At 73.1% G+C, this 40,646-nt stretch carries 41 protein-coding genes; 12 read left to right on the forward strand and 29 right to left on the reverse strand.

Features of this window, described 5'->3' with window-relative positions; all coding sequences use genetic code 11:
- Positions 1–666: 666 nt before the first annotated feature.
- The 4 genes from rplT to pyk all read right to left on the reverse strand — a co-directional run bounded on the left by rplT (position 667) and on the right by pyk (position 3,059).
- On the reverse strand, positions 667–1,032 hold the full coding sequence (gene rplT / locus ACXYMW_RS04555; protein ID WP_459034110.1) for a 50S ribosomal protein L20: 366 nt from the start codon (positions 1,030–1,032) through the stop codon (positions 667–669).
- A gap of 25 nt (positions 1,033–1,057) precedes the next feature.
- Complete coding sequence (gene rpmI, locus ACXYMW_RS04560; RefSeq protein WP_459034111.1) at positions 1,058–1,258, reverse strand: 50S ribosomal protein L35; 201 nt, start codon at positions 1,256–1,258, stop codon at positions 1,058–1,060.
- A gap of 114 nt (positions 1,259–1,372) precedes the next feature.
- Positions 1,373–1,597, reverse strand: a complete 225-nt coding sequence (locus ACXYMW_RS04565) for a hypothetical protein (protein ID WP_459034112.1) — start codon at positions 1,595–1,597, stop codon at positions 1,373–1,375.
- Positions 1,598–1,613: 16 nt separating this feature from the next.
- Positions 1,614–3,059 (reverse strand): pyruvate kinase, encoded by a 1,446-nt coding sequence (pyk, locus tag ACXYMW_RS04570; RefSeq protein WP_459034113.1) that lies wholly within the window; start codon positions 3,057–3,059, stop codon positions 1,614–1,616.
- Between the two features lie 293 nt (positions 3,060–3,352).
- On the opposite strand from pyk, the gene ACXYMW_RS04575 reads away from it, so the two are divergent.
- The 3 genes from ACXYMW_RS04575 to ACXYMW_RS04585 are packed head-to-tail and all read left to right on the forward strand — an operon-like array spanning position 3,353 to position 4,702.
- The gene (locus ACXYMW_RS04575; RefSeq protein ID WP_459034114.1) at positions 3,353–3,667 is read left to right on the forward strand and encodes a DUF1244 domain-containing protein; all 315 of its coding nucleotides are present in this window, start codon (positions 3,353–3,355) and stop codon (positions 3,665–3,667) included.
- Between the two features lie 5 nt (positions 3,668–3,672).
- Positions 3,673–4,305, forward strand: a complete 633-nt coding sequence (locus ACXYMW_RS04580; RefSeq protein WP_459034115.1) for a DUF5671 domain-containing protein — start codon at positions 3,673–3,675, stop codon at positions 4,303–4,305.
- Positions 4,295–4,702: a hypothetical protein gene (locus ACXYMW_RS04585; RefSeq protein WP_459034116.1), complete on the forward strand. Its 408-nt coding sequence runs from the start codon at positions 4,295–4,297 to the stop codon at positions 4,700–4,702. Before ACXYMW_RS04580 ends, ACXYMW_RS04585 begins: the two co-directional genes overlap by 11 nt.
- A 22-nt stretch (positions 4,703–4,724) precedes the next feature.
- Here ACXYMW_RS04585 and ACXYMW_RS04590 read toward each other — a convergent pair whose 3' ends face one another.
- The 4 genes from ACXYMW_RS04590 to dgcN form a co-directional block, all read right to left on the reverse strand.
- Positions 4,725–5,588 carry a D-amino-acid transaminase gene (locus ACXYMW_RS04590; RefSeq protein ID WP_459034117.1) on the reverse strand — a complete coding sequence of 288 codons (864 nt, stop codon included), beginning with the start codon at positions 5,586–5,588 and terminating at the stop codon, positions 4,725–4,727.
- Between the two features lie 80 nt (positions 5,589–5,668).
- The gene (locus ACXYMW_RS04595) at positions 5,669–6,301 is read right to left on the reverse strand and encodes an exonuclease (RefSeq protein WP_459034118.1); all 633 of its coding nucleotides are present in this window, start codon (positions 6,299–6,301) and stop codon (positions 5,669–5,671) included.
- A 2-nt stretch (positions 6,302–6,303) separates the two neighbouring features.
- Positions 6,304–7,269, reverse strand: a complete 966-nt coding sequence (dgcA, locus tag ACXYMW_RS04600; protein WP_459034119.1) for an N-acetyl-D-Glu racemase DgcA — start codon at positions 7,267–7,269, stop codon at positions 6,304–6,306.
- Between the two features lie 113 nt (positions 7,270–7,382).
- Complete coding sequence (gene dgcN / locus ACXYMW_RS04605; protein ID WP_459034120.1) at positions 7,383–8,384, reverse strand: N-acetyltransferase DgcN; 1,002 nt, start codon at positions 8,382–8,384, stop codon at positions 7,383–7,385.
- A gap of 267 nt (positions 8,385–8,651) precedes the next feature.
- Here dgcN and ACXYMW_RS04610 point away from each other — a divergent pair, with 267 nt between their 5' ends.
- Positions 8,652–9,608 (forward strand): L-malyl-CoA/beta-methylmalyl-CoA lyase, encoded by a 957-nt coding sequence (locus ACXYMW_RS04610; protein WP_459034121.1) that lies wholly within the window; start codon positions 8,652–8,654, stop codon positions 9,606–9,608.
- A 44-nt stretch (positions 9,609–9,652) separates the two neighbouring features.
- Here ACXYMW_RS04610 and ACXYMW_RS04615 read toward each other — a convergent pair whose 3' ends face one another.
- From ACXYMW_RS04615 to ACXYMW_RS04625, 3 genes are all read right to left on the reverse strand, one after another.
- Positions 9,653–10,969 (reverse strand): replication-associated recombination protein A, encoded by a 1,317-nt coding sequence (locus ACXYMW_RS04615; protein ID WP_459034122.1) that lies wholly within the window; start codon positions 10,967–10,969, stop codon positions 9,653–9,655.
- A gap of 1 nt (position 10,970) precedes the next feature.
- Positions 10,971–12,353, reverse strand: coding sequence for a trypsin-like peptidase domain-containing protein (locus ACXYMW_RS04620; protein WP_459034123.1), 1,383 nt, complete (start codon positions 12,351–12,353; stop codon positions 10,971–10,973).
- A gap of 113 nt (positions 12,354–12,466) precedes the next feature.
- Positions 12,467–14,245, reverse strand: coding sequence for an NAD(P)H-dependent oxidoreductase subunit E (locus tag ACXYMW_RS04625; RefSeq protein ID WP_459034124.1), 1,779 nt, complete (start codon positions 14,243–14,245; stop codon positions 12,467–12,469).
- Between the two features lie 193 nt (positions 14,246–14,438).
- Here ACXYMW_RS04625 and ACXYMW_RS04630 point away from each other — a divergent pair, with 193 nt between their 5' ends.
- Both ACXYMW_RS04630 and ACXYMW_RS04635 read left to right on the forward strand, forming a co-directional pair.
- Positions 14,439–15,509, forward strand: a complete 1,071-nt coding sequence (locus ACXYMW_RS04630) for an alkane 1-monooxygenase (RefSeq protein ID WP_459034125.1) — start codon at positions 14,439–14,441, stop codon at positions 15,507–15,509.
- A complete protein-coding gene (locus ACXYMW_RS04635) occupies positions 15,506–15,919 on the forward strand; it encodes a hypothetical protein (protein ID WP_459034126.1) in 414 nt (137 codons plus the stop codon). Before ACXYMW_RS04630 ends, ACXYMW_RS04635 begins: the two co-directional genes overlap by 4 nt.
- Here ACXYMW_RS04635 and ACXYMW_RS04640 read toward each other — a convergent pair.
- From ACXYMW_RS04640 to ACXYMW_RS04665, 6 genes are all read right to left on the reverse strand, one after another.
- Positions 15,895–17,373 (reverse strand): MATE family efflux transporter, encoded by a 1,479-nt coding sequence (locus tag ACXYMW_RS04640; protein WP_459034127.1) that lies wholly within the window; start codon positions 17,371–17,373, stop codon positions 15,895–15,897. The two genes, ACXYMW_RS04635 and ACXYMW_RS04640, sit on opposite strands and share 25 nt — an antisense overlap.
- Positions 17,374–17,636: 263 nt before the next feature.
- Positions 17,637–18,962, reverse strand: coding sequence for a lyase family protein (locus ACXYMW_RS04645; RefSeq protein ID WP_459034128.1), 1,326 nt, complete (start codon positions 18,960–18,962; stop codon positions 17,637–17,639).
- A 3-nt stretch (positions 18,963–18,965) separates the two neighbouring features.
- Positions 18,966–19,682, reverse strand: coding sequence for an alpha/beta fold hydrolase (locus tag ACXYMW_RS04650; protein WP_459034129.1), 717 nt, complete (start codon positions 19,680–19,682; stop codon positions 18,966–18,968).
- Positions 19,683–19,723: 41 nt separating this feature from the next.
- Positions 19,724–20,512, reverse strand: a complete 789-nt coding sequence (gene pcaD / locus ACXYMW_RS04655) for a 3-oxoadipate enol-lactonase (protein WP_459034130.1) — start codon at positions 20,510–20,512, stop codon at positions 19,724–19,726.
- Between the two features lie 113 nt (positions 20,513–20,625).
- A complete protein-coding gene (locus ACXYMW_RS04660) occupies positions 20,626–21,825 on the reverse strand; it encodes a glycosyltransferase (protein ID WP_459034131.1) in 1,200 nt (399 codons plus the stop codon).
- 30 nt (positions 21,826–21,855) lie between these two features.
- Positions 21,856–23,526 carry an NAD+ synthase gene (locus tag ACXYMW_RS04665; protein ID WP_459034132.1) on the reverse strand — a complete coding sequence of 557 codons (1,671 nt, stop codon included), beginning with the start codon at positions 23,524–23,526 and terminating at the stop codon, positions 21,856–21,858.
- A 160-nt stretch (positions 23,527–23,686) separates the two neighbouring features.
- On the opposite strand from ACXYMW_RS04665, the gene ACXYMW_RS04670 reads away from it, so the two are divergent.
- Complete coding sequence (locus ACXYMW_RS04670) at positions 23,687–25,216, forward strand: MORN repeat-containing protein (protein ID WP_459034133.1); 1,530 nt, start codon at positions 23,687–23,689, stop codon at positions 25,214–25,216.
- A 261-nt stretch (positions 25,217–25,477) separates the two neighbouring features.
- On the opposite strand, the gene ACXYMW_RS04675 is transcribed toward ACXYMW_RS04670, so the two are convergent.
- The 5 genes from ACXYMW_RS04675 to ACXYMW_RS04695 form a co-directional block, all read right to left on the reverse strand.
- Positions 25,478–26,029 (reverse strand): hemerythrin domain-containing protein, encoded by a 552-nt coding sequence (locus tag ACXYMW_RS04675; protein WP_459034134.1) that lies wholly within the window; start codon positions 26,027–26,029, stop codon positions 25,478–25,480.
- A 33-nt stretch (positions 26,030–26,062) separates the two neighbouring features.
- Positions 26,063–26,389 carry an antibiotic biosynthesis monooxygenase family protein gene (locus ACXYMW_RS04680; protein ID WP_459034135.1) on the reverse strand — a complete coding sequence of 109 codons (327 nt, stop codon included), beginning with the start codon at positions 26,387–26,389 and terminating at the stop codon, positions 26,063–26,065.
- Positions 26,390–26,464: 75 nt separating this feature from the next.
- Positions 26,465–27,970, reverse strand: a complete 1,506-nt coding sequence (gene dacB / locus ACXYMW_RS04685) for a D-alanyl-D-alanine carboxypeptidase/D-alanyl-D-alanine endopeptidase (RefSeq protein WP_459034136.1) — start codon at positions 27,968–27,970, stop codon at positions 26,465–26,467.
- A gap of 80 nt (positions 27,971–28,050) precedes the next feature.
- Positions 28,051–28,653, reverse strand: a complete 603-nt coding sequence (locus ACXYMW_RS04690) for a nicotinate-nucleotide adenylyltransferase (RefSeq protein WP_459034137.1) — start codon at positions 28,651–28,653, stop codon at positions 28,051–28,053.
- A 9-nt stretch (positions 28,654–28,662) separates the two neighbouring features.
- Positions 28,663–29,196, reverse strand: coding sequence for an MOSC domain-containing protein (locus tag ACXYMW_RS04695; protein ID WP_459034138.1), 534 nt, complete (start codon positions 29,194–29,196; stop codon positions 28,663–28,665).
- Between the two features lie 207 nt (positions 29,197–29,403).
- Here ACXYMW_RS04695 and ettA point away from each other — a divergent pair, with 207 nt between their 5' ends.
- From ettA to ACXYMW_RS04710, 3 genes are all read left to right on the forward strand, one after another.
- Entirely contained in the window at positions 29,404–31,059 is a 1,656-nt protein-coding gene (gene ettA, locus ACXYMW_RS04700) for an energy-dependent translational throttle protein EttA (RefSeq protein ID WP_459034139.1), read from the forward strand.
- Positions 31,060–31,256: 197 nt separating this feature from the next.
- On the forward strand, positions 31,257–31,496 hold the full coding sequence (locus ACXYMW_RS04705) for a hypothetical protein (protein ID WP_459034140.1): 240 nt from the start codon (positions 31,257–31,259) through the stop codon (positions 31,494–31,496).
- Between the two features lie 196 nt (positions 31,497–31,692).
- Entirely contained in the window at positions 31,693–31,899 is a 207-nt protein-coding gene (locus ACXYMW_RS04710) for a cold-shock protein (RefSeq protein ID WP_459034141.1), read from the forward strand.
- Between the two features lie 87 nt (positions 31,900–31,986).
- Here the strand turns inward: ACXYMW_RS04710 and ACXYMW_RS04715 are convergent, their stop codons facing one another.
- Both ACXYMW_RS04715 and ACXYMW_RS04720 read right to left on the reverse strand, forming a co-directional pair.
- Positions 31,987–32,145, reverse strand: coding sequence for a hypothetical protein (locus ACXYMW_RS04715; RefSeq protein WP_459034142.1), 159 nt, complete (start codon positions 32,143–32,145; stop codon positions 31,987–31,989).
- Positions 32,146–32,267: 122 nt separating this feature from the next.
- Positions 32,268–32,957 (reverse strand): thiamine diphosphokinase, encoded by a 690-nt coding sequence (locus ACXYMW_RS04720; protein WP_459034143.1) that lies wholly within the window; start codon positions 32,955–32,957, stop codon positions 32,268–32,270.
- Positions 32,958–33,095: 138 nt separating this feature from the next.
- Between ACXYMW_RS04720 and ACXYMW_RS04725 the strand changes: the two genes are divergently transcribed.
- A complete protein-coding gene (locus tag ACXYMW_RS04725; protein ID WP_459034144.1) occupies positions 33,096–35,441 on the forward strand; it encodes a hypothetical protein in 2,346 nt (781 codons plus the stop codon).
- 64 nt (positions 35,442–35,505) lie between these two features.
- Here ACXYMW_RS04725 and ACXYMW_RS04730 read toward each other — a convergent pair whose 3' ends face one another.
- Positions 35,506–36,300, reverse strand: coding sequence for an SseB family protein (locus tag ACXYMW_RS04730; RefSeq protein WP_459034145.1), 795 nt, complete (start codon positions 36,298–36,300; stop codon positions 35,506–35,508).
- 78 nt (positions 36,301–36,378) lie between these two features.
- Positions 36,379–37,818 carry an aldehyde dehydrogenase family protein gene (locus ACXYMW_RS04735; protein ID WP_459034146.1) on the reverse strand — a complete coding sequence of 480 codons (1,440 nt, stop codon included), beginning with the start codon at positions 37,816–37,818 and terminating at the stop codon, positions 36,379–36,381.
- A gap of 158 nt (positions 37,819–37,976) precedes the next feature.
- Between ACXYMW_RS04735 and ACXYMW_RS04740 the strand changes: the two genes are divergently transcribed.
- Positions 37,977–38,633, forward strand: a complete 657-nt coding sequence (locus ACXYMW_RS04740; protein ID WP_459034147.1) for a peroxiredoxin — start codon at positions 37,977–37,979, stop codon at positions 38,631–38,633.
- Positions 38,634–38,692: 59 nt separating this feature from the next.
- On the opposite strand, the gene ACXYMW_RS04745 is transcribed toward ACXYMW_RS04740, so the two are convergent.
- The 3 genes from ACXYMW_RS04745 to ACXYMW_RS04755 form a co-directional block, all read right to left on the reverse strand.
- Complete coding sequence (locus ACXYMW_RS04745) at positions 38,693–39,574, reverse strand: glycosyltransferase family 2 protein (protein WP_459034148.1); 882 nt, start codon at positions 39,572–39,574, stop codon at positions 38,693–38,695.
- Positions 39,575–39,682: 108 nt separating this feature from the next.
- A complete protein-coding gene (locus ACXYMW_RS04750) occupies positions 39,683–40,387 on the reverse strand; it encodes a L,D-transpeptidase (protein ID WP_459034149.1) in 705 nt (234 codons plus the stop codon).
- A gap of 57 nt (positions 40,388–40,444) precedes the next feature.
- The coding region (locus ACXYMW_RS04755) for a hypothetical protein (protein ID WP_459034150.1) at positions 40,445–40,646 on the reverse strand (202 nt) is incomplete at its 5' end.

Genomic DNA, 40,646 nt, shown 5'->3' on the forward strand with positions numbered 1-40,646 from the left:
CCCCCCCCCCCCCCCCCCCGCACGGTCGGGGCATCCTGGCCGAGCACCGCCCCGGGGATCCGCACTGGCCGCGGGCGTGCCAAGAGCAGCCAGGAGCCCCGCAGGCGCCCTATTTGACATCGGCGGCAGCGCTGCGCTCCGGGCCCGGGGGCCTTGGCTCCGCGCGGGGGCATCGCGCAGGGGGCCGGGGCATCCTGACCGGGGACCGTCCCCGGGACCTGCATCCACCGCCAGCGTGCAAAGAGCAGTCGGCAACCCCGCAGGAGCCAAGTGGGACATAGGTGGAAGCGCTGCGCTTCAGAACCCGGGCGCGGAGCCGCGCAGCGCCGGGCCGCGGCGCGGCGATCCCCGGCCGGGGGTGGGCGCTTTATGCCGGCCACGTCCGGGCGACTTCGGAGCGCCGCGCCCAGCGTCACCAGATCGCCGGGCCCGGGGGCGGCCCGGCGATGCGCGGCGGCCTGGCGGCCTTGGCTCCGCGCGGGGCAGCGGACCGTCGACGGCGTGCCAGCGGCTCTTCGTCGGGAGACGGCCAAGGCGGCGCGCCGCACCCGGCGTCTCGACCGCCCGGCGCCCAGTCCAGCCCGCCATCCGGCACGAAAAAGGGCCGCCCCGAACGGGCGGCCCCTGCAATCTGGTGGCCCGGACGCAGCCGGGCCCGGGCGGGCCTCAGGCGGCCAGCGCGCCGCGGGCCTTCTCGACGATGGCGCCGAAGGCGTCGGGCTCGTGCACGGCCAGGTCGGCCAGGACCTTGCGGTCGACCTCGATCCCGGCCAGGCTCAGGCCGTTGATGAAGCGCGAATAGGTCAGGCTCTCGTCATGCGCACGCACCGCGGCGTTGATCCGCTGGATCCACAGCGCGCGGAAATTGCGCTTGCGGTTCTTGCGGTCGCGGGTGGCGTACTGGTTGGCCTTGTCGACCGCCTGGCGGGCAACCTTGAAGGTGTTCTTGCGACGGCCGTAATAGCCTTTCGCGGCCTTCAGGACCTTCTTGTGGCGGGCATGGGTGACGGGGCCGGTCTTCACTCGGGACATGATCTAACTCCTTCTCGCTCGCGGCTCAGCGGTCGTAGGGCATGTAGCCCTTGACGATCTTGGCGTCGGGCTTCGACAGCGTGGTCGTGCCGCGCGCGTCGCGGATGAACTTCGTGGTGCGCTTGATCATGCCGTGGCGCTTGCCCGCCTGGCCGGCGATCACCTTGCCGGTGGCGGACACCTTGAAGCGCTTCTTGGCGCTCGACTTCGTCTTCATCTTCGGCATTTTCGTCTCCTTTGACGTCTGCCCGCGCGACTCGGCATGCCATACCGGCCGGCCGCGCGGCTATTCGAGCCGCCCCGATACGCGGCCCGGGCGGCGATTGCAAGGGGGCGGCACCTAGTTCAGCAGCCGCGCCGCGACGCCGATCACCGCCTCCGCCGCGTCGGCGGCGCCGTAGCCCCCGGGGCGCCGCGTCCAGGCCCAGGCCAGGAGGCCCAGCGAAGCCGCGGCCAGCAGCGCCGAGAGCCGCGGCGCCCGGCGGTCCGACCAGGCCGCGACCATGGCGGGAACCGCCAGCGCCAGCCCGACCAGGCCGAGCGTCAGGGCGAGATCGGCCGCCACGCGCCCGGCCCCGGCGTCATTCCGGATCGGTGTTGAAGATCAGCCGCTCGTCGCAGGGCGCGACGCGCAGGATGTTGGTGGTGCCGGTGGTGTTGAAGGGCACGCCGGCGGTGACCACGATCTGGTCCTCGGGCCCGGCATAGCCGAGGCTGCGCGCCGCCCGGGCGGCGTTGACCACCGCGCTCTTGAAGCGGTCGAGCTCGGCGGTGCGGATGCACTTGGTGCCCCAGAGCAGCGCCAGCCGTCGCGCCGTGCCATCCTGCGAGGTCAGCGCCAGGATCGGCACCGCGGGGCGCTCGCGCGCCACCAGCAGCGCCGTGGTGCCGGTCTGGGTGTAGCAGCAGATCGCCTTGATGTCGGTGGTCTCGGTGATCTCGCGCGCCGCGGCGACGATGGCATCGGCCACGGTCTCGCGCTTGGCGCCGCGCTGGGCGTCGATGATGGTGCGGTAGTTCGGGTCGCTCTCGACCTCGCGGGCGACGTTGTCCATCGTCGTCACCGCCTCGATCGGGTACTGGCCGGCCGCCGATTCCGCCGACAGCATGATGGCGTCGGCGCCTTCGTAGATCGCGGTCGCGACGTCCGAGACCTCGGCCCGGGTCGGCACCGGGCTCTCGATCATCGATTCGAGCATCTGGGTGGCGACGATGACGGGCTTGGCGACCTGCCGGCAGCGCCGGGTCAGCCGCTTCTGGATCGGCGGCACGTTCTGCACCGGCAGCTCCACCCCGAGATCGCCGCGCGCCACCATGATGCCGTCGGAGACCGCGAGGATCTCGTCGAAGGCGTTGACCGCCGCGGGCTTCTCGATCTTCGAGATGATGCCGACCTTCTTGCCGGCGAGCTCGCGCGCCTCGAGCACGTCGCCGGCGCGCTGCACGAAGGACAGCGCCAGCCAGTCCACGCCGAGCTCGACCACGAAGGCCAGGTCGCGGCGGTCCTTTTCCGACAGGGCGGCCACCGGCAGCACCACGTCGGGCACGTTGACGCCCTTGCGGTTGGAGATCGTGCCGCCGACCACGACCTCGCATTCGGCGAAGTCGGCGCCGCAATCCAGCACCTTGAGGCGGATCTTGCCGTCGTTGACGAGCAGCCGCGCGCCGGGCTCGAGCACCTCGAAGATCTCGGGATGCGGCAGGTTCACCCGGGCGGCGTCGCCCTCGGCGGTGTCGAGGTCGAGCCGGAACCGCGCCCCTTCCTCGAGTTCCTCCTCGCCGTTGGCGAAGACGCCCACGCGCAGCTTCGGGCCCTGCAGGTCGGCGAGGATGGCGATGGTGCTGTCGAGATCCTTCTCGACCTTGCGGATGATGCGGTGCTTCTCGGCGATCTCGTCGTGGCTGCCGTGGCTCATGTTGAGGCGGAAGACGTCCGCCCCGGCCTCGTGCAGCGCCCGGATCGTGTCGTAATCGGAAGAGGCGGGCCCCAGCGTGGCCACGATCTTCACGTTGCGCATCCGTCTCATCGCATTCCCCTCATCCGGTCCTCTCGCCCGGGCCGCCGCGGGGGCGGGCCGGGGCGCGGCTGTTACCGCTAACGGGCGCGCTTATCGCCGATTTGCCCGGCCGCCGCAATTCCCCGCCCGCAATTCCCTATGGCTTGCGCCCTCGCGGCGGCTTGCGCAAGACCCGATCGGGTAGGCGCGGGGCGGAGCCATGGCGTTGCGACCTACCCGCCGCCCTGCCCGTCCGGCGCCGCCGGCTTGAAGCGCGGCGCAAAAGCGCCGATCTGTGTCGGGAGACATTCGCGGAGATTCCCATGGACGACCAGACCCGTATCGAGCTCGAAGCCGCCGCCTTCCGCCGCCTGCGCCAGCACCTGATGGACGACCGCACCGACGTGCAGAACATCGACCTGATGAACCTGGCCGGGTTCTGCCGCAACTGCCTGTCGCGCTGGTACCAGGAGGCCGCGAACGCGCGCGGCATCGAGATGGACAAGGAGACGGCGCGCGAGATCTTCTACGGCATGCCGATGTCGGAGTGGAAGGCCAAGCACCAGACCGAGGCCGGCAGCGACAAGCAGGCCGCCTTCGAGAAGAGCTTCGCCGAGAACGTCGGCAAACCGGACTGAGCGGCATGCGGGCTCCGGAGCGGCTGCAGGGTTTCGTCGCCGAGGCCCTCGCCGCCGGCCATGCGCGCCCCCAGATCGCCGGCGCGCTGGAGCGCGCGGGCTGGTCGCGGGCCGAGATCGACGCCGCGCTCGGGGCCTGGGCGGAGGATGCGCTCGGCCTGCCGGTGCCCCGACCGCGGCGCTCGGTCAGCGCCCGCGAGGCGTTCCTCTACGGGCTGATGTTCGTGGCGCTCGGGGTGAGCGTGGTGCAGATCGTGGCGCTGGGTTTCGCGCTGATCGAGATCTGGCTGCCCGATCCGGGCGAGTTTGCCGGGGCGCGCACCGGCACCATCCGCAACGCGGTGGCGAGCCTCGCGGTGTTCTTCCCGCTGTTCTTCTGGCTCGATGCCCGGATCGCCGCCGCGGCGCGCGCCGATCGCGGCCTGCGGCGCTCGGCGGTGCGCGACTGGCTGGCGCATCTGGCGATGTTCCTCGCCGCGCTGACCCTCCTGGGCGACCTCATCACCGTGCTCGCGGCCGGGCTCGGCGGCGAGCTGACCGGGCGTTTCGCCCTCGAGGCCGGGCTGGTCGCGGTGGTGGCCGGGCTGGTGCTGCTCTATTTCCGCGGCCTCGTCCGCGACCGCGGCGATGCCGGCTGAGCGCCTGAACCGCGGGCGCGGCGCCGCCTGGGGCCTCGCCGCGCTGGCCGCCGCGCTGTCGCTGGCCGGGCTGGTCACCGTGGGCGGCCCCGGCGCCGGGCGGGCGGAGCGCCGCGACGATCTGCGGCTCGGCGATCTCGAACGGCTCTCCGCGGCGATCGCCTGCACGGCGCGAGCCGAGGGCGCGCTGCCGCGGGGGCTGGACCTGACGCCGGGATGCGGCCGCGGCGTGCGGCTTGCCGATCCCTATTCCGGGGCGCCCTACCGCTACGCCCCCGAGCCGGGCGGCGGCTACCGGCTCTGCGCGCCGTTCCGCCGGCCCGAACGGCTGGCGCCGCGGACCGGCGCCGCGCTCGACCCCGCCACCGGCTGCGTCAGCTATCCGCGCAACGAATGACCGGGGGCACCGGCGCGTTCGTTCAGACCGCGGCCTTGCGGCTCTCCTCGAGATAGATCTCGCGCAGGCGCCGCGCCACCGGGCCCGGCCGGCCCGCGCCCAGTTCCACGCCGTCGATCTTCACCACCGGCAGCACGAAGGCCGAGGCCGAGGTCACGAAGGCCTCGTCGGCCGCCTTCGCCTCCTCGATGGTGAAGGGACGCTCCTCGACCACCATCTGCGCCTCGCGCGCGAAGCGCAGCACCGCGGCGCGGGTGATGCCGTGCAGGATGTCGTTCGACAGGCCGCGGGTGACGATGCGGCCGTCCTTGACGATATAGGCGTTGTTCGAGGTGCCCTCGGTCACGGTGCCGTCCTCGACCATCCAGGCATCGTCGGCGCCGGCCTTCTTGGCCATCATCTTGCCCAGCGACGGGTAGAGCAACTGCACCGTCTTGATGTCGCGCCGGCTCCAGCGCAGATCCTCGATGGAGATCACCGAGATGCCGTCGCGCGCCGCCGGGCTGTCGGCCAGGCCCGGCTTCGACTGGGTGAACAGCACGATGGTCGGCGGCGTGGTCTCGGGATCGGGGAAGGCGAAGTCGCGGTCGCCCGGCGCGCCCCGGGTGATCTGCAGGTAGACCAGCCCGTCGCCGATCCCGTTCACGCGCACCAGCTCGCGGTGGATCTCGAGCAGCTCCTCCGTGCTGACCGGGTTGGCCATGTCGAGCTCGGCCAGCGAGCGCGCCAGCCGCGTGGCATGGCCGGCGAAGTCGATCAGCTTGCCGTCCAGCACCGAGGTGACCTCGTAGACCCCGTCGGCCATCAGGAAGGCGCGGTCGAAGATCGACACCTTGGCTTCGGTTTCGGGCAGGTATTCGCCGTTGACGTAGACGGTTCGGGACACGGGGAGACCTCCGGTTTGACTGCCGCGATGTCTCGGGCGCCCGCGCCCCGGCGTCAAGGGGCGGCGGCACCCGCGGCGGCTTAAGTGGCGGCGGAATCGATGTTCGCCACGGCCTCGGGGGCGAGCCGGCCGGCGCCGATCAGGTGGGCCAGCACATGCGCCACCGCCGTCGCGTCATCGACCGCGTCATGGCCGCGCAGCTGCGGCAGGTCGAGCCCGAACTCGGCGGCCAGCGTGTGCGAGCGCAGGGCGTGGATACGCTCCAGCGGCACGCCGGCGCGCTCGAGCAGCAGCGGCGCGTTGCCGAAGCGCGTGGCGGCGATCGGCGGCGCGATCCCGGCGACGTAGCAGCTGATCGCCACGGCGTTGAACTCGTCCTTGCCCCAAGCCCAGAGCGGGGCGTCCCCGGCAAAGGCGGCGAAGGCCGCCAGCGCCGCGCCGAGCGGCCCGCCCTCGGCGTCGAGCCGCGCCTCGGTGAGACCGGTCAGCTGGGTGAAGAGCGGCGCCAGCGCGACCCGGCGCCCGCGGCGGTCGCGCGGCACCACCAGCGCCTCGAAGCGGTCGTGCACGCGGGGCGCGCCGCCGTCGAGGTCGAGCCGCACCGCGCCGAGCTGCACGAGCGTCGGGTCGGGGTCGCGCGGGCCGCACCAGAAGCGCCCGGGCGCGCCGGCATCGGTCAGGAACTCGCAATCCCAGACCACCGCGCGCCGCATCCTCAGCCCCAGAGCGCCGGCTCGGGCGGATGCACGCCCCGCGCGTCGTAGCGCAGCGGCGGGTCGCGGTCCTCGGCCAGGAGCAGCGGGCCGTCGAGATCGGTGATCTCGGCGCCCTGCGCCACCAGCACCGCCGGCGCCATGGCCAGCGACGAGCCCACCATGCAGCCCACGAAGACGCCGAAGCCCGAGGCCCGCGCGGCATCGCGCAGCGCCAGCGCCTCGGTCAGGCCGCCGGTCTTGTCGAGCTTGATGTTGACCACGTCGTAGAGCCCGGCCAGCGCCGCCAGAGAGCCGCGGTCGTGGCAGCTCTCGTCGGCGCAGAGCGGCACCGGGCGGTCGAGCCCGCGCAGCGCCTCGTCCTCGCCCGCCGGCAGCGGCTGCTCGACCAGCGCCACGCCAAGCCGCGCCAGGTGCGGCGCCAGGTCGCGGTAGAGATCGGCGGTCCAGCCCTCGTTGGCATCGACGATGATCCGCGCCTCCGGGGCGCCGGCGCGCACCGCCTCGAGCCGCGGCATGTCGTCAGGCGTGCCGAGCTTGATCTTCAGCAGCGGCCGGTGGGCATGCTTCGCCGCCGCCGCGCGCATCGCCTCGGGGGCCTGCAGCGACAGCGTGTAGGCGGTGATCTCCGGCCCCGGCGCCGGCAGGCCGGCCAGGTCCCAGACCCGCCGCCCGGCCCGCTTGGCCGCGAGATCCCAGAGCGCGCAATCGACCGCGTTGCGCGCCGCGCCGGCCGGCAGCAGGTCCTGCAGCCCCGCCCGGTCGAACGTCCCGGGCAGCGCGGCGATCTCCGCCGCGACGCTGTCCAGCGTCTCGCCGTAGCGCGCATAGGGCACGCATTCGCCGCGTCCCGTCACCCCGTCCTCGGTCACCGTCACCGTCAGCACCTGCGCCTCGGTGCGCGACCCGCGGCTGATGGTGAAGGCCTCGGCCAGACGGAACACGTCGCGCGTCACCTCGATCTGCATGCCGCCCCTCGCTTCTGCATCGCGCCCTCGCTTCTTCTGAGCCGAAATATCCCCGCCGGAGGCTCCCGCCGGCGCCGCCCGCGCCATCGCGGGGCCCGCCGGGCGCGCCCGTCTCACAGCGCCTTCAGCGCTTCGACGATCGGCGCCGTGCCGTGCCGGTAGGGATCGACCGCCGGCAGCCCCAGGCGGTCCTCGACCTGCCGCAGATAGGCCTCGGCCTCGTTGTCGTCGAGCCCCGCGGTGTTCACCGCGACCCCCACCACCTGACACTCCGGGTTGGCCACGCGGGCCAGCGGCAGGGCGGTGTCGCGCAGCGCCTCGAGCGAGGGCAGCGCGTAGCCCGGCAGGCCGCGCATGTGGGTCCGGGTCGGCTCGTGGCAGAGGATCAGCGCGTCCGGCTGGCCGCCATGGATCAGCGCCAGGGTGACGCCGGAATAGGAGACGTGGAACAGGCTGCCCTGCCCCTCGATCACGTCCCAGTGGTCGTCGTCGTTGTCCGGCGTCAGCCATTCCACCGCCCCGGCCATGAAATCGGCCACCACGGCGTCGAGCGGCACGCCCTCGCCGGTGATCAGGATGCCGGTCTGGCCGGTGGCGCGGAAGGTGGATTTCATCCCCGCCGCCTGCATGTCCCGGTCGAGTGCCAGCGCGGTGTACATCTTGCCCACCGAGCAATCGGTGCCGACCGCCAGCACCCGCTTGCCGCGGCGCTTCTCGCCGTTGGCGATCGGGTATTCGACGGTGGGGATGCGCACGTCGTGCAGGCTGCGCCCGGTCTCGGCGGCCTTGTCGCGCAGGTCGGGCTCGTTGCGCAGCAGGTTGTGCAGCCCGGAGGCGAGGTCGAATCCCGCCTCCAGCGCCTCCAGCAGCACCGCCTTCCACGCCGCCGAGATCTTGCCGCCGCGGTTGGCGACGCCGATAACCAGCGTGCGGGCGCCGGCGGCGCGGGCCTCGGCGAGGCTCATGTCGGGCAGGCCCATATCGGCGTTGCAGCCGGCCATGCGGAACTGGCCGACGCAGTTCTCCGGACGCCAATCCTTGATGCCCTGGGCCACCTTGGCGGCCAGCTTGTCGGGCGCGTCGCCCAGGAAGAGCAGGTACGGGGTCTCGATCATCGGCATCTCCTGTTTGCGCGGAGTCTGGCACGGAACGTCGCAAAGACTGTCGCAATCGGGCAGGATTTCCACCCCCCGCGCGAAGATCCCACCAGTCCTCCCGCCCCCGCGCGCAAGGATCGTGCAGGCCGGGGCGCCGCCTTCCGCCTGCCGGCCGCATAGGGCGCGGCTATTTCGCGGGTGCAGAATCGTCTTGCAGGCGGGGCAGTCATTTCCTAACCCGTACGCGACGTCATGCGACACAAAATTACCCCAGGAGGCAAGATCATGTCTTTCCGCATCCAGCCGGCCCCGGTGGCCCGTCTCAACCGCTGCCAGCTCTTCGGGCCCGGCTCGCGGCCGCAGATCTTCGAGAAGATGGCCGCCTCGGAGGCCGACGTGATCAACCTCGATCTCGAGGATTCGGTGGCGCCCGACGACAAGGACGGCGCCCGCCGCAACGTCATCGCCGCGATCGGCGACATCGACTGGGGTCAGAAGACCCTGTCGGTGCGGATCAACGGGCTCGACACCCCCTACTGGTACCGCGACGTGGTGGACCTCCTGGAACAGGCGCCCGAGCGGCTCGACCTGATCATGATCCCCAAGGTGGGCTGCGCCGCCGACCTCTACGCCGTCGACGCGCTGGTGACCGCGGTGGAGCGCGCCAAGGGCCGCTCGAAGCCGCTGGGCTTCGAGGTCATCATCGAAAGCGCCGCCGGCATCTCCCATGTCGAGGAGATCGCCGCCGCGAGCCCGCGGCTGCAGGCAATGAGCCTCGGCGCGGCGGATTTCGCGGCCTCCATGGGCATGGCCACGACCGGCATCGGCGGCACCCAGGAGAACTACTACATGCACCGCGAGGGGACGAAATACTGGTCCGACCCGTGGCACTGGGCGCAGGCCGCCATCGTCGCCGCCTGCCGCACCCACGGCGTGCTGCCGGTGGACGGGCCGTTCGGCGACTTCTCCGACGACGCGGGTTTCCGCGCCCAGGCGCTGCGCTCGGCGACGCTCGGCATGGTCGGCAAATGGGCGATCCACCCCAAGCAGGTGGCGCTCGCCAACGAGGTCTTCACCCCCACCGAGACCGCGGTCGCCGAGGCGCGCGAAATTCTCGACGCCATGGAGGCGGCCAAGCGCTCGGGCCAGGGCGCCACGGTCTACAAGGGCCGGCTCGTCGACATCGCCTCGATCAAGCAGGCCGAGGTGATCGTGCGCCAGGCCGAGATGATCGGCCTCTGACAGAGGCGGCCGGGACGGCGCCCCGTCCCGGCCCGCGCGCGGCCTCAGCCCGAGCGGTCGCGCCGCAGCCGGTCGAAATAGTCCATCCGCTTCTTCAGTTCGCGTTCGAAGCCGCGCTCCACCGGCTGGTAGAAATCCGGGCGCGTCAGGCCGTCGGGGAAGTAGTTCTGCCCGGAAAACGCGTCCTCGGCGTCGTGGTCGTAGGCGTAGCCTTCGCCGTAGCCCTGCTCGCGCATGAGCTTGGTGGGGGCGTTCAGGATGTGCTTGGGCGGCCGCGCCGACCCCTCCTTGCGGGCCAGCCGGCGGGCGGCCTTGTAGGCGCCGTAGACGGCGTTCGATTTCGGCGCCAGCGCCAGGTAGACCAGCGCCTGCGCCAGCGCCAGCTCGCCCTCGGGCGAACCCAGCCGTTCGTAGGTCTGCCAGGCGTCGAGGCACTGCGCCTGGGCCTGCGGGTCGGCGAGGCCGATATCCTCCACCGCCATGCGGGTGATGCGGCGCGCCAGATAGCGCGGATCCTCGCCGCCCTCGAGCATCCGCGCGAACCAGTAGAGCGCCGCGTCGGGATCGGAGCCGCGCACCGATTTGTGTAGCGCCGAGATCAGGTTGTAATGGGCGTCGCCGGACTTGTCGTATTGCGCCGCGCGGCGCATCAGCCGGGTGCGCAGCGCCGCGATGTCGAGCGGCGCCGCCACCTTCCAGGCGGCGACCTGCTCGACGAGGTTCAAGAGCGCCCGGCCGTCGCCGTCGGCCATCTCGCGCAGCGCCGCGCGGGCTTCGGGCGCGAGCGGCAGGTCGCGGCCCAGCTCGGCCTCGGCGCGCAGCGCCAGGCGCTCCAGTTCCGCGTCCGAGAGCCGCTCCAGCACCAGCACCTGGGCGCGGCTCAGGAGCGCGGCGTTGAGCTCGAAGGACGGGTTCTCGGTGGTGGCGCCGACGAGGAGGATCGTGCCGTCCTCCATATGCGGTAGGAAGCTGTCCTGCTGGGCCTTGTTGAAGCGGTGAATCTCGTCGACGAAGAGCAGCGTGCCCTGCCCGGCGCGGCGGCGCTGGCGGGCGGCCTCGAAGACCTTCTTGAGGTCGGCCACGCCGGAGAAGATGGCGCTGATCTGGACGAAATGCAGGTCGGTCTCGTGCGCCAGAAGCCGCGCGATGGTGGTCTTGCCGACGCCGGGCGGCCCCCAGAAGATCAGGCTGCCGAGGCTGCCCGAGGCCAGCATCACGCCGAGCGGCCCGTCCGGGCCGATCACCTGGGCCTGGCCGATCACCTCGGCCAGACGCTGCGGCCTCAGCCGGTCGGCCAGCGGGCGCGGCGCGCGCGGCTCGGGCGCGGCCTCGTCCGGGGCGGGATCGAAGAGATCGGCCATCTCAGAGCCGGAAGCGCAGCACGAGCCCGCGGCCGCCGCGCTCCGCCTCGAGGGCGATGTTGGGCGCCGCGGCGCGCAGCGTCGGGGCGACCTCGTCGGGATGCGCCACGTCGCGGCCGTTGATCCGGCGGATCAGGTCGCCGGGCCGGAGCCCGGCCCGGGCGCCCCAGCGGCCGGGATCGGTCACCACCACGCCCTCGGTCAGAAGCGGCAGCTCCATCTCACCGATCAGCGCCGGGTTGGCGCGCGCCAGCGCGAGGCCGGGCAGCACCTCGCGCGGGCCCAGCGTGACGGCGTCGCGCGGCGGCTCCTCGGGCGCCGCGATCAGGTCCACCGCGAGGCGCTGCGCCCGGCCCTGGCGCATCACCGCGATCTCCGAGCGCGCGCCGATCCCCTTTACCGACAGGCGGTAGAGCATTTCGGCCGGGGTGTTGACCGGCAGCCCGTCCACCGTCGTGACCACGTCGCCGGTGCGCAGCCCCGCCCCGGCAAAGGGGCTGGCCGGGTGGATCGCCGAGATCAGCACCCCGCCCGGCACGTCGAGCCCGAGGCTCGCGGTCAGGTCGGCGGTGACCTCCTGGCCGTGCAGGCCGGCCCAGGGGCGTTCGAACCGCGTCCCGCCGGCCTCGGCCTGGGCCACGAACTGCTTCACCAGCGCCGCGGGGATCGCGAAGCCGATGCCGTTCGAGCCGCCCGAGCGGGTCAGGATCGAGGTGTTGACGCCGATCAGACGGCCCGCGATGTCGATCAGCGCGCCGCCGGAATTGCCGGGATTGATCGGCGCGTCGGTCTGGATGAAGTAGCCGCGGGCATTGCCGGTGGCGGTGCCCGAGCGCGCCAGCCCCGAGACAATGCCCGAGGACACGGTCTGCCCGACCCCGAACGGGTTGCCGATGGCCAGCACCAGCTCGCCCACCTCGACGCTGTCGCTGTCGCGCAGCTCGAGATGCGGCATGTCGCGGGCGCCCTCGAGCCGGAGGATGGCGAGGTCGGATTCCTCGTCGCCCAGCAGCACTTCGGCGCGGTATTCGCGGCGGTCGTTGAGCACCACCCGGATGTCCTGCGCGCCGCCCACGACATGGTGGTTCGACACCACGATGCCGTCCGGCGACAGGATGACGCCCGAGCCCAGCGAGTTCTGAACCTGCGGCCGGCCCGGCGCGAAATTGCGGAAGAAATCGCCGAAGAGCGGGTCGCCGGCGAACGGGCTCTGCCGCTCGACCACACGACGCGCGTAGATGTTGACCACCGCCGGCGCCGCCTCGCGCACCAGCGGCGCGAAGCTCAGCGAGATCTCGGCCTGGCTTTCCGGCACCCTCTCGGTGGCCGGTGCCGGGGCGGCCGCCAGCGCCGCCAAGATGCAGAACAGAGCGGGTCTCAGCATGCGTCCCTCCGGGGCTTCGGCCCGGATATGTCGCCCCCCGGGCGCGATTGCAAGCCGGGCCCGGTCCGGGCCTCGGCGCAAGCCGCGGCGGGCCTGGCCCGGACCGGCCGGCGCTAGCCCTGCCCGTCCTGCTCCTTGCGTTCCAGGGCCGCGTCGGTGTCGTAGCCGGTCTCGGCGGGGGCGTGGTCGGTGGCGCCGACCTCGTCGGGGAAGTGCTTGAGGACCAGGCGGATCGGGTTCGGCGCGGCCTGGCCCAGGCCGCAGATCGAGGCGTCGACCATGGTCTGGGAGAGCTCCTCGAGCAGCCCCGCATCCCAGGTCTCGGCCTGCATCAGCTTCACCGCCTTCTCGCAGCCGACGCGGCAGGGCGTGCATTGCCCGCAGCTCTCGTCCTCGAAGAAGCGCAGCATGTTGAGCGCCGCGTCCCGCGCGCTGTCGGCCTCCGACAAGACCACCACCGCGGCCGAGCCGATGAAGGACCCGTGCGGCTGCAGCATGTCGAAATCCAGCGCCACGTCGTCGAGCGACGCCGGCAAGAGCCCCGAGGACGGCCCGCCGGGCTGGTAGGCCTTCAGGACATGGCCCGCGGCCATGCCGCCGGCGGCGGCGATGACGTCGCGGATCGTCGAGCCCGCGGGGAGCAGGTAGACGCCCGGTGTCGCCACCCGGCCCGAGACCGAGAAGGAGCGCAGGCCCTTGCGGCCGTTCTTCTCGGTGCCCGAGAGCACCTCCGGCCCCTCGCGGCAGACCCGCGCCACCCAGTGCAGCGTCTCGACATTGTGCACCAGGGTGGGGCGGTCGAAGACACCGACCTGGGCGACGTAGGGCGGCCGGTGGCGCGGCAGGCCGCGCTTGCCCTCGATCGATTCGATCATCGCGCTCTCTTCGCCGCAGATATAGGCCCCGGCGCCGCGGCGCAGCTCGATATAGCCCGGCGCCACGATGCCCGCCGCCTCCAGCGCGGCGATCTCGCGGCGCAGGATCTCCAGCACCGCGGGGTATTCGTCGCGCATGTAGATGAAGCAGGTCTCGGCCTCGACCGCCCAGGCGGCGATCAGCATGCCCTCGAGAAAGAGATGCGGCACCCGCTCGAGGTAATAGCGGTCCTTGAAGGTGCCGGGCTCGCCCTCGTCGCCGTTCACCGCGAGGTAGCGCGGCCCCGGCTCCGCGCGCACGAAGCCCCATTTCTTGCCCGAGGGAAAGCCCGCGCCGCCCAAGCCCCGGATGCCGGCGGCGAGCACCCGCTCCTGCACCTGCTGCCAGTCGCCGCTCTCGCGCAGCGCCGTGAGCGCGGCATAGCCGCCGGCCCCCGCATAGGCGTCGTAGGTCTCGTAGTCCGGGATCACCGGGTGGGTGTGGCCGGCCGCGATGGCCGCCCGCACGCTCTCGGGCGTGGCGTGGTCGAGGTGGAAATGGCCGAGCTCGCAGACCGGCGCGGTGTCGCAGCGCCCCATGCAGGGGGCGCGGACGACGCGGACCTGCGCCGCGTCGAGCCCGTCCTCCAGCGCGCGGCGCAGCGTCTCGGCGCCGGCCAGCTCGCAGGAGAGCGAATCGCAGACCCGCACGGTGAGCGCCGGCGGCGGCGCCTCGCCCTCGCGGACGACGTCGAAATGCGCGTAGAAGCTCGCGACCTCGTAGACCTCGGCCTGCGACAGCCGCATCTCCTCGGCCAGCGCCCGCAGATGCGCCGCCGAGAGATGCCCGTAACGGTCCTGGATCAGGTGCAGGAACTCGATCAGCAGGTCGCGCCGCCGCGGCCGCTCGCCCAGAAGCGCCCGCACCTCGGCCCAGGCCCCGTCCTCCAGCTGCCGGCCCTTCGGGGTTCCGCGTCCCTTGCCGCGGCCCGATTTCCAGATCCCGCCGCCGTTCCGGCTGTCGCCGTCGAGTGCCATCCGCCTTCCTTCCTCTCCGCCTCTGCTGGTCTTCTAGGGTGCGGCGCGCGCCGTCCGATAGCGAAAAACGACGCTGCCGGGGCCGTCCGCGGCGGTGCCCGGACCCGATCCCGCCTTATCGGTGACGGAATGTTCCGATAGGCGTATCATGCGCCGCCATGCCGCGCGAATACCGCCGAAAGGATGAACCGAGATGACCCGTTTCGCCGCCATCACCGGGGCGCTGGTGGCGCTGCTCGCCGCGGCGCTGATCTGGGGCGGCTGGGCGATCTGGGCGGCGCTGGCCTATGTCACGGTCTTCGCGGCCCTGCTCGACCGCATCGCCGCGCCGGACGGCGCCGAAAGCCCGGGCGGCGAGTTCCCAGCCGGCACCGCGCTGTCTGCAGCGCTCGGGATCGCGCATGTCCCGCTGCTCTACGGCGGCGTCCTGGCGCTGGCGGCGAGCCCCGCGCCGCTGCCCGCGCGCCTCGCGCTTTTCGTGGCGCTGGGGCTGTTTCTGGGCCAGGTGTCGAACTCCAACGCGCACGAGCTGATCCACCGCGGCGACCGGCGGCTGCGCCGGCTCGGCACCCTGGTCTTCGTGACGCTGCTGTTCGGCCACCACGCCTCGGCCCATCCCCGGGTCCATCATGTCTGGGTGGCGACGCCGCGCGACCCGAACAGCGCGCGGCTCGGCGAAGGCTTCTGGCGCTTCGCGCCGCGCGCCTGGTGGGGCTCGTTCCGGGAGGGCCGGCGCGCCGAGACGCGGCTTCGCGCCGGGCGCGGGCGCGGACGCCACCCCTACGCGGCCTACGGCGCCGGCGCGGCGCTCAGCCTCGCTGCGGTCTGGACGCTGGGGGGAGGCCGCGCGGTGGCGCTCTATCTCGGCCTCTGTCTTTACGCGCAAATGCAGCTCCTGCTGTCGGATTACGTGCAGCATTACGGGCTGACCCGCCGCGCCCTCGGCCCCGGGCGCTGGGAGCCGGTCGGCCCCGCGCACAGCTGGAACGCGCCGCATGCCTTCACCGCCGGGCTGTTGCTGAACGCGCCGCGGCATTCCGATCACCACGCCAACCCCGCCCGGCCCTATCCCGGGCTGCGGCTCGAGCCCGGCGCGATGCCGATGCTGCCCGCCTCGCTGCCGGTGATGGCGAGCCTCGCCCTGGTGCCGCCGCTCTGGCGCCGGGTCATGGACCGCCGCGCCCGGGCCTGGTCGGCGGAGGCCTGCCCGGACCCGGCGCGGGACTTCCCCGGGGAGGCGGGCTCTGGCATCTTGAGGGCATGACCCGCCCCCTCCGTGCGCCGGTGCCGGCGCTTGCCCTGATCCTCGCCGCGCTGGCGCTGCCGGCGGCGGCGCAGATGAACGCGGCGGAATTCGAGGCCTACGCCACCGGCAAGGTGCTGCACTTCTCCGATGGCGGGGCGCCCTACGGCGCCGAGGAATACCTGCCCGGGCGCCGGGTGCGCTGGTCCTTTCTCGACGGCATCTGCAAGGACGGGCGCTGGTACGAGGAAAGCGGCGACCGCATCTGCTTCGTCTACGAGGACCGCCCCGACCCGCAATGCTGGCGCTTCCGCCGCAGCGCTGGCGGTCTCACCGCGCGCTACATCGCCGAGACCCCGAGCGCCACGCGCTACGAGGCCCGGCCGAGCGCCGCGCCGCTGCTCTGCTACGGCCCCGATACCGGGGTCTGAGGCGCCGGCGCCGCGGCCGCCGACCCGGCCGAGGCGGCCGGCGCCGCCGGGGCGGCGGGCGCGGGCGGCGCGGCGGCGGCGGTTGCCGGGCCCGCACCGGGCGCGGCGAAGTCCGGCACCGCCCGCGCCCAGAAGCGCCAAAGCAGCAGGCCCGCGGCGGTGCCGAGCCCCGCCACCAGGCCGAGCCAGACCCCGACCCCGCCGAGCCCGAGCGGAAAGCCCAGCAGCCAGGCCGCCGGCATCCCCACCGCCCAGTAGGCGATGGCGGCGTGGATCATCGGCATCCGGGTGTCCTCCATGCCGCGCAGCAGGCCGAGCGCGATCACCTGCCCGCCATCGACGAGCTGGAACACCGCCGCCACGGCCAGCAGGCTGGCCCCGGTCGCCACGATGGCGGCGCGGTCGGGATCGCCGGGATCGAGGAAGGCCGCGACCAGCGGTTCGGGCAGCAGCAGGAGCAGCGCCATGGTGGCCAGCGAGACCAGCACCGACAGCGCCAGCACGGTGCGCGCCCCGCGCACCAGGTGGTCGGGGTCGCCGCGGCCCACGGCGTTGCCGGCGCGCACCGTGGCGACGTTGGAGAGGCCGAGCTGGACCATGAAGAAGGCGGTGGCGAGCTGCACCGCGATGCCGTGCGCGGCCAGCGGCACGGTGCCGAGCCAGCCCAGCATCACCGCCGAGCCCGCGAACAGGCTGATCTCCGCCAGGGTGGTCAGCCCGATCGGCCAGCCCAGCCGGAACACCCGGCCGAACATCTCCCGGTCGGGATTCCAGAAGCGGTGGAACAGCCGGTGTTCGGGCAGCCGCGCCCCGGCATAGAGCACGGCGCCGATCAGGGCGACGCTGTTGGTGCCGACCGAGGCCAGCGCGGCGCCGGCGATGCCCAGCTCGGGCGCGCCCCAATGGCCGAAGATCAGCGCGTAGTTCAGCACCGCGTTGACCAGCGCCGAGACCAGGGTGATCCAGAACACCACCCGGGTATGTTCCAGCCCGGCGAGGTAGGATTTCAGCACCATCACCCCGAGCGCCGGCAGGAGCCCCCAGCCGGCGATGCGCAGATAGGTCTCGACATCGGCGCTGACCTGCGCCGACTGGCCCAGCGCCCGGAACAGCGGCCCGGAATGCCAGAACACCGGCATGGCCAGCGCGAAGAACAGGATCGACAGCCAGAGCCCCATCCGGGTGGCGCGGCGGATCATCACCTGGTCGCCCTCGGCGGCGAAGCGCGCCACCATCGGCATCACCCCCCAGGCGAAGCCCGAGCCGAACAGGAACAGCACGAAAAAGCCGGTATGGGCCAGCGTCAGCGCGGCCAGCTCCTCGGCGCCGTACCAGCCGATCATCACCGTGTCGGTCAGGCCGATGGCGAACTGCGCCAGATGCCCGCCGATCAACGGCAGGCCGAGGACGAGGACGGCGCGCAGATGCGCGGGGTAGCTCGATGCGGCGCTCATGCCCGGGCTTTAGGCAATGCCGCCCGATCCGGCAAGCGCGCCGCGCGCAAGCCCGGGGCACGGCAGGACCATCGCCCTTGGCCACGCGGGCGGCGGCGCGGTCCGAGGCCGGCGGGGCAGGCCCGAAACGCGCCCCCCGGGATGAGACCATCGCGGCCCGGCGCCGACGTCCCCGTCCCGCCGCCGGGCGCGCCGGGCATGGGCCGGGATCGGACGCCGCCGGGCCGCGCGCCGGTGCCCGGGGCGGGCGGCCCGCGCCGGGCTCAGGCGGCGGCGCGCACCCTGGCCGCGAAGCCGCGCGCATCCTGCGGCGCCAGCCCGAGCTGGCGCGCCGGATCGAAGAGGCCGGGATCGAGATCGGGCCATTGCGCCAGCGCCGCGTCGCGCAGCTCGCCCTGCCCGGCCGCGACCTCGCGGGCCAGCGTCTTGACCGCCGCCTGGGCCTCGGCCCGCGGCATCCGCTCGGCCAGCGCGAAGGACAGCGCCTCGGCCGCCAGCAGGCCGCGCGAGGCCGCCAGCGTCCCCGCCATCGCCTCGGCGTCGGGCTCGAGCCCGGCCAGCATCTCCTCGCTCCGGCCGAGCGCCGCGGCGAGGCTCAGGCAGAGCGGCGGCAGCGCGATCCATTCGCCGAACCAGCGCGCGCCGTCGCGCTGCTGGCGATGCGCCCCGACCGCCAGCAGCGCCGAGGCCTGGCCCTGCACGGCCCCGCCCAGCGCGACCACCACCGAGGGCCCGACCGGGTTCTGCTTCTGCGGCATGGTGGAGGAGCCGCCGGCGCCGCCGAGCCGCATCTCGGCCAGTCCCGATTGCGTGGCGAGCACCAGGTCCTCGCCGATCTTGGCCAGCGCCGCGGCGGTGCGGGCGTGCCAGTCGGCCAGCTTGAGGATCGGGCCGCGATCGGTGTGCCAGCCGGCGCCGGGATCGGCGAGACCCAGCGCCTCGGCGAGGCCCGCGCGGATCTCCGCCGCCCGCGGGCCCAGCGCCTCGGCGGTGCCGGCCGCCCCGGAGAGCGAAACCGGCAGCGCGGCGCGCAAGGCCGCCGCCTCGTCGCGGAGCGCCAGGAGCGGCCGGCCCCATTCCGCCGCCACGGCGCCGAAGCTGGTCGGCGTGGCGTGCTGGCCGTAGGTGCGCGCCGCCATCGGCAGCTCGGCATGGCGCTCGGCCAGCTCGGCGAGCCGCGCCAGGATCGCGTCGAGCCGTTCGCCGGCATGGCCCAGCACCCGCGCCAGGCGCAGCATCAGAGCGGTGTCGACGATGTCCTGCGAGGTGGCGCCCCAATGCAGGTACTGGGCGTGGCCCGGGGCCTGCATGGCCTTGCGGAAGGCCGCCACCAGCGCCGGCACCGGCACCCCGTTGACCGCCGTGGCGGCGGCCAGGTCGGCGGCATCGATCTGCACTTCCAGCGCGGCGCGGTGGATCGCCTCGCCGGCGGGCTCCGGGATCACGCCCAGCCCGGCCTGGACCTTGGCCAGCGCGCCCTCGACCAGCATCATGGCGCGGATCTCGGCGCTGTCGGTGAACAGCCGGCCGACCTCGCCCGGCGTGAAGAGCTGCCCGTAAAGCGCGCTGCCGAAGACCGATCCCGCCATCGCTCAGCCCTCCGCCGCGATGCGGCCGAGCAGGTCCGCCAGCGCCTCGGGGCGCGCCATGAACGGCGAATGCGACCCCGGGAGGGAATGGATGTGCTCGGGGCGCGCGGCGGCGGGCGCCATCTCGCGCTGCAATTCGGTGGGCACGGCGTTGTCCTCTTCGCAGATGATGTAGCTTCGCGGCACCGCCTGCCAGTTGGCGCCGAGGGTCAGCGGGGTGGCCTGCGGCGCCACCGGCTTGGGGCAGAGCAGGTCGAGCGCACGGGCCACCGCGGCGGGCGGGCAATCCTGGTAGAACACGTCGCGCGCCGCCTCGGGACGGATCGAGAAGGTCCTGCCGTCCTCGGCCAGGTCGATGGCGCCGAGGATCGGCTGGCGCGGCGCGCGGCGGCGCATCTCGACGAGGCTCGCCCCCGGCGCCGGCACGTAGGCCGCGAGGTAGACCAGCCGGGCGATGCCCGAGGGGTCGAGATCGGCGGTGCGGCTGATCGGGTAGCCGGCCATGGAATGGCCGACCAGCACATCGCCCGGTCGCAGCGCGGCGCGGATCGCCTCGGCATAGAGGTCGAGGGTGATGCCCCCGGGCGCGGTGCGGTCGGCGCCGTGGCCCGGCAGGTCGATGGCCCGCGCCGCGTGGCCGCGGGCGGCGAGCGCCGCGATGGTCGCGTCCCAGCACCAGGCGCCGTGGCAGGAGCCGTGGATCAGCAGGAACTCAGCCAAGGCGTCCGCCCCGGGCCGGGAACCGGCGCCTTGCGGCGGGCTCAGCCATGGCCCTGCGCCTTCAGGAACCCGGTGAGGATCGCGGCGTATTCCTCCGGCGCCTCGACGCAGGGCAGATGCCCGGCGCCGCGGATCAGCTCGAAGGCGGCGCCCGGCACCAGCTCGACGCTCTCGCGCACCAGGTCGGGCGGGGTGGATCCGTCCTCCGACCCGGCGATGCCCAGCACCGGCAGCCGCAGCTGCGCGGTCGAGGCCAGGAAATCGCTGCCGGCGATGGCGTGGCAGCAGCCGACATAGCCCGCCAGCGGCTGGCGGATCAGCATGTTGCGCCAGGCGTGGAACTCCGCGGTGGCGCGGAACGGCGCCGAGAACCAGCGCTCGAGGATCGGGTCGGCCAGCGCCGCGATGCCGCCCTCCTCGACCGCGGCGATGCGGTCGCTCCACATCTCGCGGGTGCCGATCTTGGCGGCGGTGTTCGACAGCACCAGCCCGCGCACCAGATCGAGCCGCTTGGCCGCCAGCCCCTGGGCGATCATGCCGCCGATCGACAGCCCGACGAAGATCGCGTCGCGCATGCCGACATGGTCCATCAGCGCCTCGACGTCGCGCACCAGCGCGCCCATCGCGTAGGGCGCCGGCGGCGCGTCGGAGAGGCCGTGGCCGCGCTTGTCGTAGCGCAGGATGCGCAGGCCCGCCGGCAGGTGCGGCAGCACCGCATCCCAGAGCCGCAGGTCGGTGCCCAACGAATTGGCGAAGACCACGGGCGTGCCGTCTGGATCCCCGTCCAGCCGGTAATGCAGTTTCACCCCGTTGACCTCGGCCATGTGCATGATGTCTCTCCCCTGCGCTTCGCGGGCCTTCTAACGCGCATTGCGACGCAGGGGAAAGACCCGCGGGAAGAAACGCGCCCGCGCCCAAGGCGGGCGCTGCCCCGGCGCGGCGGTCAGCCGGCCGCGGCCTCGAGCGCGGCGAGCAGCGCGCGGGCGGTGGCGCGGGTGTCGAAGTACCGCCGCGCCCGCAGCCGCGCGGCGGCGCCGAGCCGCCGGCGCAGGGCGCCGTCCGCGGCGAGCCGGGCGGCCGCCGCGGCGATCGCCGCGATATTGCGCTGCGGCACCAGCAGGCCGTCGACGCCGTCCGCGATCATGTCCTCGGTGCCGCCGATGCGCGAGCAGATCACCGGCAGGCCCGCGGCCATCGCCTCCATCACCGCGACCGGGGCCGCCTCGCCCTGCCCGAAGCTCGTCAGCACGAAGACATCGGCCCGGGCCAGTTCGGCGCGCACCGCGGCCTCGCCCAGCGGGCCGGTCATCTCGACCGCGTCGTCCAGGCCGAGCCGGGCGATCTCGGCGCGGATCTCGGCCTCGGCAGGGCCGGCGCCGACGATGGTGTAATGCGCCGCCTGCCCGGCATCGCGCAGGCGCCGCAGCGCCGCGAGAAACAGCGCATGGCCCTTGACCGGGTTGAGCCGCGCCACCGACAGGAAGCGCAAAGGCTCCTCCGGGCGGGGCTCCGGCCGCTCCGCAGCGAAACGCCCGGTCTCCACCCCCATGGTGATCACCGGCACCGGGCGGCTCGGCGCCACCGCGGCGACCTCTCGGGCGAGCGGCCGGGTCACCGCGGTGACCAGCGCGGCATGGCGGAACTTGGCGGCGTGGTCGCGGCCATAGACCGGCAGGTTGCCGTGCACCGTGACGCTGTAGCTAGGCCCGCCCAGCAGCCGCGCCAGAGCGCCCAGATGGGCGGAATTGGCGCAGGAATGGATGTGCAGGTGGTCGAGGCGGCAGGCCTCCGCCACCCGGCAGAGCTCGGCCGCGCTGGGGATCAGCGCCGCCACCCGCGCCCGCCCCGCGGCGCCGCTCTCGGGCAGGTCCCGGACATAGGCCAGCGCGGCGGCGAACGCCCGCGGCCGCGCCGCGAGGAGGCGTGCCGCGGCCCCGGCGCGCGGCGGGAACAGGTAGCGCGTCTCGGCGCGCGCGGCGCCGGCGAAGTCGTGCGGGCAGTCCTGCGGCGCCGGCCGCCGGGTGGAGATCGGCGTCACCGTGACCCCGGCGGCGCGCAGAGCGGCGATCTCGCGCCAGAAGAAGGCATGCGTCTGGTTGGGAAATTCGGGCACCAGATAGCCCAGCCGCGCGATCCCGCCCATTCCGCTCCCCTGCCCAGTCGCCCGCGCGCCTCAGCGCCGGCCGTCGCGCCAGTGATTGACGATCGGGTAGCGCCGGTCGAGCCAGAAGGCGCGGCGCGTCAGCCGGACCCCCGGCGCCGCCTGGTAGCGCTTGTACTCGCTGCCATAGACCAGCGCCTCGACCCGGGCGGCATCGGCGCGGTCATGCCCGGCCGCGACGCAATCCTCGATCGAGCCGTCGCGCTCCACGAGGATCTCGAGGATCGAGTCGAGCACCGGGTAATCGGGCAGCGAATCGCTGTCCTTCTGGTCCTCGCGCAGCTCGGCCGAGGGCGGTTTGGTGATCACCCGCTCCGGGATCGGCGCCCCCTCCGGCCCCTTCATCCAGCCGCGGTGGTTGGCGTTGCGCCAGTGGCAGGCGGCGAAGACGCCGGTCTTGTAGAGGTCCTTGATCGGATTGAAGCCGCCCGCCATGTCGCCGTAGATCGTGGCATAGCCGACCGCGACCTCGGACTTGTTGCCGGTGGTCAGCAGCATCTCGCCGAACTTGTTCGACAGCGCCATCAGCAGCAGGCCGCGCAGGCGCGATTGCAGGTTCTCCTCGGTCAGGTCGGCGCCCCGTCCGGCGAAGAGCGGCGCCAGCGCCTCGGTCACCGCGGCGCGCGGCCCGTCGATCGGCAGCGTGTCATAGGGACAGCCCAGCCGCTCGGCCACGGCGCGGGCATCCTCGAGCGAGGCCTCCGAGGTGTAGGGCGAGGGCAGCATCACGCAGCGCACGTTCGCAGGCCCCAGCGCATCCGCCGCGATGGCCGCGACCAGCGCCGAATCGACCCCGCCCGAGAGCCCCAGCAGCACCCGCGCGAACCCGGACTTGGCGCAATAGTCGCGCAGGCCCTGCACCATCGCCCGGTAATCGCGCTCCATCTCCGCCTCGGGGTGGCGTTCGAACGGGCCGTCGGCGCAGATCCAGCCGTCCCCCGGCCCGTCGCGGCGGAACTCCACCGTCGCCACCGCCTCCTCGAAGAGCGGCAGCTGCGCGGCCAGCCGGCCGCCGGGGTTGAGCACGAAGGAGCCGCCGTCGAAGACCTGGTCGTCCTGGCCGCCCACCATGTTGAGATAGACCAGCGGCAGGCCGGTCTCGACCACCCGGGACACCATGTGATTGAGCCTGAGCGCCGCCTTGTCGCGATGATAGGGCGAGCCGTTCGGCACCACCAGGATCTCCGCCCCGGTCTCGGCCAGGGTCTCGGCCACGTCCTCGTACCAGGCATCCTCGCAGATCGGCGAGCCGATGCGCGCCGGCCCGATGCCGTAGGGACCGCCGATCGGGCCCGAGCCGAAGATGCGCTGCTCGTCGAAGACCGCGTGGTTCGGCAGGTGGTGCTTGAGGACCTGCGTGGCGATGCGGCCTTCCTTGCACACGAAATAGGCGTTGAAGAGCTCCGCGCCCTCGATCCACGGCCCGCCGATGGCCAGCGCCGGGCCGTCGGCGCAGTCCCGCGCCAGCGCCTCGACGGCGCGGATCGCGGCGAGGTGGAAGCTCGGCTTCAGGATCAGGTCCTGCGCGTTGTAGCCGGTGATGAACATTTCCGGCAGCGCCACCATGTCGGCGCCGTCGGCGCGCGCCCGCTCCCAGGCCGCCCGCGCCTTGGCGGCATTGCCGTCGAGATCGCCGAGCACCGGGTTGAGCTGTGCCAAAGTGAGCCGGAACCGTTCCGTCATGCCGCGCCCCTGCCTTGCCGCGAGAAAATCCAGAGCCGACATAGCAGACCGTCCGGCGAGGAAAAGCGCGCCGGGCCGAAAGAGATTGTGCCTCCCTCCCCGCTCCACTAGTTTTCCGGCACTTTCAGGCACCTTGCCGCAACCAGGGGCGACCGGAGGCATGACCCGACGCATGGACGGATATGGCAGGATCCTCATCACCGCCGGCGCGCTGGCGCTGCCGCTCTGCGCGCAGGCCCAGACCGGCGTCACGGTGCAGACCAAACAATACGAAGACGGCGGCGTCTACGAAGGCACCTTCGAGGACGGGTTGCAGCACGGCACCGGCACGTACCGGCTACCCAACGGCTACGAATATGTCGGCGAATGGGTCGAGGGCGAGATTCGCGGCGAGGGCCGCGCCACCTTCCCCAACGGCTCGGTCTACGAGGGCCAGTTCGTCAAGGGCAAGCCCGAGGGCCGCGGCCAGATCACCTTTGCCGATGGCGGCACCTACGAGGGCACCTGGGTCGACGGCAAGATCACCGGCCAGGGGGTCGCGGAATATGCCAACGGGGTGCGCTACGAGGGCGGCTTCCGCAACGCCCTGCACCATGGCCGCGGCATCATGACGGCGCCTTCGGGCTATCGCTACGAGGGCGACTGGGTGAACGGCGTCAAGGAAGGCAACGGCACCATCACCTATCCCGACGGCTCGGTCTACGAGGGCCGGGTCTCGGGCGGCGCGCGCGAGGGTGAGGGCACGCTCACCATGCCCGACGGGCTGATCTACGAGGGCATGTGGGATGACGGCCAGATCGACGGCCGCGGCCGCCTGACCCAGCCCGGCGGCGACGTCTACGAGGGCGACCTGGTGGAGGGCCGGCGCGACGGCGAGGGCCGGGTCACCTACGCCAACGGCGACGTCTACGAGGGCGCCTTCGCGGACGACCAGCGCCACGGCGAGGGCACGTTCCGCGGCGCCGACGGCTACGAATATACCGGCAGCTGGGTCGAGGGCCGGATCGAGGGCGAGGGCCGCGTCGCCTATCCCGACGGATCGGTCTATGTCGGCGCGCTGAAGGACGGGCTGGCGCACGGCACCGGCAAGATCACCTATCCCGACGGCTCGACCTACGAGGGCGAATGGGTCGACGGCGTGATCGAGGGCCGGGGCCGGGCCGAATACGCCAACGGGCTGACCTACGAGGGCGAGTTCCGCAACGCCAAGAACCACGGCCAGGGGGTGATGACCTATCCCGACGGCTACCGCTACGACGGCGCCTGGGTCGATGGCCGCCGCGAGGGCCAGGGCACGGCGACCTATCCCGACGGCACGGTCTATACCGGGGAGTTCGCCGACGGCCAGCGCCACGGCGAGGGCGAGATCGTGATGGCCGACGGCTTCCGCTATTCCGGCGGCTGGGAGAACGGCGAGATCTCCGGCACCGGGGTCGCGACCTACGCCAATGGCGACGTCTACGAGGGCACCTTCGTGGACGGCAAGCGCCAGGGCCAGGGCACCATGACCTACGCCACCGGGGAGACCGCCGCCGGCGAATGGGTCAACGGCGCGCTGTCGCGCCGGGACCCCGCCGGCGCGGCGCCGGATGCTGCCGCCGAGGCCGGCGACAGCGCCGAAACGCCGCCGGCCCCGGCCGGACCCGAAGCCGCCGAGGGCGCCGCCCCGACGCCGGGCGAGGACGGCTGAGCCGCGCCCGTTCGGGCGCACAAGGTTGGCACGGGACTTCCGGAGCCTCCGCCGCCCTGGGGACGCGCGGGGGCTGGACGCGAACGGGCGCGGCCGGGGCGGGCCGGCCAACCGGCTTCCTGAGGGCTGCCGGGCACTGCGCAAGATGGCACTGAGGGACGGCACCCCGCTGACCGGGGATCGTGTCGCCGCGGCGGTCCGCAGGCCCTACCCCGCGGAGTGCGCCCCGGCCCCGGGGGCCACGCCCGCTTTCGGACCGGCTCAGCCCAGCGCCGCGTCGCCGTGCTTCAGGATCACCGGCACGACCAGGTCCTCCTCGTCGGTCAGGTGCCGTTCCAGCAGCGCCGCGAACCGGGTCAGGTCGTCGTGGAAGCGGCCGGGCTCGGCGCTGCCGTCGATCACTCCGTTGGCGCTCTGCGCGAAGGCGTCGAGCAGCCCGTCCATGGCGTGATGGTCGGCGTCGAGCAGTGCGAAGCCGCAGTCGAGCCGCGGCTCCAGCCCGGACAGCGCCGGGAAGTAGTGCATGTCCTCGATGCGGTGATGGTTGTGCAGCTCGTTGACCAGCAGCGACCCGTAGCGGCCCAGCCGGGCCGCCTGCGCCTCGGGCGACAGGCGCCCGGAGAGCCGCGCCTGCACGTCCTCGTCGAGCGCCGCGCAGATCTGGCGAAACATGCCGTGGCGCTCCATCCAGAACTGCACCAGACCGCCGAAACGGTCATGGCCCTGCCAGTCCGGGCGCGGGAACTCGGCCGCCAGAAGCCGCAGCGCCTCTGGTAGCCCGTCGCGCCGGTCGAGCTTGAGCGTGTCATCCATGAGGCATTTCCCGGGGGTCGCCGGGCGCCCCGATCATTCCGCGAAGAAGGTGGCCGCGACCTCGTACATCACCGGCTCGAAGGCGCGGCAGAGCGAGCTGAAGCGCTTGTTGTGCTGCTGCATCTCGGGATGCCGCAGCATCGCCAAGAAGTCCTCGCGGCTCTGCCACTGCGAATAGTTCGCGATCCGGGTATGCGCGTCGTTGACGTGCAGGCCCGCGGCGATGAAGCCGGGCTGCTGCGAGATGAAATCCGCATATGCCTCCTTCAGCGCGTCGAGGAGTTCCGGGCAGGTCCCCGGCGACATCTCGAAGGTGGTGATCACGGTCTGGACGTCGCTCGGATGCGCGATTTTCGGCATGGGCTCCTCCTGTCTCGGCGTTCTTCCACTGTGCCACTGCCCATGCCGTCTGCCAATCTCGCTGCATCTCGGCGCTCAGCTCGACCGGCCGTAGAGCGCGCCCCAGCGCTTGATCAGCTCCATCTGGAACTTCTTGGCCCGCGTGTTGTAGGTGCGCATGCCCGGCGGGCCCTCGCGGTCCTCGCGCGGGATGGCGTCGCGGCGCGGCAGGTCGCCGGAGAACACCGCGAAGGCCAGCTCGGTGCCGTCGGGGGTGTCGATGTAGCCCGCCAGCCCGCTGACGAAGTTCAGCGTGCCGGTCTTGGCCCGCACCGAAAGCGGGTGGCCGGAGATCACCCGCCGCGCCTCGTCGCGGATCGGGATGTCCTTGAGGAGCGGCTTGAGCGGCAGCCGCGCCCGTACCGCGACCAGCGCCTGCACCATGTCGGCGGCCGAGATGCGGCTGGCATCGCCGAGCCCGGAATGGTCGGTCAGCGCCACGTCGGTCAGGCCGAGCTCGGCCTGCGCCCAGTCGTTCATCACCGCCGCCGAGGCCTCGAGGCTGTCCGGCACCGTGCCCTGGCGCGCCGCGGTGGCGGCGAGCCCCACCGCCTCGGCGGTCAGGTTGGTGGACCATTTCAGCATCTCGCGCAGGATCGCGTCGAGCGGCGCGCTCTCGCGGCGGACCAGCGTCTCGGCCCCCTCGGGCAGGTCCTCGATCAGCCGCGGCGCCGGCAGCCGCAGGCCCTTGGCGCCGGCCACGGCCTGGAACACCTCGCCGGCATAGAGCGCCGGGCGCTTGACCGGCAGCCAGCGCGCGCCGCCATTGCCGAGCGCGTTGCGCGCCACCGTCCAGTCGTCGCGGCGCCCGGTATCGACATAGGTGTAGATCGGCGTCGAGCGCGCCACCACCACCATGCGCGCCATGTTGACCGGTGGGCGCAGGCTGTCGGAGCGGCCGTCGAGGCTGATGTCGTAGCCCTGCCCGGCGCGGCGCCATTCGAAATGCACCCGGTTGTAGTTCAGGTTCAGCCCCGAGACGCCCGGGGAATAGCCGACATGGTCGGGCTGGGCCGGGTCGATGGTGGCGACCTCGGGCAGCGCCCCGCCCCAGACCAGCAGCTTGCCCGCCACCGTCTCGACCCCGGCCTCGCGCAACGCCCCGGCGAGCTGCGACAGGTGGTCGGTGTCGAGGGTGGGATCGCCGCCGCCGGCGAGGATCAGGTCGCCGTCGAGCCGCCCGGTCGCGTCGACCGGGCCGGTGGCCATGACCCGAGTGGTGAAGACGTGGTCGGGGCCCAGCACGTCGAGCGCGTAGGCCGCGGTGAGCGCCTTGGCCACCGAGGCCGGCGGCAGGCCCAGCGCGCCCGAGCGTTCCTCGAGGATCTCGCCCGTGCGGGTCTCGGCCACCGCGAAGCCGAAGCTGCCGTCAAGCCCGGCCTGGGCGACGATCTCGTCGAGGCTCGGCAGTGCCTGGCTCAGCAGGTCGTCGCCGCGGGCCACCGGGCGCGGCGAGGTTTCCGGGGCCTCGGCGAAGACCGGACCGGCGGCGGTGGCAAGCAGGGCCGCGAGGACACGGCGACGGGTGAGTTGTTGAACCATGCATCGGAGTTAGCCCGCGCCCCGGCCTCCGACAAGAACCCTGCGCAAGCGCGTATCGCCGGCCCTGCCGGCGCGGCGCCTCAGGTTTCGGGCCAGGCGCCCCCGGCGCGGATCGCGGTCGAGCTGACGGCGCGCAGCGGGACGTTGAGAAAGCACCAGGCCGGCGCCGCCCGGAACGGCAGGCAGGGCGCCGCCGCGGCGGGCAGCCGGGCGGCCGCCAGCCGGTGCGCCGCCACCGAGGTCAGGGCGCCGAGCCGCTCGCCCGGCCGCGCCAGCACGCCGAGCGGCAGGGTCGCCGCGATGCCCTGCCAATCCTCCCAGCGGTGGAACTGGGCGAGGTTGTCGGCCCCCATCAGCCAGACGAACCGGGTGCCGGGATGGCGCGCGGTCAGCGCCGCCAGCGTAGCGGCGGTGTAGCGCGTGCCGAGCGCCGCCTCGATGTCGCTGACGATCACCCGGGGATGGCGCATCAGCCGGCGCGCCGCGTCGAGGCGCGCGGCAAGCGGCGCCGGACCGCGCCGTTTCAGGGGATTGCCGGGAGAGACCAGCCAGACCACGCGGTCGAGCCCGAAGCGCTTCAGCGCCTCGCGGGTGACGTGGACATGGCCCGCATGGGGCGGATCGAAGGAGCCGCCGAAAAGCCCGACACGGAGCCCCGGCGCAAGGGGAAGGCGCGCGACCATGGCGCCGGCTTAACGGCCGCCCCGCGGACCCGCAACGTCCGGCCCGGCCGCCCCATCGCCGTCCGCCCCGTCGCGTGGCGCCGCCGTCACGGCGTCGCCCAGCCGCAGGCGGCCGGGGGCGAGCACCTCGGCGTAGAACCCGCCATGGCCGCGCACCGCGGAATAGCCGCCATGGTCGAGGGTTTCCTCCATCCGCGAGCACGGCGCACAGAGCTTGCCCGGCCGCAGCAGCACGCCGCCGATCCGGCAGGTCCAGTGGCGCAGCGCGGCGAGGTTGATGCCCGCCACCACGAGGTTGCGGCGCAGCGCCTCCGGCGGCACCGGCGGGCGGCCGAGCAGCGCGCCGATCACCGCCAGGTGCTCGGCCTGCAGGAGGGTGACGGCGCGCGGCCCGGCCCCGGCGTGATCGCCGTCGAGCCCCGCGGGGCCGACCTGCGCCGCCGCGACGGCGCGCATCGCGGCCCGGCGCGCGGGCCGCAGGCCGATCCAGACCAGCCGCCCGGGCTGGGCGTGGCGGCCCGTCATCTCCCCCAGATCGCTCATGAACTCCGCCCCGTCGCTGTCCCGTCGCCGCCCCGGCGCTGTCCGGTCGCTGTCCTGTCGCTGTCCCGGCGCCCCTTCGCCGCGGCATCCGGTCCGCGCGAGGCCGCGCGCCGCTCCGCCGCGGCGCCATAGGCCCCCTTCCGACCCGCGCCGAGATCGCGTATTGAGCCGCCCAAACCTCAGATCACGAATTGACGGAGCGCCCGCATGGCAGCCTACCAATACGTCTATCACATGGACGGGGTCTCCAAGACCTATCCCGGCGGCAAGAAATGTTTCGAGAACATCCGCCTGAACTTCCTGCCCGGCGTCAAGATCGGCGTCGTCGGCGTCAACGGCGCCGGCAAGTCGACGCTGCTGAAGATCATGGCCGGGATCGACAAGGACTTCTCAGGCGAGGCGTGGTCCGCCGAGGGCGCGCGCATCGGCTACCTGCCGCAGGAGCCGCAGCTCGACCAGAGCCTCGACGTGCGCGGCAACGTGATGCTGGGTGTGGCCCGGAAGAAGGCCAAGCTCGACCGCTTCAACGAACTGGCGATGAACTATTCCGACGAGACCGCTGACGAGATGGCGCAGCTCCAGGACGAGATCGACGGTGAGAACCTGTGGGATCTCGACAGCCAGATCGACGTCGCCATGGAGGCGCTGCGCTGCCCGCCGGACGATGCCGAGGTGGCGTCGCTCTCGGGCGGCGAGGTGCGCCGGGTGGCGCTCTGCAAGCTCCTGCTCGAAGCGCCCGACATGCTGCTCCTCGACGAGCCGACCAACCACCTCGACGCCGAGACCATCGCCTGGCTGCAGAACCACCTGATCGCCTACAAGGGCACCATCCTCTGCGTCACCCACGACCGCTACTTCCTCGACGACATCACCGGCTGGATCCTCGAGCTCGACCGCGGCCGCGGCATTCCCTACGAGGGCAATTATTCCTCGTGGCTGGAGCAGAAGGCCAAGCGGCTGGAGCAGGAGGCGCGCGAGGACAAGGCCAAGCAGCGCACGCTGTCGCGCGAGCTGGAATGGATGCGGCAGGGCCAGAAGGCGCGCCAGGCCAAGTCCAAGGCGCGGATCCAGGCCTACGAGAAGATGGCCAGCCAGTCCGAGAAGGAGCGCGTCGGCAAGGCGCAGATCGTCATCCCCAACGGCCCCCGGCTCGGCGGCAAGGTGATCGAGATCGAGAACCTGCGGAAGGCGATGGGCGACAAGCTCCTGATCGAGGACCTGTCCTTCTCGCTGCCGCCGGGCGGCATCGTCGGCGTCATCGGCCCGAACGGCGCCGGCAAGTCGACGCTGTTCAAGATGCTCACCGGGCAGGAGCAGCCCGATGACGGCAAGATCGAGTACGGCGAGACCGTCGAGCTCAGCTATGTCGACCAGACCCGCGACGACCTGAACCCGACCGACACCGTCTGGGAGGCGATCACCGGCGGCGCCGAGCTGATCAAGCTCGGCGATGCGGAGATCAATTCGCGCAAGTATTGCGGCGCCTTCAACTTCAAGGGCTCCGACCAGCAGAAGGTGGTGGGCCAGCTTTCGGGCGGCGAGCGCAACCGCGTGCACATGGCGCGGCTGCTGAAATCCGGCGGCAACGTGCTGCTGCTCGACGAACCGACCAACGACCTCGACGTGGAGACGCTGCGCGCGCTCGAGGATGCGCTGGTGGATTTCGCCGGCTGCGCCGTGGTGATCAGCCACGACCGCTTCTTTCTCGACCGCATCTGCACCCACATCCTGGCCTTCGAGGGCGAGGCCCATGTGGAATGGTTCGAGGGCAATTTCGAGGATTACGAGGAGGACAAGAAGCGCCGCCTCGGCCCCGATGCGGTGGAGCCCAAGCGGGTGAAGTTCAAGAAGTTCGCCCGCTGAGGCGACGGGCGGCGGGCGCGCGACCGCGCGCCGCGCGAGGGCCAGGGAACGGGCGGCGGGCCGAGGGTCTGCCGACCGTTTCGCGTGCGCGGAGGACCGCTGGCGCGCGCCCCCGGGCGCGCTCGGCGCCCTTGCCGAATGCCGGATCCCGCTATGTGAAAGGGCAGGCCCCTCGCTTTCAGCACGTATGGACCGACATGAGCACCCTCGAAGAAACTTTCGCCAAACTCGAAGCCCGCATGGACGCGACCCGCAGCCGCGCCGCGCGCAGCATCGCCACCCCGGTCGCCCCGGCCGCCCCCTCGCGCGGCGACCAGACCACCGCCGCCGCCCGCCAGATCATCGAGGACGAACGCCGCCACCGCGCCGAGGCCACCGCGCGCCTGCGCGAGCAGCGCATCGCCCGCGACAAGGCGGGATCGGCGGAAAAGGGCTGACCCCGCGGCCAATCGTCCCGGCCGGCATTCGAAACAACTTGCAAATTGAGGTCGTCCCTGCCATATGGGAAAACGCTGACGATCTACTCTTCGACCCTGCTGTTTTCCGACCCCGGCACTCAGACTATCGACCAGACGTGACGTCGCCGGGCTGCCGCAGTTCCGCGGGCAGCGAAAACAGACGAGGAAGACACTCATGGCAACTGGCACCGTGAAGTGGTTCAACACCACCAAAGGCTACGGCTTCATTGCACCGGAAACCGGCGGCAAGGACGTGTTCGTGCACATCTCCGCCGTCGAGCGTTCGGGCCTGACCGGCCTGCGCGACGACCAGAAGGTCACCTACGACATCGAATCCGGCCGTGACGGCCGCGAGAGCGCGGTGAACCTCTCCATCGCCTGATCCGACCAGGATCGCGAGATCGAAAAGGCCGCTCCGAGGAGCGGCCTTTGTCGTTTCACAGGGGTGCCCGGCGCGCCGGGCCCCGGCTCACATCTTGCGGCGCGCGAGGCCCAGCAGGCCGCTGATCAGCCGGCCCTTGGGGCTGCGGCGGCGCATCGGCGCGCCGACCGGACGACGGTAATGGGTGCCGCGGCGCGACCGGGCAAAGCCGGTCAGGGCGGTGCGGATGATGCCTCCGATGGACATGTCTCGATCCTCCTCGACTGGGTGCGGGCGACCATCGCCCGTTCGCAGCGTCAACTCGCGGGCGTCCCGGCCGTTCCCGGGCCGGCGCGGCGCTCGGCGGCGGCTTGCCGAGGCCGGACGGCTCAGCCGGACGCCGCCTCGGGCCAGGGCGGGGCGGCCCTGAGGCCCGCCTCCAGCCGCCCGGCCGCGTCGCCGGGCACCAGGACCACGAGGCCCGGCGCCCCGGGCCGCAGCCGCACCTGTCCCAGCGCCTCGTTCGAGGTGCCGATCCGTCCGCCGGGCGCCAGGCGCAGCCCGTCGATGGGCCAGCGCAGCCCCTCCGAGCGGCCGGAGATCTCGCACAGCGGATAGAGCGAGACCCGCGTCCCCGGCGCCAGGTCGAGCGTCAGCTCCGGCGGCACCAGCGCCACCGCATCCGCCGCCCCGATCAGCAGGCAGCGCTGTCCGGGGCGCCGCGCCAAGACCGTCAGCGCCGCCAGCGCATGGTCGAGCCGGGCCTCGAGGAACCCGAAGCCGAGGATCAGCGGCGCCGCGATATTGCGCAGCGCCTTGTCGAAATCGGTGCTGTCCTGTTCGGCGATGCGGTGCAGCCGCGCGGGCGGGATCCGGGCGCGCAGGTCTTCGGGCAGCGAATCGAGATCGCCGATCACCGCGTCGGGCATCCGGCCCAGCGCCAGAAGCGTCGCCGCGCCGCCATCCGCCGCGACCGCGCAATCGGTCCGCGCCAGGGCCCGCTTCAGGGGGCCGGACGCGCACGGTGCCCCGCCCACCAGCAGGACCGTCGATGTGCTGCTGACAATCGGGGTCTTCATGGCCATTTCATGGCAGGGCCCCCGGCGGACCACAATGCGGACATGAAATCATACGCTGCCGAACTCGATTTCGGACGGCTTTGGTCCCGCTCCTCATGGTAGACAATCGGGGGCCAAAGGACCGAAAGTGAGCAGCACATGGTTAGTTCGAGCAAAATCCTCACGGTTTCCTACGGAACCTTCTCCTGCACGCTGGAGGGATTCGACGATTCGTTCGACACCATGAAGGCGATCGCCGAATACTTCCGCGACCTGGCGCAGGACGACCGTTATTTCGGAGCCGAACCGCCGACCCCGGATGCCGAGATGCTGGCCCGCATCGCCGAGCGCGAGATCGCCCGCCGGGTCGAGGCACGGGTCGAAGGCAGCTCGGTCCGGCTGCGCTCGATCGGACACGACGCTCAGACGGCCGCCCGGGCGGCCGAGGAGGGTCAGAGCGCCGCCCGCCGCGACCTTGCCGCAAGCGTCGCCGCCTCGGCGGCGGTCACCGGCGCAAGCGATGCCGAGGCGCCGACGCGCCCTGCCCCCGACGCGGCGCCCGCCGCAGCCCAGGCGCCGGACACTGGCGTGGCGCAGCCCGCAGATCCGGTCGCCAGCGCCGCCTTGGCCGACCGGATCGCCCGCGATGCGCCGCTCACCGGGCCGGCCGCGACGGACATGGCCGCCACCGATTCGACCGCGGCGGCCTCCGCCTCCCGCCTGCCGCAGCGGCCGATGCCCGGCGGCATTGCCGAGAAATTGCAGCGCATCCGCGATGTCGTGGCCTCGGGCACCGCGCGCCCCGACAGCGGCGGGACGACGCCCGGCGCGGCCCCCGCAACGCACGGCGGCACCGCGGCCGGCGGCGCCCCGGCGGACGCCGAGGCGCCGGAGTCGATCGACGTGGGGGCTCCGGAGCTTCTCGTCGCGGACGACGAGCTGATCGCCGCCGCCGCGGCGCTGGCCGAGGATGACGGGGACGATGCCCGTTCCGAGCCGCCCGCCCCGCAGGCGGATGCCGCCGACGCCTTCCGGGCCGCCGCCTGGGGCGACGACGCCGAGGCGCCGGCGCTGCCTGGGAGCGACGAGAGCGGGTCTGACACCGTCGCGCCGCGCCTCGAGGCCGAGGACGCGCCCGAGGACGAGTGCGCGCTCGCCGCGGCGCTGGCCGGCGCGGAACCGGCAGACATGTCCGACGAGGTCGATGAGGTCGACAGCCATGCCGGCGGCGCGGCGGCAAGCGACGATGCGGTCCCCGCACCGGACGCGGCCGACGCGGGTGCCGAGGCCGCCGGGGCGGACGGCATTGCGGAGGCCGCCGAGAGCCGCCCGCGCGCGGTGAAGGTCAAGCGCGACGTCTTTGACGCCGCCGTGGCGAGCGGCGCCTTCGCGCCGGTCGAGCCCGGCGATGCCGGCGACGATGGCGCGGCGAACGCCGACAGCAGCCTGTCCGATGCCGACGAGGCGGAACTGGCGCGGGAACTGGCCTCGCTCGAGGCCGAACTTGCCGGAATCGCGCCGGAGGAGGGATCAGGGCCTGCCGCGGCGCCGGACGACGCAGCGCCGGCCGAGGACGCGCCCGCGAGTGCCGGCGACAGCTTTGCCGAGGAGGTCGCCGCGGCCTTCGAGGGGTCGGGAGAGGCGGCCTTCGCCGAGAGCGACGAGGCCGAGGGCGCCGGCGCCGCGACCGAACCCGAGGCCGATAGCTTCGAGGCGCAGGACAGCGCCGACACCTTCGACCCGGACGATTACGACGACGACGAGGCCACCGAGGCGGCGCGCCGGGCGGTGAAGATGGCCAGCCCCGCCCGCGCCATGCTGACCGAGAACCGCATCGCCGAGGATGACGGGTCGGTGTCGCGGCTGATGACCGAGACCGACCGCGAATTCCGCGAGCCCGAGGGCAACCGCCGCCGCTCCGCCATCGCCCATCTGCGCGCCGCGGTGGCCGCCACCCGGGCCGACCGGCTGCTCGGGCGGCGCCGGTCCGAGACCGAGGAGACCGAACCCTACCGCGAGGATCTGGCCGATGTGGTGCGGCCGCGGCGCCCCAAGCCCAGCGAGGCCCGCCGCCCCGCCGAGCGTCCCGCGCCGTCCCGGCCGGCGCCGCTCAAGCTGGTGGCCGAACAGCGCGTCGGCGCCGAGCCGGCCGCGGCCGCCGAACCGGTGCGCCCGCGCCGCGTCGCGCGGGAGGCGGAGGCCCCGTCCGAGGCCGGCGGGCCGGGCTTCGTCGCCTTCGCGCGTTCGGTGGGGGCGGTGGACCTGCCGGACCTGCTTGAAGCGGCAGCGGCCTACCTGGCCTTCGTCGAGGAGCGGCCGCAATTCACCCGGCCGCAGCTCATGGGCAAGCTGCGCGAGGCCGAGACCAGCGAATCGAGCCGCGAGGACCGGCTGCGGAGCTTCGGCCAGCTGCTGCGCGAGGGCAAGATCGCCAAAATCGAGGGCGGCCGCTTCACCGCCTCGGACCGCATCGCCTATCGCAGCGAAGCCCGCGCCGCCGGCTGACCCGCGGCCAGGTCCCGCTTCGCGAACGACCGCGCGCGCCTCCCCCGGGGGCGCGCGTTTCGCGTCAGCGCAGCCGCGGCGGGCGGTCGGGATCGCTGCCGGGGGCGGCGGGCGCGGCGGCCGGCGCCGCGGCGGCGGGGTCGGGCAGGTCGAAGCGCAGACCGACCTCGGCCAGCCGCGCCGCCAGCGCGGCCTCGCCGGCCACGAAGGCCAGGTCGAGCGCGCCCTCCTCGAGCCCGCCGAAGACCACCGCCTCGCGCAGGCTGCGCGCCAGCGGGCCCTCGGCGCCCGGCGCCACGTCGGCCACCCCGAGCAGCAACCCGCGCTGCCCCCCGGCATAGCGCGCCTCGACCAGCCAGGCGGCGCGCGCCAGCCCGGCGGCGCGGGCCAGGGCCGCGTCGAGCGCGCCCAGAAGTCGCTCCGGCGCCCCGGCGGGCGGCGCCACCGCGACCGGGCGCTCGGCGATCTCGCCCGGCGCCTCCTCCAGCATCGCCGCGAACCAGTCGAGCGCATCGGAGGGCAGCAGGATCGAGGACGGCGCGACCTCCAGATTGAGCCCGAGCCCGATGCCCTGCCCGGCCAGCATCTCGGCCAGGGCCCGGCCCGGCAGCGCCGCGTAGGGCACCGGCCGCCCGGCAAAGGCCGCGAGCCGCGCCTCGCTGTCGAAGGCGAGCACCACCGGCCCGTCCTCGAGCTCGAAGACCTCGGGCGACAGCGTCTCCCCCGCCGCCTCCTCGGTGAGCATCAGGACCAGCTCCACCGCGCCCAGCCGGGCGTAGAAGGCCAGCCGCGCCGCGCCGTCCTCGGGGGCGGCGGTCATCGCGTGGTGGGCGGCGTCGAGCGGGGTGGCCTCGGTCATGCGGGTCTCCGGCGAATCGGCGGCAACGGGGCGCGACCTTCCTCCGGTCGCGCCGTCACCGCAAGCCGCCGGGCCGGATCACTCCGCGGCCCAGCCCGACACCGCCTTGACCTCGCAGAAATCGGCGATGCCGAAATGCCCGCCCTCGCGGCCGTTGCCGGATTGCTTCATGCCGCCGAAGGGCGCCCCGGCGCCGCGGCTCTCGCCGTTCATCTCGACCATGCCGGAGCGCAGCTGGCGCGCCAGCCGGTTGCGCCGGGCGCCGTCGGCGGTCTGCACGTAGTTGGTCAGGCCGTAGGGCGTGTCATTGGCGATCTCGACCGCCTGCGCCTCGTTTTCGAAACGCAGGATCGACAGGACCGGGCCGAAGATCTCCTCCCGCGCGATGGTCATGTCGTTGCTGACATCGGCAAAGACCGTGGGGCGCACGAAATAGCCGCGGTTCAGCCCCTCGGGCCGGCCGGGGCCGCCGGCGACCAGCCGCGCGCCCTCGTCGATGCCGGTCTGGATCAGGTCCTGCACCTTCTGCCACTGCGTGGCGTTGACCAGCGGGCCGATATGCCGCCCGTCCTCGGAGGCCGGGCCGACGCTCACCGAACCGGCGACCTCTGCGGCCTCCTCCACCACGCGGTCGTAGACCGAGGCCTCAACCAGCATGCGGGACGGCGCGTTGCAGCTCTGGCCGGTGTTCTGCATCATGTGGATGACGCCGCGCTTCACCGCCTTCTCGTCGGCATCGGCGAAGACCAGGTTGGCGCCCTTGCCGCCCAGCTCCAGATGCACCCGCTTCAGGGTGTCGGCGGCCTCCTTGGAGATCAGCCGCCCGGCCCGGCTCGACCCGGTGAAGCTCACCATGTCGACATCGGGGTGCCCCGAAAGCTGGGTGCCGACGCCCTGCCCGTCGCCGTTGACGAGGTTGAACACGCCCGGCGGGAAGCCCGCCTCGTGCATCAGCTCGGCGAAGATCAGCGCGCTCATCGGGCTTTCCTCGGAGGGCTTGAGCACCATTGTGCAGCCCGCCGCCACCGCCGCGCCGACCTTGAGCGTGATCTGGTTCATCGGCCAGTTCCACGGCGTGATCAGCGCCGCGACGCCCACCGCCTCGTGCAGGATGCGGTCGTTCGGCGCGTGATCGCCCAGCGGCGCCTCGAACGGGAAGGCGCGCGCCGCGTCGATGAAGTTCTGCAGGTGGAACGCCCCGGCCCCGACCTGGTTCTTGCGCGCCAGATCGAGCGGCGCGCCCATCTCGCGGCTCATCGCCTGGGCCAGGTCGCCGGCGCGCGCCTTGTAGGCGGCGAGCAGCTTCTCGAGCAGCGCCACGCGCTCCACCGGGGAGGTGTGCATCCAGCCCGGCAGCGCCCGCTTGGCCGCGGCCACCGCGGCATCGGTGTCGGCGCGCCCGCCGAGCGAGATGGTGGCATAGGGCTCCTCGGTCGAGGGGTCGATCACCGCGTGGTCGCGGCCGTCCCTCGGATCGCACCATGCCCCGTCGATGTAGAATTGCCGGGCCTCGATCATCGCGCGCACTCCTGTCCTGGAAGCCAGGCGGCCGCGCCGCCCCGAAATTTGATCATATCCTGTCAGCGCCCGGGCGGCCATGCAAGCGGCGGGGGATGCAAAGGCCGGGTCAGGCGACTAAGTAGGACGCAACGGCAACCAGACACGGAGGGTCCGCCATGTCCCTGAGGATCAACGACACCATCCCCGATCTCACCGTCGAGACCGACCAGGGCACGTTCAGCCTGCACGAATGGATCGGCGACAGCTGGGCGATCCTGTTCTCGCACCCGAAGGACTTCACCCCGGTCTGCACCACAGAGTTCGGCGCCGTGGCGCAGCTCTCCGACGAATGGCAGAAGCGCGGCACCAAGGTGATCGGCGTCTCGGTGGATTCCGCCGAGGACCACAAGCGCTGGAAATCCGACATCGAGGTGGTCTCCAAGGGCGCCCGCGCGGGCTTCCCGATCATCGCCGACAGCGATCTCACGGTCTCCAAGGCCTTCGACATGCTGCCCGCCGACGCCTATCTGCCGGACGGCCGCACGCCCAACGACACCGCCACGGTGCGCGCGGTCTACATCATCGCGCCGGACAAGTCGCTGAAGCTGACCATGACCTATCCGATGAACGTGGGCCGCAACTTCGCCGAGGTGCTGCGCGCCCTCGACGGGCTGCAGACCGCGGCCAAGCACACCGTGGCGACGCCGGCGAACTGGCAGGTCGGCGACGACGTGGTGATCCCGGCCACGGTCTCCGAGGAGGACGCCGCCAACCGCTTCGGCCAGTACCAGACCGTGTTGCCCTACCTGCGGATGACCAAGCTGCCGGCCTGAGGCGGCTCCGGGGGGACCGGCGCGCCCGGCCCCCCGGAGCCGCCCCGGCCCGGCGCGCCTCATTCGGGCGCTCGACCGCCGCCGCCGATGCCCAGCGCGCCGCGCAGCACGCCCAGCGCCTCGGCGCGCTTGGCCGGGCTGCGGTAGGTGTCGCTGTGGCGCAGCGCGTTCAGCGTCTCGAGCACCGTGGCGAGGCGCGGCCGCGGCCAGCCGTGCTTGCGCCGTGCGGCCACCCGCGATGCCCCGAGATGCCAGGCCTTGAAGGCGTCGAGCGCCGCCGAGGGGCGGCTCGATTCGCCCCCCGCATGGTGCAGTTCGGCCGCCCGCACCAGCCCGAGCCGGTGCCCGGCGGCCCGCAGCCGCAGGCAGAGATCGTCGTCTTCGTGAAACAGGAAGATCGCCGGGTCGAAGCCGCCCACCGCCTCGAAGGCGGTGCGGCGCACGATGAGGGCCGCACCGCTCAGCACAAAGACGTCGCGGCTGGCGGCGGGCAGGCCCTTGGGCAGGGTCTCGGCCGGGTCGCGCGACAGCCGCGAGCGGCGGCGCAGCAGCGGCCGCCCCGGCGCCTTCCAGATCACCGGGTTGGCCGCGCCGAGGCCCGGATCGGCGTCGAGCGCCGCCACCAGCGCCGCGAGGCAGCCGGGCGCGAGCGCGGCGTCGGGGTTGACGAAGAACAGGAACTCGCGCGCCGCCCCCTCCGCGCCGAGGTTGCAGCCGCCGCCGAAGCCGAGATTGGCGCCCGGACGGCGCAGCGTCGCACCGGCGCCGCGCGCCACCTCGGCCAGCGCCGCCGGGTCGTCGGCCCCGTTCTCCACGATCACCGTCTCGGTGCCGGCCGGCAGGCTGCGCAGCATGGTGCCGATCACCCGCTCCGAGCGATAGGCCACGCTGATCGCGCGGATGCGCGGCGCGGCGGCGGCATCGGCGTCAGAATGATGCAAGCGGGCTCCCTCCGGGGTGACACGGGCTGCGCCGGACCCTGCACCATGGCGGCGCCGGGGGAAAGCCGCCGTCGCGCCGCGGGACCGGGCCCGGCGCGGCGGCGCCGGTCACACGAAGTCGACCGGACCGTCCGGGGCGCGCGACGGCAGCACCACCACGTCGGCGCCATGCACGCGGCGCTCGTAGAGGTCGATCACGTCGTGGTCGAGCATCCGGATGCAGCCCGAGGACACCGCCTTGCCCAGCTCCGCCGGCACCGCGGCGCCGTGGATGCGGTAGAGCGTGTCGCGCCCGTCCTTGAACAGGTAGAGCGCGCGGGCGCCCATCGGGTTGTCGGGTCCGGGCTGCATGCCGCCCCTGGCCACCGAATAGGGCGCCAGTTCGGGCCGCCGCGCGATCATCGAGGCCGGGACCTTCCAGACCGGCCATTCGCGGGCGAATTGCAGCCGCGCCGTGCCCTGCCAGGAAAACCCCGCCGCGCCGACGCTGACGCCGTAGCGCATGGCGCGCCCGGGCGATTGCACGAAATGCAGGAGGGCGGCGTCGGGATCGACGACGATGGTGCCGCGCCGGCGGTCGGGAAAGGGATTGGCGACCTCCTGCCGCCAAAGCTCGGGCGGCACCACACCGTCGGGCACCCGCCCGATCGGGAACGGCTCGCCCTGGATGGCGCCGTAGAAGTCGGGCATCGGCGGCGGCGTCGCCGCGGGCGCGGTATCGGCGGCGGCGGCAGGGCGGAGATCGGCGGGGCGGGCGCAGGCGGCCAGCGCGGAAGTGGCGGCGAGCGCCGCGAAGCTGCGTCGGGTCAGCATGGGACATCCTTTCTGTCGTGACGGGATCGGCGCGGCATCTCCGCGCCCGGGTTCCGGTCAGACAGGCCGCGGCGGATCGCGCGGCGGGCGGCGTCCGGCATCGGCGCCGGACCACGCGCCTTCGGGGCGCGGCGCGCGCATCGCCGGCCGCGGGCCGGATTGCCCGGCCTCGGCCGGCAGCAGGTCGCCGCCGCAGGGGCTGCCGGGCAGCGTCGCCACGCGGCAGGGCTTCGCCGGGGCGCGCAGGGCGGCGGCCGGC

It is taken from the genome of Roseivivax sp. CAU 1761, assembly GCF_054482755.1.

What these genes read in the sequence shown, in the direction of transcription:
- rplT (WP_459034110.1), bottom strand. Translation starts at nt 1,032, where the DNA reads ATGTCCCGAGTGAAGACCGGCCCCGTCACCCATGCCCGCCACAAGAAG.
- rpmI (WP_459034111.1), bottom strand. Translation starts at nt 1,258, where the DNA reads ATGCCGAAGATGAAGACGAAGTCGAGCGCCAAGAAGCGCTTCAAGGTG.
- pyk (WP_459034113.1), bottom strand. Translation starts at nt 3,059, where the DNA reads ATGAGACGGATGCGCAACGTGAAGATCGTGGCCACGCTGGGGCCCGCC.
- ACXYMW_RS04575 (WP_459034114.1), top strand. Translation starts at nt 3,353, where the DNA reads ATGGACGACCAGACCCGTATCGAGCTCGAAGCCGCCGCCTTCCGCCGC.
- ACXYMW_RS04580 (WP_459034115.1), top strand. Translation starts at nt 3,673, where the DNA reads ATGCGGGCTCCGGAGCGGCTGCAGGGTTTCGTCGCCGAGGCCCTCGCC.
- ACXYMW_RS04585 (WP_459034116.1), top strand. Translation starts at nt 4,295, where the DNA reads ATGCCGGCTGAGCGCCTGAACCGCGGGCGCGGCGCCGCCTGGGGCCTC.
- ACXYMW_RS04595 (WP_459034118.1), bottom strand. Translation starts at nt 6,301, where the DNA reads ATGCGGCGCGCGGTGGTCTGGGATTGCGAGTTCCTGACCGATGCCGGC.
- dgcA (WP_459034119.1), bottom strand. Translation starts at nt 7,269, where the DNA reads ATGCAGATCGAGGTGACGCGCGACGTGTTCCGTCTGGCCGAGGCCTTC.
- dgcN (WP_459034120.1), bottom strand. Translation starts at nt 8,384, where the DNA reads ATGATCGAGACCCCGTACCTGCTCTTCCTGGGCGACGCGCCCGACAAG.
- ACXYMW_RS04610 (WP_459034121.1), top strand. Translation starts at nt 8,652, where the DNA reads ATGTCTTTCCGCATCCAGCCGGCCCCGGTGGCCCGTCTCAACCGCTGC.
- ACXYMW_RS04615 (WP_459034122.1), bottom strand. Translation starts at nt 10,969, where the DNA reads ATGGCCGATCTCTTCGATCCCGCCCCGGACGAGGCCGCGCCCGAGCCG.
- ACXYMW_RS04620 (WP_459034123.1), bottom strand. Translation starts at nt 12,353, where the DNA reads ATGCTGAGACCCGCTCTGTTCTGCATCTTGGCGGCGCTGGCGGCCGCC.
- ACXYMW_RS04625 (WP_459034124.1), bottom strand. Translation starts at nt 14,245, where the DNA reads ATGGCACTCGACGGCGACAGCCGGAACGGCGGCGGGATCTGGAAATCG.
- ACXYMW_RS04630 (WP_459034125.1), top strand. Translation starts at nt 14,439, where the DNA reads ATGACCCGTTTCGCCGCCATCACCGGGGCGCTGGTGGCGCTGCTCGCC.
- ACXYMW_RS04635 (WP_459034126.1), top strand. Translation starts at nt 15,506, where the DNA reads ATGACCCGCCCCCTCCGTGCGCCGGTGCCGGCGCTTGCCCTGATCCTC.
- ACXYMW_RS04640 (WP_459034127.1), bottom strand. Translation starts at nt 17,373, where the DNA reads ATGAGCGCCGCATCGAGCTACCCCGCGCATCTGCGCGCCGTCCTCGTC.
- ACXYMW_RS04645 (WP_459034128.1), bottom strand. Translation starts at nt 18,962, where the DNA reads ATGGCGGGATCGGTCTTCGGCAGCGCGCTTTACGGGCAGCTCTTCACG.
- pcaD (WP_459034130.1), bottom strand. Translation starts at nt 20,512, where the DNA reads ATGCACATGGCCGAGGTCAACGGGGTGAAACTGCATTACCGGCTGGAC.
- ACXYMW_RS04660 (WP_459034131.1), bottom strand. Translation starts at nt 21,825, where the DNA reads ATGGGCGGGATCGCGCGGCTGGGCTATCTGGTGCCCGAATTTCCCAAC.
- ACXYMW_RS04665 (WP_459034132.1), bottom strand. Translation starts at nt 23,526, where the DNA reads ATGACGGAACGGTTCCGGCTCACTTTGGCACAGCTCAACCCGGTGCTC.
- ACXYMW_RS04670 (WP_459034133.1), top strand. Translation starts at nt 23,687, where the DNA reads ATGACCCGACGCATGGACGGATATGGCAGGATCCTCATCACCGCCGGC.
- ACXYMW_RS04675 (WP_459034134.1), bottom strand. Translation starts at nt 26,029, where the DNA reads ATGGATGACACGCTCAAGCTCGACCGGCGCGACGGGCTACCAGAGGCG.
- ACXYMW_RS04680 (WP_459034135.1), bottom strand. Translation starts at nt 26,389, where the DNA reads ATGCCGAAAATCGCGCATCCGAGCGACGTCCAGACCGTGATCACCACC.
- dacB (WP_459034136.1), bottom strand. Translation starts at nt 27,970, where the DNA reads ATGGTTCAACAACTCACCCGTCGCCGTGTCCTCGCGGCCCTGCTTGCC.
- ACXYMW_RS04690 (WP_459034137.1), bottom strand. Translation starts at nt 28,653, where the DNA reads ATGGTCGCGCGCCTTCCCCTTGCGCCGGGGCTCCGTGTCGGGCTTTTC.
- ACXYMW_RS04695 (WP_459034138.1), bottom strand. Translation starts at nt 29,196, where the DNA reads ATGAGCGATCTGGGGGAGATGACGGGCCGCCACGCCCAGCCCGGGCGG.
- ettA (WP_459034139.1), top strand. Translation starts at nt 29,404, where the DNA reads ATGGCAGCCTACCAATACGTCTATCACATGGACGGGGTCTCCAAGACC.
- ACXYMW_RS04705 (WP_459034140.1), top strand. Translation starts at nt 31,257, where the DNA reads ATGAGCACCCTCGAAGAAACTTTCGCCAAACTCGAAGCCCGCATGGAC.
- ACXYMW_RS04710 (WP_459034141.1), top strand. Translation starts at nt 31,693, where the DNA reads ATGGCAACTGGCACCGTGAAGTGGTTCAACACCACCAAAGGCTACGGC.
- ACXYMW_RS04715 (WP_459034142.1), bottom strand. Translation starts at nt 32,145, where the DNA reads ATGTCCATCGGAGGCATCATCCGCACCGCCCTGACCGGCTTTGCCCGG.
- ACXYMW_RS04720 (WP_459034143.1), bottom strand. Translation starts at nt 32,957, where the DNA reads ATGAAGACCCCGATTGTCAGCAGCACATCGACGGTCCTGCTGGTGGGC.
- ACXYMW_RS04725 (WP_459034144.1), top strand. Translation starts at nt 33,096, where the DNA reads ATGGTTAGTTCGAGCAAAATCCTCACGGTTTCCTACGGAACCTTCTCC.
- ACXYMW_RS04730 (WP_459034145.1), bottom strand. Translation starts at nt 36,300, where the DNA reads ATGACCGAGGCCACCCCGCTCGACGCCGCCCACCACGCGATGACCGCC.
- ACXYMW_RS04735 (WP_459034146.1), bottom strand. Translation starts at nt 37,818, where the DNA reads ATGATCGAGGCCCGGCAATTCTACATCGACGGGGCATGGTGCGATCCG.
- ACXYMW_RS04740 (WP_459034147.1), top strand. Translation starts at nt 37,977, where the DNA reads ATGTCCCTGAGGATCAACGACACCATCCCCGATCTCACCGTCGAGACC.
- ACXYMW_RS04750 (WP_459034149.1), bottom strand. Translation starts at nt 40,387, where the DNA reads ATGCTGACCCGACGCAGCTTCGCGGCGCTCGCCGCCACTTCCGCGCTG.